Origin of the sequence: Pseudomonas sp. AL 58 (assembly GCF_036348395.1) — a bacterium.
Taxonomy (GTDB): Bacteria; Pseudomonadota; Gammaproteobacteria; order Pseudomonadales; family Pseudomonadaceae; genus Aquipseudomonas; species Aquipseudomonas defluvii.
Window position 1 is genome coordinate 1 of sequence record NZ_JAZBQR010000016.1, and the last position, 55929, is coordinate 55929.

The 55929-nt window shown below is 60.8% G+C and carries 55 protein-coding genes (1 of these 55 only partly in view); 28 read left to right on the forward strand and 27 right to left on the reverse strand.

The genetic code is table 11. The annotated features are described in order from the left end of the window. Positions 1-506: 506 nt before the first annotated feature. The 9 genes from UIA24_RS17080 to UIA24_RS17120 all read right to left on the reverse strand — a co-directional run bounded on the left by UIA24_RS17080 (position 507) and on the right by UIA24_RS17120 (position 8357). Positions 507-2561 (reverse strand): TonB-dependent siderophore receptor, encoded by a 2055-nt coding sequence (locus UIA24_RS17080; protein ID WP_330523448.1) that lies wholly within the window; start codon positions 2559-2561, stop codon positions 507-509. Positions 2562-2778: 217 nt separating this feature from the next. Then, on the reverse strand, positions 2779-3405 hold the full coding sequence (gene ureG, locus UIA24_RS17085) for an urease accessory protein UreG (protein WP_065761775.1): 627 nt from the start codon (positions 3403-3405) through the stop codon (positions 2779-2781). A 10-nt stretch (positions 3406-3415) separates the two neighbouring features. Beyond that, positions 3416-4090 carry an urease accessory protein UreF gene (locus tag UIA24_RS17090; RefSeq protein ID WP_330523414.1) on the reverse strand — a complete coding sequence of 225 codons (675 nt, stop codon included), beginning with the start codon at positions 4088-4090 and terminating at the stop codon, positions 3416-3418. Next, positions 4090-4635 carry a HupE/UreJ family protein gene (locus tag UIA24_RS17095; protein ID WP_330523415.1) on the reverse strand — a complete coding sequence of 182 codons (546 nt, stop codon included), beginning with the start codon at positions 4633-4635 and terminating at the stop codon, positions 4090-4092. Before UIA24_RS17095 ends, UIA24_RS17090 begins: the two co-directional genes overlap by 1 nt. Before the next feature lie 21 nt (positions 4636-4656). Further along, positions 4657-5160, reverse strand: a complete 504-nt coding sequence (ureE, locus tag UIA24_RS17100; RefSeq protein WP_330523416.1) for an urease accessory protein UreE — start codon at positions 5158-5160, stop codon at positions 4657-4659. A 10-nt stretch (positions 5161-5170) separates the two neighbouring features. Beyond that, the gene (gene ureC / locus UIA24_RS17105; protein WP_330523417.1) at positions 5171-6874 is read right to left on the reverse strand and encodes an urease subunit alpha; all 1704 of its coding nucleotides are present in this window, start codon (positions 6872-6874) and stop codon (positions 5171-5173) included. Further along, a complete protein-coding gene (locus tag UIA24_RS17110; protein ID WP_065761780.1) occupies positions 6871-7188 on the reverse strand; it encodes an urease subunit beta in 318 nt (105 codons plus the stop codon). The genes ureC and UIA24_RS17110 overlap by 4 nt, the downstream gene beginning before the upstream one ends. A 21-nt stretch (positions 7189-7209) precedes the next feature. After that, entirely contained in the window at positions 7210-7512 is a 303-nt protein-coding gene (locus UIA24_RS17115; RefSeq protein ID WP_102052562.1) for an urease subunit gamma, read from the reverse strand. A gap of 11 nt (positions 7513-7523) precedes the next feature. Then, a complete protein-coding gene (locus tag UIA24_RS17120; RefSeq protein ID WP_330523418.1) occupies positions 7524-8357 on the reverse strand; it encodes an urease accessory protein UreD in 834 nt (277 codons plus the stop codon). 257 nt (positions 8358-8614) lie between these two features. Here UIA24_RS17120 and UIA24_RS17125 point away from each other — a divergent pair, with 257 nt between their 5' ends. Continuing rightward, on the forward strand, positions 8615-9253 hold the full coding sequence (locus tag UIA24_RS17125; protein ID WP_330523419.1) for a hypothetical protein: 639 nt from the start codon (positions 8615-8617) through the stop codon (positions 9251-9253). 88 nt (positions 9254-9341) lie between these two features. Then, positions 9342-9914 (forward strand): GNAT family N-acetyltransferase, encoded by a 573-nt coding sequence (locus UIA24_RS17130; RefSeq protein WP_102052565.1) that lies wholly within the window; start codon positions 9342-9344, stop codon positions 9912-9914. 50 nt (positions 9915-9964) lie between these two features. On the opposite strand, the gene UIA24_RS17135 is transcribed toward UIA24_RS17130, so the two are convergent. Beyond that, positions 9965-10891, reverse strand: coding sequence for a universal stress protein (locus UIA24_RS17135; protein ID WP_065759460.1), 927 nt, complete (start codon positions 10889-10891; stop codon positions 9965-9967). A gap of 275 nt (positions 10892-11166) precedes the next feature. On the opposite strand from UIA24_RS17135, the gene UIA24_RS17140 reads away from it, so the two are divergent. From UIA24_RS17140 to UIA24_RS17195, 12 genes are all read left to right on the forward strand, one after another. Then, the gene (locus tag UIA24_RS17140) at positions 11167-12240 is read left to right on the forward strand and encodes an NAD(P)-dependent alcohol dehydrogenase (protein WP_330523420.1); all 1074 of its coding nucleotides are present in this window, start codon (positions 11167-11169) and stop codon (positions 12238-12240) included. 132 nt (positions 12241-12372) lie between these two features. Then, complete coding sequence (locus UIA24_RS17145; RefSeq protein ID WP_330523421.1) at positions 12373-12687, forward strand: Hsp20/alpha crystallin family protein; 315 nt, start codon at positions 12373-12375, stop codon at positions 12685-12687. Positions 12688-12717: 30 nt separating this feature from the next. Then, the gene (locus UIA24_RS17150; RefSeq protein WP_102052569.1) at positions 12718-12960 is read left to right on the forward strand and encodes a hypothetical protein; all 243 of its coding nucleotides are present in this window, start codon (positions 12718-12720) and stop codon (positions 12958-12960) included. 73 nt (positions 12961-13033) lie between these two features. Continuing rightward, positions 13034-13819 carry a helix-turn-helix domain-containing protein gene (locus tag UIA24_RS17155; RefSeq protein ID WP_102052570.1) on the forward strand — a complete coding sequence of 262 codons (786 nt, stop codon included), beginning with the start codon at positions 13034-13036 and terminating at the stop codon, positions 13817-13819. A gap of 114 nt (positions 13820-13933) precedes the next feature. Continuing rightward, positions 13934-15331, forward strand: coding sequence for an MBL fold metallo-hydrolase RNA specificity domain-containing protein (locus tag UIA24_RS17160; RefSeq protein WP_178081707.1), 1398 nt, complete (start codon positions 13934-13936; stop codon positions 15329-15331). A gap of 94 nt (positions 15332-15425) precedes the next feature. Then, a complete protein-coding gene (locus tag UIA24_RS17165; RefSeq protein ID WP_065759465.1) occupies positions 15426-15641 on the forward strand; it encodes a TIGR02450 family Trp-rich protein in 216 nt (71 codons plus the stop codon). Positions 15642-15750: 109 nt separating this feature from the next. Continuing rightward, entirely contained in the window at positions 15751-16173 is a 423-nt protein-coding gene (locus tag UIA24_RS17170; RefSeq protein WP_102052571.1) for a nuclear transport factor 2 family protein, read from the forward strand. Continuing rightward, positions 16170-16925, forward strand: coding sequence for an SDR family NAD(P)-dependent oxidoreductase (locus UIA24_RS17175; protein WP_102052572.1), 756 nt, complete (start codon positions 16170-16172; stop codon positions 16923-16925). Before UIA24_RS17170 ends, UIA24_RS17175 begins: the two co-directional genes overlap by 4 nt. Positions 16926-16929: 4 nt before the next feature. Beyond that, positions 16930-18177 carry an NAD(P)/FAD-dependent oxidoreductase gene (locus UIA24_RS17180; RefSeq protein WP_330523422.1) on the forward strand — a complete coding sequence of 416 codons (1248 nt, stop codon included), beginning with the start codon at positions 16930-16932 and terminating at the stop codon, positions 18175-18177. Next, on the forward strand, positions 18174-18974 hold the full coding sequence (locus tag UIA24_RS17185) for a DUF1365 domain-containing protein (protein WP_330523423.1): 801 nt from the start codon (positions 18174-18176) through the stop codon (positions 18972-18974). The genes UIA24_RS17180 and UIA24_RS17185 overlap by 4 nt, the downstream gene beginning before the upstream one ends. Then, the gene (locus tag UIA24_RS17190; RefSeq protein WP_102052575.1) at positions 18961-20229 is read left to right on the forward strand and encodes an SAM-dependent methyltransferase; all 1269 of its coding nucleotides are present in this window, start codon (positions 18961-18963) and stop codon (positions 20227-20229) included. The genes UIA24_RS17185 and UIA24_RS17190 overlap by 14 nt, the downstream gene beginning before the upstream one ends. 2 nt (positions 20230-20231) lie before the next feature. Continuing rightward, positions 20232-20726, forward strand: coding sequence for a DUF2878 domain-containing protein (locus tag UIA24_RS17195; protein WP_330523424.1), 495 nt, complete (start codon positions 20232-20234; stop codon positions 20724-20726). Positions 20727-20772: 46 nt separating this feature from the next. Here the strand turns inward: UIA24_RS17195 and UIA24_RS17200 are convergent, their stop codons facing one another. Genes UIA24_RS17200 through UIA24_RS17215 form a run of 4 tightly spaced genes read right to left on the reverse strand, consistent with a single transcriptional unit; the run spans position 20773 to position 22931 of the window. Then, entirely contained in the window at positions 20773-21078 is a 306-nt protein-coding gene (locus tag UIA24_RS17200) for a DUF6482 family protein (protein ID WP_065759472.1), read from the reverse strand. A gap of 49 nt (positions 21079-21127) precedes the next feature. Beyond that, positions 21128-21814: an SDR family NAD(P)-dependent oxidoreductase gene (locus UIA24_RS17205; RefSeq protein ID WP_065759473.1), complete on the reverse strand. Its 687-nt coding sequence runs from the start codon at positions 21812-21814 to the stop codon at positions 21128-21130. Next, positions 21811-22344: a DUF3833 domain-containing protein gene (locus tag UIA24_RS17210; RefSeq protein WP_330523450.1), complete on the reverse strand. Its 534-nt coding sequence runs from the start codon at positions 22342-22344 to the stop codon at positions 21811-21813. The genes UIA24_RS17205 and UIA24_RS17210 overlap by 4 nt, the downstream gene beginning before the upstream one ends. Before the next feature lie 17 nt (positions 22345-22361). After that, entirely contained in the window at positions 22362-22931 is a 570-nt protein-coding gene (locus UIA24_RS17215) for a chalcone isomerase family protein (protein ID WP_102052577.1), read from the reverse strand. 307 nt (positions 22932-23238) lie between these two features. On the opposite strand from UIA24_RS17215, the gene arsA reads away from it, so the two are divergent. The 4 genes from arsA (at position 23239) to UIA24_RS17235 (ending at position 28436) form a co-directional block, all read left to right on the forward strand. Continuing rightward, complete coding sequence (gene arsA / locus UIA24_RS17220; protein WP_330523426.1) at positions 23239-25014, forward strand: arsenical pump-driving ATPase; 1776 nt, start codon at positions 23239-23241, stop codon at positions 25012-25014. Positions 25015-25234: 220 nt separating this feature from the next. After that, the gene (locus UIA24_RS17225; protein WP_065759475.1) at positions 25235-26254 is read left to right on the forward strand and encodes a branched-chain amino acid aminotransferase; all 1020 of its coding nucleotides are present in this window, start codon (positions 25235-25237) and stop codon (positions 26252-26254) included. 147 nt (positions 26255-26401) lie between these two features. Further along, positions 26402-27082, forward strand: coding sequence for a response regulator transcription factor (locus UIA24_RS17230; RefSeq protein ID WP_065759476.1), 681 nt, complete (start codon positions 26402-26404; stop codon positions 27080-27082). Next, positions 27060-28436, forward strand: coding sequence for a sensor histidine kinase (locus UIA24_RS17235; protein ID WP_330523427.1), 1377 nt, complete (start codon positions 27060-27062; stop codon positions 28434-28436). Before UIA24_RS17230 ends, UIA24_RS17235 begins: the two co-directional genes overlap by 23 nt. 206 nt (positions 28437-28642) lie before the next feature. Here UIA24_RS17235 and cysS read toward each other — a convergent pair whose 3' ends face one another. After that, the gene (cysS, locus tag UIA24_RS17240; RefSeq protein ID WP_065759478.1) at positions 28643-30025 is read right to left on the reverse strand and encodes a cysteine--tRNA ligase; all 1383 of its coding nucleotides are present in this window, start codon (positions 30023-30025) and stop codon (positions 28643-28645) included. Positions 30026-30034: 9 nt separating this feature from the next. Next, positions 30035-31738 (reverse strand): glutamine--tRNA ligase/YqeY domain fusion protein, encoded by a 1704-nt coding sequence (locus UIA24_RS17245; protein ID WP_065759479.1) that lies wholly within the window; start codon positions 31736-31738, stop codon positions 30035-30037. 235 nt (positions 31739-31973) lie between these two features. On the opposite strand from UIA24_RS17245, the gene UIA24_RS17250 reads away from it, so the two are divergent. Together UIA24_RS17250 and UIA24_RS17255 are read left to right on the forward strand one after the other, a co-directional pair. Further along, positions 31974-32477, forward strand: a complete 504-nt coding sequence (locus tag UIA24_RS17250) for a peptidylprolyl isomerase (protein ID WP_065759480.1) — start codon at positions 31974-31976, stop codon at positions 32475-32477. Next, positions 32474-33196: a UDP-2,3-diacylglucosamine diphosphatase gene (locus UIA24_RS17255; protein ID WP_330523428.1), complete on the forward strand. Its 723-nt coding sequence runs from the start codon at positions 32474-32476 to the stop codon at positions 33194-33196. Before UIA24_RS17250 ends, UIA24_RS17255 begins: the two co-directional genes overlap by 4 nt. 163 nt (positions 33197-33359) lie before the next feature. Here the strand turns inward: UIA24_RS17255 and UIA24_RS17260 are convergent, their stop codons facing one another. Further along, complete coding sequence (locus UIA24_RS17260) at positions 33360-33971, reverse strand: tRNA-(ms[2]io[6]A)-hydroxylase (RefSeq protein ID WP_065759504.1); 612 nt, start codon at positions 33969-33971, stop codon at positions 33360-33362. Positions 33972-34124: 153 nt separating this feature from the next. Here UIA24_RS17260 and UIA24_RS17265 point away from each other — a divergent pair, with 153 nt between their 5' ends. Then, positions 34125-34988 (forward strand): universal stress protein, encoded by an 864-nt coding sequence (locus tag UIA24_RS17265; protein ID WP_065759482.1) that lies wholly within the window; start codon positions 34125-34127, stop codon positions 34986-34988. Positions 34989-35028: 40 nt separating this feature from the next. Here UIA24_RS17265 and UIA24_RS17270 read toward each other — a convergent pair whose 3' ends face one another. After that, a complete protein-coding gene (locus tag UIA24_RS17270) occupies positions 35029-35496 on the reverse strand; it encodes a DUF1289 domain-containing protein (RefSeq protein ID WP_065759483.1) in 468 nt (155 codons plus the stop codon). A gap of 404 nt (positions 35497-35900) precedes the next feature. On the opposite strand from UIA24_RS17270, the gene acnB reads away from it, so the two are divergent. Beyond that, positions 35901-38501 carry a bifunctional aconitate hydratase 2/2-methylisocitrate dehydratase gene (gene acnB / locus UIA24_RS17275; protein WP_065759484.1) on the forward strand — a complete coding sequence of 867 codons (2601 nt, stop codon included), beginning with the start codon at positions 35901-35903 and terminating at the stop codon, positions 38499-38501. Positions 38502-38791: 290 nt separating this feature from the next. Next, the gene (locus UIA24_RS17280) at positions 38792-39301 is read left to right on the forward strand and encodes a hypothetical protein (RefSeq protein WP_099774049.1); all 510 of its coding nucleotides are present in this window, start codon (positions 38792-38794) and stop codon (positions 39299-39301) included. A gap of 122 nt (positions 39302-39423) precedes the next feature. Here UIA24_RS17280 and prpF read toward each other — a convergent pair whose 3' ends face one another. The 5 genes from prpF to UIA24_RS17305 all read right to left on the reverse strand — a co-directional run bounded on the left by prpF (position 39424) and on the right by UIA24_RS17305 (position 46222). Beyond that, on the reverse strand, positions 39424-40614 hold the full coding sequence (prpF, locus tag UIA24_RS17285; RefSeq protein ID WP_102052580.1) for a 2-methylaconitate cis-trans isomerase PrpF: 1191 nt from the start codon (positions 40612-40614) through the stop codon (positions 39424-39426). Between the two features lie 117 nt (positions 40615-40731). Then, positions 40732-43323 carry a Fe/S-dependent 2-methylisocitrate dehydratase AcnD gene (gene acnD, locus UIA24_RS17290; protein WP_065759487.1) on the reverse strand — a complete coding sequence of 864 codons (2592 nt, stop codon included), beginning with the start codon at positions 43321-43323 and terminating at the stop codon, positions 40732-40734. A 109-nt stretch (positions 43324-43432) separates the two neighbouring features. After that, complete coding sequence (prpC, locus tag UIA24_RS17295) at positions 43433-44560, reverse strand: bifunctional 2-methylcitrate synthase/citrate synthase (protein ID WP_065759488.1); 1128 nt, start codon at positions 44558-44560, stop codon at positions 43433-43435. Between the two features lie 64 nt (positions 44561-44624). Next, complete coding sequence (prpB, locus tag UIA24_RS17300) at positions 44625-45515, reverse strand: methylisocitrate lyase (protein ID WP_065759489.1); 891 nt, start codon at positions 45513-45515, stop codon at positions 44625-44627. After that, a complete protein-coding gene (locus UIA24_RS17305; protein WP_065759490.1) occupies positions 45512-46222 on the reverse strand; it encodes a GntR family transcriptional regulator in 711 nt (236 codons plus the stop codon). Before UIA24_RS17305 ends, prpB begins: the two co-directional genes overlap by 4 nt. 287 nt (positions 46223-46509) lie before the next feature. Between UIA24_RS17305 and rloA the strand changes: the two genes are divergently transcribed. The 5 genes from rloA (at position 46510) to UIA24_RS17330 (ending at position 51899) form a co-directional block, all read left to right on the forward strand. Further along, positions 46510-47046 (forward strand): retropepsin-like aspartic peptidase RloA, encoded by a 537-nt coding sequence (rloA, locus tag UIA24_RS17310; protein WP_099776593.1) that lies wholly within the window; start codon positions 46510-46512, stop codon positions 47044-47046. 5 nt (positions 47047-47051) lie between these two features. Further along, on the forward strand, positions 47052-48581 hold the full coding sequence (gene rloB / locus UIA24_RS17315; protein ID WP_099774047.1) for an osmotic stress tolerance membrane protein RloB: 1530 nt from the start codon (positions 47052-47054) through the stop codon (positions 48579-48581). Further along, positions 48581-49561 carry an alpha-L-glutamate ligase-like protein gene (locus UIA24_RS17320; protein ID WP_065759493.1) on the forward strand — a complete coding sequence of 327 codons (981 nt, stop codon included), beginning with the start codon at positions 48581-48583 and terminating at the stop codon, positions 49559-49561. Before rloB ends, UIA24_RS17320 begins: the two co-directional genes overlap by 1 nt. A gap of 130 nt (positions 49562-49691) precedes the next feature. Next, positions 49692-51038 carry an aminodeoxychorismate synthase component I gene (gene pabB, locus UIA24_RS17325; RefSeq protein ID WP_330523429.1) on the forward strand — a complete coding sequence of 449 codons (1347 nt, stop codon included), beginning with the start codon at positions 49692-49694 and terminating at the stop codon, positions 51036-51038. A 126-nt stretch (positions 51039-51164) separates the two neighbouring features. Next, positions 51165-51899 carry a phosphoadenylyl-sulfate reductase gene (locus UIA24_RS17330; protein WP_330523430.1) on the forward strand — a complete coding sequence of 245 codons (735 nt, stop codon included), beginning with the start codon at positions 51165-51167 and terminating at the stop codon, positions 51897-51899. Positions 51900-52447: 548 nt separating this feature from the next. Here the strand turns inward: UIA24_RS17330 and cysB are convergent. The 4 genes from cysB to UIA24_RS17350 all read right to left on the reverse strand — a co-directional run. Next, the gene (cysB, locus tag UIA24_RS17335; RefSeq protein WP_065759496.1) at positions 52448-53422 is read right to left on the reverse strand and encodes an HTH-type transcriptional regulator CysB; all 975 of its coding nucleotides are present in this window, start codon (positions 53420-53422) and stop codon (positions 52448-52450) included. A 123-nt stretch (positions 53423-53545) separates the two neighbouring features. Further along, a complete protein-coding gene (locus UIA24_RS17340) occupies positions 53546-54043 on the reverse strand; it encodes a universal stress protein (protein WP_065759497.1) in 498 nt (165 codons plus the stop codon). Between the two features lie 92 nt (positions 54044-54135). Next, positions 54136-55044 carry a 5'-nucleotidase gene (locus tag UIA24_RS17345; RefSeq protein WP_065759498.1) on the reverse strand — a complete coding sequence of 303 codons (909 nt, stop codon included), beginning with the start codon at positions 55042-55044 and terminating at the stop codon, positions 54136-54138. Between the two features lie 18 nt (positions 55045-55062). Then, on the reverse strand, positions 55063-55929 hold the 3' portion of the coding sequence (locus UIA24_RS17350) for a putative 2-dehydropantoate 2-reductase (RefSeq protein WP_330523431.1). 84 nt of this gene lie beyond the right edge of the window; the window shows 867 of its 951 coding nt (coding positions 85-951); its start codon lies beyond the right edge, outside the window; its stop codon occupies positions 55063-55065.

Below are 55929 nucleotides of genomic sequence, written 5' to 3' on the forward strand. Positions count from 1 at the left end.
ATCGCGGGCAAGCCCGGCTCCTACAGGTTACGCGGGCTCTGTTGGAGCTGGCTTGCCTGCGATGGCGTCGGTGGGGTATCCGTGAGTTCGCGGTGGCTGCATCGCGGGCAAGCCCGGTTCCTACAGGCTGGCGTGGGCTCTGTTGGAGCTGGCTTGCCTGCGATGGCGTCGGTGGGGTATCCGCGAGTTAGCGGCGTTTGTATCGCGGGCAAGCCCGGCTCCTACAGGCTGCGCGGGCTCTGTTGGAGCTGGCTTGCCTGCGATGGCGTCGGTGGCGTATCCGCGAGTTAGCGGCGTTTGTATCGCGGGCAAGCCCGGCTCCTACAGGTTACGCGGGCGCTGTTGAAGCAGGCTTGCCTGCGATGGCGTCGGTGGCGTATCCGCGAGTTCGCGGCGTCTGTATCGCGGTCAAGCCCGGCTCCTACAGCTGGCGCGGGCTCTGTTGGAGCAGGCTTGCCTGCGATGGCGTCTGCATCGTTGGCAAGCCAACTCACACAGCGATTGCGCTAGAAGGTGACGCTGGCACTGAGCCTGGCCGTACGGGGTTCGCCCACATTGACCTGCAACGCACTGCCGGTGCTCGATGGGTAGTAGTGTTTGTCAAAGAGGTTGTCGACGTTCAGTTGCAGACGCGTCTTGTACCCCGCCATCGGTACGTCCCAGCGCAAGAACGCATCCGCCACGGTGTAGCTGCTCATGTAGAACGTGTTTTCGTTGTTTCCGGCGCGGTCACCGACATAGCGAGCACCGCCGCCCGCATGCCAGTCACCCAGCCCCGCAGGCACCTGCAAGTGGTGGCTCAGGTAGAGGCTGGCGACGTGTTCAGGCGCCTGACCCAGGCGATTGCCTTCATTCTTCGGGTCGTCAAGAATCTCGGTTCGGGTGTAGGCATAGGTGCCGATCATGTCCCAGCGCTCGGCAATACGCCCGGTCACATCCAGCTCCAGACCACGGGAACCCACCTTGCCCGCCGCCTCGTTGATACCGGTTACTGCTGTAGGGGTCACAACGTTTTTCTTCTCGATGTCGAACAGCGCCAGGTTCAGGTTGAGGCCAGGCGCGAGGTCATACTTGGCACCGACTTCGTAACTACGCCCCTCTTCAGGATCAAAGGTATTGCCCTTGTCGTCCACATCGTCATTGGGCACGAATGAACGGCTGTAGTTACCGTAAAGCGACAGGTCATCGTTCACCTTGAAAACCACCCCCAGCATCGGCAGGAAGGTTTCGCCATTGCTGTCACGGTTCAACTTCCGCTTACTGCCCAGCCCCTGTTCGCTGAACTGGTCGTAATGCTGATAACGGCCACCAAAGACCAGAATCCACTGATCGTTCAGGTGCCAATTGTCTTTCAGGTAGAGCGACGTGGAGGTCAGCTGATTGCTCAGGTTGCTGTCGGCCTGGCTGATGAGGCTTGGCTTATCCATACCACCGTAAACCGGCAAATAGATATTGAAGTCTTTGTCCACGGCATTACGGTAGGTCTTGCCGCGGAACTTGTCGGCGTCTTCCTGCTCGGCACCGATCAGCAGGTCGTGCTGTTGCCCCAGAAATACCTGCTGGCCAATGAAGTCCAGGCTGGCATAGCGGGTTTCGTAATCGTAGAGCCCACCATTGGCCCGGCGCTGCAGTACACCGCTGGCAGACAGTGCCGAGGGTTGGGCAATCGCCAGGCTGTAGCGGTCGTTATTCCAGCCGTAGGTCAGGCGGGTCTTCCAGGCATCGCTCAGTTGGTACTCAAACCGCGCCGTGGCAGTTTCGCTGATCCCCTCGGTTTTTGCCCAACGCTCATCCAGCCGCTTGTCATAGTCGACGCTGGCGGGATGCCCATCGACAAACACGGTGCCACGGTCAAACGGGCTCGTGTAATCGTTGTATTCGTAGGCCAGCGTGAGGCTGGCGCGCTCACCGGTCCAACTGAGCGATGGCGCGATGAGGGTATGCTGGTCGACCCCGTAGTTACGCCAGTAGTCCTCGCTCTGCCGCTCGGCTACCAGGCGATAGGCCAGGCCGGTATCACCCAGCGGGCCAGTGGTGTCCACCCCAAAGCTGCCACCACCTTCACTGAAGGCTGAGCCACTGAGGGTGGTGCTGCGCACGTATTGGGGTTGTTTGCTGATCACATTGATCACACCGCCAGGCTCCATGGCGCCATACAGCAGCGAGGCCGGCCCCTTGAGGACTTCGACGCGTTCGGTGGTGGCACTGAAGTTGTGCGAGACCACCGAGCGTACCCCGTCACGCAGGATGGAGCCGTCGTCGTTGGTGCCAAACCCACGCTTGACCAGCGAGTCCTTGGTGTTGCCCAGGGTATTGCTCTGGCTGACACCACTGACGAACTTCATGGCATCGTCCAGCGAGCGAACGTTGTAGTCGGCAATGGTCTGCGGTGTCACCACGTTGACCGACTGTGCCTCGTCCTTGAGTGGAACGTCACTTTTGCTCGCCGTACTGGCACTGCTGGCACGGTAACCTTCTGCCGTGTCGGAAGCCTCGGCGGCGATCTGCGTCGCAGGCAGTGTGGTCTGTGCAGGTTCGGCAGCAGCCGGAACAGACAGCATGGCGCTGGTCAGCGCACAGAGCAGGAAGGGAGCGGAAGGTGAACGAGAAAACAGGTTGGATACGGCGTTCAAAGGCGATGCTCAAAGGGGTGTGAATGGCATCGATTTTAATTTGGTAATGATTCTCATGTAAATATTGCAAATGATTCAATGTGTTCATCGACAGCAAACCCGGCCCCTACAACAGGGTAGAAACCAGGCTCGGCAGTACGTGCCCTCAGGCGCGAGCGGCATCCAGCATGCCTTTCTCGACGATGAAGTCGATCACGGTATGCAGCCCATGCCCGGTCTTGAGGTTAGTGAACGCCCAGGGTCGCGCAGGGCGCATGCGCTGGGTATCACGCTCCATCACTTCCAGTGAAGCCCCCACGTAGGGCGCCAGGTCGATCTTGTTGATCACCAGAAAGTCCGATTTGGTGATACCCGGGCCACCCTTGCGCGGGATTTTTTCGCCCTCGGCCACGTCGATCACGTACACCGTAAGGTCGGCCAGTTCCGGGCTGAAAGTGGCACTGAGGTTATCGCCACCACTCTCGACGAAGATCACTTCCAGGTTGCCAAACTTACGCGCCAGCTCTTCCACTGCGGCAAGGTTCATCGAAGCATCTTCGCGGATGGCGGTATGCGGACAGCCACCGGTTTCCACACCAACAATACGTTCGGGGGCCAGGGCGCCCGCTTCGGTAAGGATGCGCTGGTCTTCCTTGGTGTAGATGTCGTTGGTGACCACGGCAATCTCGTAATGGTCGCGCATCGCTTTGCACAGGGCTTCGAGCAATGCGGTCTTGCCGGAGCCGACCGGACCGCCGACACCAACGCGCAGGGGTTGCTTGTAGCTTTGCATGGCAGTTTCCTCAGGAGCGGAATAATCGGGTGTATTGGGTTTCGTGACGAGCCGAGGCGATGGCCAGCAACGGCAGGCCACCCCCGAGTTGCGCGTCAGGGAGTGTCAGGGCCGTGTCCAGCACGCCAGGCAGCTCGCCGCACAGGTCGCGTAGCAGGCTCTGGGCAGCCTGTTGACCGAAGGGCACCAGCTTGACCCCCGCCATCACCGCGCCTTCCAGCCAGGCGAAGCCGTGGCCGAGGGCAAGGTCACGTAACGGGATGCCCCAGTGCGCGGCCAGCCAGGCCATGCCGCCCAGTTGGGTCAGTTCCAGGCTCGGGCGCCATGCCGGCGCCTGACACAGTTGCCAGCCATCCAGCAACCGGGCCAGAGCCATGCCACGCTGGCGCTCTTCCAGCCGCAGCTCGGCGGTTTCGCGGTTGGCCAGCAGGAACTGGCTCCAGCGGGCGAACGCCGAGGCGTCGTCGTCACAGCAGGCCTGATACAGGCGCGCCAGCAGTGGCCAGTCGAGGTGGCCGAGGGTGTCTTCGAGCTGCTCACGCTGCCAGGCGCGAAAGCCTTCGGCACCGCGTACCCAGCCCGCCTCCACCGCCCACTCCAGGCCTTGCGAGTAGGTGAAGCCACCCACCGGCAGGTTGGGGCTGGCCAACTGCAGCAGGCGCAGCAGCTTGAGATCGGTACTCATCAGCCGGCCAGCACCAATGCTGCACCCGCCAGCAAGCCTCCACCGAAGAGGTGTTGCAGGCGGCGATGGCGACGCAGCAGGCAACCGCCGACGAAGCCCACCCACAACAGCATGGCGCTGACGGCCACGAAACCGGCACTGAATACCCAGAAGGCACCAGGGCTGGCCTCGACCCCGTGGGCCCAGCCGTGGAACAGGGCAAACAGTGGCATGGCCAGGGCCAGCAAGCGCTGACGGCCCGGCAACAGCAGTGCACCAGCCGCAACCAGCAACGAGCCAATGATCATGCTTTCCATACCCGGCACACCACCCAGCAGATGGCCCAGTACGGCGCCACCCAACATGGCGCTCAGGGTCAGCAACGGCAGTGCCAGGGTGCGGCCGGTCAATGCGGCCAATACACCGGTACCCAGCAGCATCAGCAAGTGGTCAAGGCCGGTCAGCGGGTGCAGCAGGCCGTCCTGCAGCGGGTAGGTGTCATGCCCCGGATGGGCGAAGGCCGGTAGCGCAGTCAGCAACAGTACAAGGGCCAGGGTCTTTTTCATGGGGGTGCCTCCAGGTCGAGTTCAGGGGTGGGCGTGGCCGGGCACACGCACGAAGGGGTGGTCGTGGGCATGACTATGGTCATGGCTATGGCTATGCGGTGCGCTCTGGTAAGCGCCCGCCTCTGGCTCGAACGGCGCCGGCTCCTGGGCAACCTGCAAGCCCAGACCTCGCACCATGTCGTCCAGCACATGGTCGTGCTGGTAGCGCAGCAGACCGGCTTCGATCTGCAATGGCACATGGCGGTTGCCCAGGTGATAGGCCGCACGCGCCAACAGCAACGGGTCGTCGCTACGCACCGTTGACACCTGCTCGGCAGCCGCCTGTACCCGAATCACTTCTGTGCCCTGCTCATTTGCCAGCAGCTCGCCACCACGAATCAGTTGGCCACGTTCCAGCATCAGGCCAGCCTCTCGGCCATCGTCCAGGGTGATGCGCACGCGGCTCTTGATGCGGGTGTCGAGAGCGAGGGTGACGGTGCCGCTGACTCGCGGCGCATCCGCTACCCGGTGGGTTAAGACAATCATGCTTGCTCCTTCAAAACAGGAAGTAACGCTGCGCCATGGGCAACACACTGGCCGGTTCACACACCAGCAATTCGCCGTCGGCGCGTACTTCGTAGGTCTGTGAATCCACCTCGATCGTTGGCTGCAGGCCGTTGTGCACCATGTCGCCCTTGCGCACACGACGACAGCCGCTCACCACGCCAATCAGGCTGCGCAGGCCCAACGCCTGATGCACGCCTCGGCTTACCGCCGCCTGGGACAAAAAGGTCATGCGCGTGGCATGTCGGGCAGCCCCCAGGGCGCCAAACATCGGCCGGTAGTGAACCGGTTGCGGGGTCGGGATCGAACCGTTGATGTCGCCCATCGGCGCCATGGCAATCATCCCGCCCTTGATTACCAGCGACGGCTTGACGCCAAAGAACGCCGGCGACCAGAGCACCAGGTCGGCAAGCTTGCCAGCCTCGACCGAGCCCACCTCATGGGCGATGCCATGGGTGAGTGCCGGGTTGATGGTGTACTTGGCGATGTAGCGCTTGACCCGGAAGTTGTCGTTGCGGGCGGTGTCCGGTGCCAGTGGGCCGCGCCGCCGTTTCATCTGGTGGGCGACCTGCCAGGTACGCAACACCACTTCACCGACGCGACCCATGGCCTGGGAGTCGGACGACGTCATGGAGAAGGCCCCCATGTCGTGCAGGATGTCTTCGGCAGCGATGGTCTCGCGGCGAATCCGCGATTCGGCGAAGGCCACATCCTCGGGAATGCTCGGGTCAAGGTGGTGGCAGACCATCAGCATGTCGAGGTGCTCATCCACCGTGTTGACGGTGTACGGCAAAGTCGGGTTGGTCGAGGATGGCAGCACGTTGCCGAAGGCAGCGGCACGGATGATGTCCGGTGCATGTCCACCGCCCGCCCCTTCGGTATGAAAGGTATGGATGGTGCGATCACCGATGGCCGCCAGGGTGTCCTCGACGCAACCGGATTCGTTGAGGGTGTCACTGTGGATCGCCACCTGCACGTCGGTTTCTTCCGCCACGTTCAGGCAGCAATCGATGGCTGCAGGCGTCGAGCCCCAGTCTTCGTGCAGCTTGAGGCCCACAGCACCGGCCTCGATCTGCTCGCGCAGGGCTTCGGGCCGCGAGGCGTTGCCCTTGCCCAGCAGGCCGATATTGATTGGCAACGCATCAGCGGCCTGCAACATGCGCGACAGGTACCAAGGGCCTGGCGTGCAGGTGGTGGCATTAGTGCCCGTGGCCGGCCCCGTGCCGCCACCAATGAAGGTGGTGACGCCAGAGGTCAGCGCCTCCTCGACCTGCTGCGGGCAGATAAAGTGAATGTGCGAATCGATGCCACCGGCCGTGACAATCTTGCCCTCGGCCGCGATGACTTCGGTGCCAGGCCCTACCGGCACGGTTACCCCCGGCTGCACGTCGGGGTTGCCCGCCTTGCCGATGCGCGCGATGCGACCGTGCTTGACGCCGATGTCGGCCTTGACGATGCCCCAGTGGTCGATGATCAGCGCATTGGTCAACACCAGGTCCATTGCGTCTGCTGCGAGCATCTGGCCCTGGCCCATGCCGTCGCGGATCACCTTGCCACCGCCAAACTTCACCTCTTCACCGTAGATTGTGAAGTCCTTCTCGACTTCCACCCACAGGTCGGTGTCGGCCAGACGCACACGGTCGCCGACGGTGGGGCCAAACATGTCGGCGTAGGCCTGACGAGAAATTCGGCTCATGCGCCTGTCTCCAGCTTGCCCATCACCCGCCCCTGAAAACCGTAGACCTCCCGTTTGCCGGCATATGCCACCAGGTTGACGGTACGCGACTGGCCGGGCTCAAAGCGCACGGCTGTACCGGCGGCGATGTCCAGGCGGAAACCGCGGGTGGCTTCACGGTCGAATACCAAGGCGTTGTTGACCTCATAAAAGTGGTAGTGCGACCCGACCTGAATCGGCCGGTCGCCGTGGTTTGCGACGCTGACACGCAGCGCTTCGCGGCCTGTATTGAGTTCAAGGTCGCCGTCGGCGACCAGTACTTCTCCGGGGATCATGGCGTTCTCCAGCAGCGACAGTCAGACGATCGGGTCATGGACGGTGACCAGCTTGGTCCCATCGGGGAAGGTCGCTTCCACCTGCACGTCGTGGATCATTTCTGCGACCCCTTCCATCACCTGCTCACGACCCACGACTTCACGGCCCATGCTCATCAGCTCAGCGACCGTACGGCCATCCCGTGCCCCCTCCATTACGGCGGCACTGATCAGCGCTACGGCCTCGGGGTAGTTGAGTTTCAGCCCTCGGTCGCGGCGCCGCTCGGCGAGCAACGCCGCGGTGAACAGCAGCAACTTGTCTTTTTCTCTTGGCGTCAGTTCCATGGTGTGTTTTCTCAGGTAGCCCAGATGCGTGGCGGGCACGGCGGCAGGCCGACAACAGCCGGTCGCAAGGTGTGCCACAGCCGTTGCAGAGTGGATTGCAGGCGTTGGTTGTCGTGGTCCAGCAGACGGACCACCAGCAGTTGCCCCAGCAGGGTTGCCCCGGCGGGAGCGGCAAGGTCGTCGATCAGGGCGCGAACCTGTTCCAGCAGCTGCGGGTTAGCCGGAGCGGCGCAGAACGTCGCCAGCAGCGGGTAGCCGCCGAGTTTGCCCAGGCGCCCGCCCTCGAGGCGCAAGCGTTCATGCAGGCCAGGGTCATCAGGCATGTCGATGTGCAAGCAGCTGTCCAGCGCACCATGGCTAAAGGTCTCGCCCATCACCGGACGCCCAAGGCACAGGGTTTCCCACGCCAGCAGACGGGCACCGGGGGCCAGGCTAAAGCGAGTCTGCAACGACACACGGGCGCCGGGAAAGCAGATGCTGTCCTGAGGTAGCCACTCCAGGATGCTGTCTTCTGCCAGGTGAAAATGCTGTTTGAGGATCGAAGTCGGGCCGGCACTGCGGTAGAACTTGGTGGCGCCGGGCATGGTCATCAGCGCGTGGCTGCCTGGCTCCAGATGGATATCCAGCGCCAGGCGGTCTCCCCCCACCACGCCGCCCGGCGGGTGCAGCACATACACGTGGCACGGCGCGCCCTCCGGGTAGAACGGACGTTGCACCAAAAGAGGTCCGAAGTGACGCCGCGCACCAATACAGGTCTTCGTGTCACAACGAACAAAACGCAGCATGAGCTCGGCGCTCCAGCCTGCAGGCATGCAAGCGGCGTCGAGTGGTTCAGCAACAGACATGCATCCCGCCCCGGTGAACACTGGGCACTGCGTGCCCAAAGGGCGAGCAGGCCACAGGTACAGTTAAACAACCCTCACCTCATGCACGACAACAGCGCACAACGTGTTTGACCAATCGATCAGCTATCGATGCAGGGGCCAATGCAGGTTGTGGGCCAATTCCCGACGTGCGTGGTTGTGGCGCAGCAGGTCATGCACCAAACACAGGCTGCACGGCGAACTACCCTTGAGGTGGGTAGGCGCATGAGGGCGATGCCATGAAGGTCGACAAACGACAAGCCCGATTGATCGACGCATTGGCACGGCTCGGCTTTGTCATCGGTGGTCTGGGTTTCGTCAGCGTGCTGGCAATCATCACCGGGTTCGACGTGTTCAACAGGCTGTGGCTGGCGCTGCTGGTAGTGATTCTGATCTTTACCACGGGCTGCTGGCTGGTCGGCCTGGCTTGCGCGCGAGCGTCCAGTACACCAGCCGATACATCACCCAAAGCGCCGGAGAGAGCCGTCCCTGTGCGCCGTCGACGACCTCACGAGCTGATCCTGCTCACGCTTATCATGCTGCTTTTCGTCGGCGGTTACACCGCAACGGCCTATCTGGCAGCGCGTGCTGGCGCAGCAATTGTCGCCACCTGCGTTACCCAATTAACCAGCACCTTGGTCGCCAACGAGCAGGAACAGGCACTGGCCTACCTGGTGGGCCCGGTATGCCAGTGCATCTCCCAACGCTTTATGGAGAAAAACGGGGTTGTCCGCCTCGCCCTGCTACACAGCCAGTGGTTCAACATTGCCACCTATTCAGCAGTGACCGACGCTGAGCAAATGGCCTGCATGGAACGATTTCTGAACCGCGCCCCGCCACCCACTCACAGCCTGCCGCCCAACCGCACGAAGGACTGAAGACTTGATGTAAATCAGACGCAACGCGGCTGATCGTCGTACACCTTCCAACAGGCCTCCACCCTCCTTGCCATCTGGGAGCATCACTATGTCGACTGATCCAAGCCAGCACAAAGCCCTGTCCGCGCTATGCCAGGGTGAAACCGAAGAGCATTGGATAGAAGCCTTGAATGACGGCACCCATGTGCTGATTCGTTCGTTACAGGAGCGTGATCGCCTGCGCGAATTCCAGTTTGTCAGGCACTTGTCGGCCGAAGCCCGGCGCGCTCGCTTCATGGGCGGATTCAACCGAGAAGACCTCACTCTGCTGGACCAGTTGATGGACCTGGATGGCCACGACCGTGTCGCCTACGTCGCGCTGGCGCATGTCGACGGCGAGTTGCACGAAGTCGGTGTGAGCCGCTATGCGGCGATACCAGGGGGGAAACACTGCGAATGCGCCGTAGCGGTTGCCGATGACTGGCAACGCCGGGGTTTGGGCACGCTATTGATGGGGCACCTGATCGAGGCTGCCCGCCGCAACGGGTTCAAGCAGATGATCTCACTGGATCTGGCCAGTAACTACGGCATGCATCGGCTGGCGAAAAAGCTGGGGTTTACCAGTCGCTATGACAACGGCCAGTTCAGCGAACTGACCCATGAACTCGACCTGAGCCGCTAACCGTCCCGCACACGCCCCGGCTCACCGGGGCGCGCCAAACCGGGTGACCCTTAACCATCGAAGTCCTCAGGGGTGACCACCAGCACACTGCTGGGCATCCGGTACAAGACATCTTCCACCGTACTGCCGAAGCCTTTGCTCACCCCTCGCCGATGCACACGCCCCATGACAATGACATCGATATCGCGGGTTTCGGAAAAGCTGGACAAGACCTTTGCCGGGTTACCGACAATCATGTGCCGATTTTCAGGGGGGATACCATTGCGTTCGGCCAGCTCATTGAAGCTTTCCCCCTGAATATCGTAAACCTTCTGCGCCAGGCTTGAGGAAAACAGCATCGAACCAGTGGAAAAACCGTATTCTCCCGTTCCCATCGACGAAAGGTCATGGGCATACACCAGATGCACTTCAGCCTTGCACTGCATCGCCAGTTTCAGCGCTTCATAGATGATCCGGTCATTGAAGCCCTTGTACTGGTCGTCTGGGTGGAAGGGATCAACAGCAGCCACAATCCTGCGCGGCAACGCATTGCGGGTTTTGCACACGAAGTGCAATGGCGCCTTGCACTCGCGTAGCAAATGAACATCCAGGGTAGTGAACATCGCGCGCATGAGGCGTGACTCGTGCTCGACCTCCTTGATCACCAAGTCAATCGGCTCCTCACGCAGGTGCGCCAGAATTTCTGGCAACACCTGCTCGGCCCACACCACTTCGGTCGTGACCTCGATACCCAACTTGCGCATTGGCCGGGCCTGGTCCTCAAGCCAGGCATGGTGTCGCTCCACATAACCCTCGCGCATCTGCTGCAGTGCCTCAGCATTGACCAGTCCCGCTGTTGCGAGCCCCTCCACATAGTCGAAGGCGACAATGTGCAGCGGCTCATCCCGTGCCTTTGCCAAGGCAGAGGCTCTGTCAAAGGCCGGGCCGGCTTTCATCAACGGCGAGGACACCAACATAAGATGTTTTTGCATGGTCATGACGCACCTCTCATCAGACGGAAGTTGGCCTGCAGCCCTTCAAGCAGGAAGCGTGCTGCCCAAAGGCAATTCAAGCCCTATCCTGCGACCACCTGCCCCCTGCGGCTTGATGTGGGTCAGAGTCCGCATTTCTTTTACCGGCAAAACGACACACGGTCGCGGATCCACGATTTCAGGGCCATACTCATTGATCCAGATCAACCTTTCAGCCCCTCGCCAGGAGCAGCCTGTTGAGAGTGATCAGAACCGATGCGCTGCGCTCAGGAGACACAGCCATGGCGAAAATGAAAGCGGCAATCTTCGTTGAAAAAGGCCGTATTGTTCTGGATGAAAAGCCAATTCCAGAGATTGGACCGCTGGATACACTGCTGCGCATTACCACCACCACGATCTGCGGCACCGATGTCCACATCCTGCGCGGTGAATACCCGGTCGCCAAAGGGCTGACCATTGGTCACGAACCCGTCGGGATCATCGAGAAACTCGGCTCACAAGTTCTGGGATTCAGCGAAGGACAGCGGGTGATCGCTGGCGCAATCACGCCCAGTGGCCATAGCTACGCCTGCCTGTGCGGCTGCGCATCCCAGGATGGCCCCGGCACACGGCATGGCTTCCGTGCTACGGGAGGCTGGAAGTTCGGCAACATCATCGATGGTTGCCAGGCCGAGTATGTGCGGGTACCGGACGCCATGGTCAACCTCTCCCCGATACCCGATACCCTCACCGATGAGCAGGTGCTGATGTGCCCCGACATCATGTCCACCGGCTTTTCCGGTGCGGAGCGTGGCGGCGTGCAAATCGGTGATACCGTTGCGGTGTTCGCCCTGGGCCCGATTGGATTATGCGCGGCTGCCGGCGCCCGGCTGATGGGAGCCACCACCGTCATCGGCGTTGACACCGTTGCTGCACGGCTGCAGGTCGCTAAACAGCTGGGCGTTACCCACACCGTCGACTTCAAGGCCGGCAATGTAGTGGATCAGATCATGGCGCTCACCGATGGACGCGGTGTCGATGTCGCCATCGAGGCACTGGGTACGCAGGCCACCTTTGAGTCGGCACTGCGGGTTCTGCGCCCCGGTGGCGTGCTTTCAAGCCTGGGCGTGTACTCGAGCGACTTGCGCATACCGGTCGATGCATTCGCTGCCGGCCTTGGCGACTACCGTATCGTTACCACCCTGTGCCCTGGCGGCAAGGAACGGATGCGCCGCCTGATGAACGTTGTCGCCAGTGGTCGCGTCGACCTCAAGCCGCTGGTCACCCATCATTTCAAACTTGACGATATCGAAGCCGCTTATGACCTGTTCGCCCACCAACGTGACGGGGTCATGAAAGTCGCCATTACGCCTTGAGCAGTAGCTAAACGCATAGAGCACCAAACCGTATAGTTTCAGGCATGGAGGCTGTTCCCCCTACAGTGACCGGGAGCATGCGAAATGTTTTCAACCCTGATGAGCAAGCCACGATTACCGGACATGGCGGCCTTGCGACGCCGCGAAGTGGAGCTGCCCTGCAACCCGGAATTGGCGGCCGCCAACAGCAGGACGAACTTTACGATTTACGCCCACCTGCAGGGTTTAAGTATTGAAAACCTGCACCTGGACCTGAGCCCCAAACACCTGGTGCTCAGTGGCTGGGCCGTTCAGCGGCGTGCCGACGCATCACTGTGCGCCGGGCCGTTTCGCTCCTCACACCGCCTTCCTGCCTCGGTATCGCTGAACAACTTCAGCCTCACCTTCAACGAAGGCCTTTTTACACTCAGGCTCTTGAAAAAAGGACATTTGAAACACGCCTTGTAACCGTCGACATCCGTCGACAGGAGAGTCGTCATGCTGATCGAACTCGAAAAGGACGCACCAACCAGCCGCTGGCTGGTTCATCTGGACACATGGGTCGTGGCCTTTCGGACCGAAGCAGAAGCCACCTGTTTCGTGCAGCGCCTGGAAGACCGAATCAAAGCACCACACGTACTGCCACCTTGCGCGCCGCCCACCCGCTGGCACGGCACATCCTCCAGCCCTGCTCCCAGGCAGCGCATCACTCACCCACTGCACGTCGACTTCCAGCGATGACTCCACTGCAAGGCCTTAGTGCCCAGTGGCCTCTGCTTCAGAAGTTCACCGCTTCCCCATGGAGCAAGACGCTATGCAACCTAACAATAACGCAGTCGCTCTAGAACACGCCGAACTGCAAACCACGCCCACCGTTTCACGCACCAGGCTGTTCTCTCTAGGCGCTTCCTGTGCTCAATGCGCAGTACGCGCCTTTTGTTTGCCGGGCGGCTGTTCACATGCCGAGCGCGACACCTTCAATTCATTGATCTCACAGCGCATGCGCATCAAGAAAGGCGCTGCCCTTTACCATTCCAATGATCCGCTAACCTACCTCTACGCCGTCCGCATGGGCTGTTTCAAGATTTCCTTGATCGACGCCCACGGCCGCGGCATGGTCGCCGACTTCATGATGGCCGGTGAAGTGATGGGGCTTGATGCCATCAGTACCTCGCGTTATGCCTGCAGCGCATTGGCACTGGAAGACAGCGAAGTGTGCCCGATCCCCTATCACCAGATCGAGCAACTGGCCCGCAACTGCCCCGCTCTGCAACAAACCCTGAACCGCCTGATGAGCCGGCAGATCGTCCGGGACAATGAGCGGCTACTGATGATGTGCAACATGAACGCCGATGAGCGCTTCGCCGCTTTTCTTCTACAGTTATCCCAACGCTATGCCATGCGTGGCTATTCGGCACTGGGTTTTGTTTTGCGTATGACCCGCGAAGACATTGCCTCATACCTAGGGTTAAGGCTCGAAACCATCTGCCGGTGCATGGCACGCCTGCGCGATTTGCAGATCGTTCGCTTTGCCGGTCGCGAGGTGGAAATTCTGGACATGCCCGCTCTCATGGCGATGGAGCATCACTGGAGTACGTGACGCGCGCCCATGCCAAGGCCCGACAACGCACTGCCGGGCGGGCACACAGGAACAACCAGCCTGGCCACGGCGCGTGGTATCAGCCTGTTGGCAGGGTTGTTGAGGAGACACGCCATGCACGTCACGTTTCTCGGCGCCGCCGGTACGGTTACCGGCAGCAAGTACCTACTGGAACATAACGGTCAGCGCGTACTGGTCGACTGCGGGCTGTTTCAGGGCTACAAACATTTGCGCGTACGCAACTGGGCCCCGTTCCCCATACCACCGCGCAGCCTGGACGCCATCGTCCTGACCCATGCTCACCTGGACCACAGCGGTTACATCCCGGCACTGGTGAGGGACGGTTACCGCGGGCCCATCTACGCCACAGAGGCCACCTGCGAACTGGCCAGTATCCTGTTGCTCGACAGCGGTCGCCTGCAAGAAGAACAGGCCGAATACGCCAATCGACGGGGCTTCTCCAAACACCATCCGGCGCTACCACTGTACACAGAGGACGACGCCAAGCGCGCCCTCAAGCACTTTCGCCCGATTGCCCTGCACCATCCGCAAGACATCCTCGCCGACGTTCGGATACACCTGAGGTCTGCCGGTCACATCCTTGGGGCGGCAACCGTGGAGATCATCGCCGACGGATCCACCTGGGTATTTTCCGGTGATCTGGGCCGTTTCAACGACCCGATCATGCTCGCCCCGGAGCTCATCGAAGAAGCCGACTACCTGTTCGTTGAATCCACCTACGGTGATCGCCTGCACCCACCCGAAGACACCGAAAAGCAACTGGCTGACGTCATCACCCGCACAGCCCTGCGCCATGGCATTACTCTGGTTCCGTCCTTTGCCGTGGGCCGTGCCCAGTTGCTGATGTATCACCTCTCGCGCCTTAAACAGAGCGGCGCGATTCCTGACCTGCCGATCTATTTGAACAGCCCCATGGCGACAGATGCGACGGTGCTGTATCAGCGATTTTGCAGTGAACACCGGCTGTCCCCACGCGAATGCGAGTCGATGTTTCGCGCCACCCACATCGTGCGCACCGTTGAAGAATCCAAACGCCTGGACCAACAGCGTGGCCCGGCCGTGATTATCGCCGCCAGCGGAATGGCCACCGGTGGACGGGTGCTGTTCCACCTCAAGACCCTGGCGCCCAACCCGCATAACACCCTGTTGTTTTCCGGCTATCAGGCAGGCGGCACCCGGGGTGCACAGATCATCGCCGGTGCGCCCTCCATTCGACTGCACGGCGAGGATGTTCCGGTGCGAGCCGAAGTGGTGTCCCTGGAGAGCCTGTCGGCACATGCCGACGCCGATGAAATCATGCAATGGCTGCGTGGCTTCAAGCGCCCACCCAAACACACCTATGTGGTGCATGGTGAACCGGAGGCAGCCGATACCCTGCGTCGCCGCATCAGCCTTGAGCTCGGCTGGTCCGTCTCGGTACCGGAACACCTGGAACAAGCAGAGATAGCAGCTGCGAGCCCCAACACCGCCACAGCACCCAACGCAAAATAGGCTTGTACATGAAAATATATTTGTACAATATAACTCGACAGCAATTGCGCCGACGCCCTCCCTGAACAGCACCGCGTTACCGGCAGGAGCTCCCATGAACCGCTTCAATCCACGAAAGCTGGCCTTGTCCAAATGGACAGCCTGCACACCACTCAATCGAGAGAAACACTTTCTGGTAACCGATCTGCTGCATGACGAACAAGGCACATTGCTGAAGATCGAGTTGCAAGCCATCTACAGCGGTCGTAGCGAATGGCTGGACTGGCGCGAGCTTCGCGACAGCGAGCGCTGGAGGACAGGCTGGCAATGACCCAAAATTGATACAAAAAATATCTATACAAAAAAATTGACTTGTACAGATATTGCCTTAGCCTTAACTTGTACAAATTCCTACAAATGTACAAGTTAGAGGCCTATGGATGTCGACCTTCCTGCAGCAGTTCGCCGAGCGATTCGCCGCCCTGGATCGCGACCACCTGGAGCACCTTTCAAGCCTCTACAGCACTGACGTGTGCTTTATCGACCCGCTGCATCAGATCAATGGGCTGAACGCCCTGCAGCGTTACTTTTCCGAGCTGTATGCCAATGTCGAGGACTTGAGCTTCCAGTTCCACGGCCATGACGCAGTCGCCGAAGGTTCGGGCTACCTGCGCTGGACCATGACCTACCGTCACCCCCGCCTGCGTGGTGGAGCGCCTGTCAGCGTTACCGGATGCTCCCATCTGCGCTGGGCAGACAAGGTCTACTATCACCGCGACTACTTCGATGCCGGCGCACTGCTCTACGAACACCTGCCGTTGCTGGGTAGCGTGATCCGCGGGCTCAAGCGGAGGCTGGCATGAAGCGGATCTGGCTTACCGGCGCCAGCAGCGGGATTGGCGCAGCCTTGGCCGAAGTGCTGCTTGAGCAAGGCCATCAGCTCGCACTGACCGCACGCAGCACAGCCCCACTGCAACAACTCGCGACACGCTTCCCCGGGCAGGTACTGCTCGTGCCAGGCGACCTGCTCGACAGCAATCAGGTCAGGCAAATTGGCGAGCGCATCACTCAACACTGGGGCGCGCTGGATCAAGTCATCGCCAATGCCGGCACCTGCGAATACCTCACGCCCGAGCACTTCGAGGCCGCGCTGGTGATGCGCGTGGTCCAAGCCAACCTGTTTACCGCCAGCCTGACCATCGAGACCGCGCTGCCCCTGCTGCAACGCGGCCATGAGCCGCACCTGGTGGCCATAGGCAGTTCAGTGACCTTTCTGCCCCTCCCGCGAGCAGGTGCCTACGGTGCCTCCAAAGCGGCCCTGCGCTACCTGATCGACTCACTGCGGATCGACCTGGATGCCCAAGGCATAGCGGTCACGTTGGTCAGCCCGGGTTTTGTCGACACGCCACTGACACGACGCAACGACTTCCCCATGCCGTTGCGCTGGTCGGCGGAAAAAGCCGCCCGCCACATCGCCCGAAAACTGGAGCGCCGTCCTTATGAAGTGGCGTTTCCAGCACTGTTTATCGCCTGCCTGAAGCTGCTCGGCCACCTGCCAAAACACTGGCAACTGGCACTGGGCAAGCGGCTTGCACGGCCTGGCCAGGAGTCCTGACCCCATGCGTATTGCAATCGTCGGCAGCGGAATTGCCGGCCTGACGGCAGCCTACCTGCTGCAGCGTAACCACGACATCACCGTGTTCGAGGCCGAAGAGCGGGTAGGCGGCCATACCCATACTGTGAACGTTCAATTGAACGAGCAGAACTATGCGGTCGACACCGGCTTCATCGTCTTCAACAACTGGACCTACCCGAATTTCATTGCCCTGATGGACCATCTGGGCGTGACCTCACGCCCCACCGAGATGAGCTTTTCGGTACATGAGCCAAAGACCGGCCTAGAGTACAACGGCAATAACCTCAACAGCCTCTTCGCTCAACGCAGCAACCTGATTTCACCGGCGTTCTGGGGAATGCTGCGGGACATTCTGCGCTTCAATCGCGAAGCACCACTGGACCTCGACCGCCAGCACATCGACGCCAGCACGACCCTCGGCAGCTACCTGCAACAGCGTGGCTACGGCAATCGCTTCATCGAACACTACATCGTGCCTATGGGGGCGGCGATCTGGTCGATGTCACTGGCCGACATGCTCGGCTTTCCCTTGGCGTTCTTCGTACGTTTTTTTCGCAACCATGGCCTGCTCTCAGTCACCAACCGCCCGCAATGGCGGGTTATCCAGGGCGGCTCCAGTGCCTACATCAAGCCGCTGACAGCCAGCTACGCCAAGCACATCCGCCTGAACTGCCCGGTGCAACGTGTACGCCGTGACACCGAGGGCGTCAGCATAACAAGCGCTGTCGGCACCGAGCGTTTCGACAAGGTGGTGTTTGCCTGTCACAGCGACCAGGCACTGGCGTTGCTGGAAACGCCTACCGAACAGGAACAACAGATACTCGGCGCCATCCGTTATGCGCAGAACGATGTCGTGCTGCATACCGACACCCGCCTGCTCCCCGACCGTCGCCTGGCCTGGGCGAGCTGGAACTACCGCCTGGGTGGCCCCGAGCACAGCCCAGCGGCCGTGACCTACAACATGAACATCCTGCAAGGCCTGGACGCACCACGCACCCTCTGCGTAAGCCTCAACCAGAGTGACGCCATTGACCCGGCACAGGTGCTCGGTCGCTTTCGCTACGCGCACCCCCAGTACAGCCTCGAAGCCCTTGCGGCCCAGGCACGTCACGCTGAACTGATGGGCCCGCAGCACAGCTACTACTGCGGCGCCTACTGGGCCAACGGCTTCCATGAGGATGGCGTGGTCAGTGCACTGAAGGTGGCTCAGCACTTCGGTGAACGATTATGAACAGCGCCTTGTATGAAGGCTGGGTCAGCCACCGACGCCTGTCCCCGCGCGCGCATGCCTTTCGCTACCGCATGAGCATGTTGTACCTGGACCTGGCCGAGCAGGATGCGTTGTTTGCATTAAGCCCGTTTGCCGGGCGCGAGCGGTTTTCAGCGTTCAGCTTCCGCGAACAGGATTACTTGCCACGCTATACACGCAACGGCATGGCGCTTGCCGATGCGGTCAATCTGCTGCTCGTGGAGGCCCTGGGTTACGCCCCGGGTGGCGCCATACGCCTGTTGACCCAGGCGCGGAACTGGGGATTGGCCTTCAACCCGGTGAGTTTCTTCTTCTGTTTCGACGAGCATGACGCGCTCGCGGCGATTCTGTGCGAAGTCACCAATACGCCCTGGCGCGAGCGCTTCCACTATGTGCTGCCGTGCAATGAACACGGCGTGCAGCAGTTCAGCGTCGCCAAAGCCTTTCACGTCTCGCCATTTTTGCCACCCGACCTGGAGTACCGCATGCGCTTCACCGCGCCAGGGCAACACCTGAACATCACCATGCAGGACTGGCATGGGCCGCAGAAGGTGTTTGAAGCCGGTCTTGGTCTGAACCGCATAGCCCTGACCCGCAGCACCTTGCACCGCCAATTGATCGCCTTCCCCTGGATGTCGGCGAAAACCGTTACTGCCATCTATTGGCAAGCCCTGCGCCTGCTGCTCAAGCGCACGCCGATCTTTTCCCATTACAACACCCAGCGGCATTTACGTGTCGCCCGTAACCGTAGCGAGGACGTTGACCATGAAGAGCCCTAACCTGGCCGTAGCCAAAAGCGGAGCCCTCGCCGCCGGTAGTACAGGCCTGCTCAAGCGCCTGGTGCTGCGCCAACTGGCGCGGCTGCGCAAAGGCCAACTGACCGTCGTGGTAGACGGCCAGCGCCTGATGTTCGGCGAACCCCATGCCAGCCTGATGGCCGAGCTTCAGGTGCTGGATGATGCACTGTGGGGGCTGATCGCCACCAACGGTTCGATCGGCGCCGGGGAAGCTTACGTACACGGTCACTGGACCAGCCCTGACCTGACCGCCGTGGTTCGCCTGTTCGTCGCCAACCTTGACGTACTCGACGCCATGGAAGGCGGCCTGGCGCGCCTCGGGCGTCCTCTGGTTCAAGGCCTGCACTGGCTCAACCGCAACACCCGAAGGGGCTCCAAGCGCAACATTGCCGCACACTACGACCTGGGCAATGAACTGTTCGAGCACCTGCTGGACCCGACCATGATGTACTCGGCGGCAATGTTCCGCAGCTCAGAAGACAGCCTCGAACAGGCACAGTTGAACAAACTGGAGCGCATCTGTCGCAAGCTTGACCTGCAAGCCAGCGATCATTTGCTGGAAATCGGCACCGGCTGGGGCAGCATGGCGCTCTACGCCGCCATTCATTACGGCTGCCGCGTGACCACCACGACATTGTCCGAAGAGCAGTACGCCTACACCTGCAAGCGTGTTGCCGAGCAAGGCCTGCAAGCGCGCATTACTGTCCTGCGCAAGGACTACCGTGACCTTGAGGGACGCTATGACAAGCTGGTTTCGATCGAAATGATCGAAGCGGTGGGCCACCGTTTCCTGCCCAACTACTTCCAACAGTGCGCACGCCTGCTCAAGGACGATGGCCTGATGCTGTTGCAAGCCATTACCATCCGTGACCAGCGCTATGAACAGGCAAGACGCTCGGTGGACTTCATCCAGCGCTACATTTTCCCCGGTGGTGCCCTACCTTCGCTGAGCCGCATGCTGGACGTTGCCAGCCGTAACACGGACCTGAACGTCCATCATCTGGAAGACTTCGGCCTGCATTACGCGCGCACCCTGCGCCATTGGCACGAGAACCTCTGCCGTGGGCGCCATGCATTGCAGCTGTTGGGCTACGACGAAACCTTTCAACGTATGTGGGAGTTCTACTTCTGCTACTGCGAGGGCGGCTTCCTGGAACGCGGTATCGGCGTGGCCCAATTGGTCCTGGCCAAACCTGATGCCCGTCCCGCGCCGCTGCTAGAGGCACTGGAAGCCTGAGGATGAACCGACGCCTGATTGGCAATGCAGTGCTGTTCCAGATCGGCTGGGCAGCCTGCATATTTGGCGCACGGCACCCGGCCTGGCTATTGCTGGCACTGGGATGCCTGGCCTTGCACGTGGCGTTGGCTCCGGTACGGGTACGCGAATGTCGCCAGCTGTTGAAAATCGCTGCCTGTGGCTGGGCACTGGACAGCCTGTTACTGAACCTGGGCGTGTTCGATTTCGGTGAGCCGCGCTGGGTACTGCCGGGCTGGCTGGCAATGCTCTGGCTGCTGTTCGCCAGCACCTTGCGCCAGAGCCTGGCCTGGACGGCATCCCGCCTCTGGCTGGCGGCACTTGTCGGCGCCTTGGGCGGGCCGTTGTCTTACTATGCCGGTGCACGCCTGGCAGACGTCGGCCTACCCTATGGGCTTTGGCCATCCTTGGCCCTGCTGGCCATACTCTGGGCGCTGTTGTTGCCCGCCTTGCACCGCGTGGCTAGAAGCCCGAAATGAGCGGTGCCAAGGGCACCGATTCGGGCCACGCGCCGTTTCCTTGCAACTACCAGGTAGAGCGTATGGAGAACGGCAGTTTCAGCGGCGCATCAGCACTGTTACCCAGCCCGCACATTTCGTCATGCACCACCTTCTGCACCAGCAGGCAGGGGATTTCAGGTAAATGCTGCAACACCTCTCGGGCGTGCGTCGTCGAGCGCAGGCAGAGGTTGTGTCCCTGCTCGTCAAGCAACGGGTGCAGCTTTCCCTCCATCAGTGCCTGCAAGACATAGATACCGCCTTCAAGAGAAACCAGATTGAGCTCGTCAATGCGCCCGGCATCGGCAAAGCCTGACAGTTGCTGAAGGTTCATACTTGACGCTCCCAGGGGCATAGCCCCGTCTAGAGGTGCCACAGTGGAACTACCAGGGCAAACGTTCGCCCTGGTAGCTGAAAAAGCTGCCGCTGTCGGCGGCGGTGACTCCGTCAAGCACGGCCAGCATGTCCGCCACGGCGTCACGCGGAGCCCGCGCTTCCGGACGAAAAGGTCGCGACAAGGCTGAAGCAACAGTGCCAGGATGCAGCGCAACCAGGCGCTTGCCGGGCCAACGCCGCGCAGCTTCGATCGCTGCCGTTTTAAGGAGCATGTTCAACGCCGCCTTCGAGGCCCGGTAGCTGTACCAGCCACCCAGGTGATTGTCCGCGATGCTACCGACCTTGGCCGACAGTACCGCCAGCAGACCGTTGCTCCCGAGCAGGGGCAAAAAGTGCCGCAACACCAGTGCAGGGCCAATGGCATTGATCTGAAACGTTGCCAACAGTTGCGCCTGGTTCAGTGACTCCAGCGCCTTCTCCGGCATGAAGCCCTCACCGTACAGAACACCGGCAGCCAAGACGATCAGATCAAACGGTGGCTGGCCTTCATAAAACTGTGCGGCCATGGCGATGCTCTGAGGGTCGGTCAAATCCAGTACCGGGTGTGTGCCACGCCCCAGGCCATGCACGGCGGCACACCGGGGATCCTCACGCAGCGTATCAACGAAAGCACCACCGATCGCCCCACTCGCACCGATCACCAATGCCCGATAGCCCTCCGGCAGGCTGTTCATGGTTCACCCCCGCCGCGCCGGAAGAACAGGGTCACCTGCCCCAACTCCAGGCCAAACTTGGACATGAACGAGCGATTGATCAGTGTGTTGTCATCCATCAGGTACATCCAGTCATCGAACTGCACCGGATAAAACGCGCCGTCCACCTCCAGGTTGAGGGTGTAACGCCAACGCAGTGCATTACCGGCCACCTGACCTTCGGCTTCGCCGATCACGTCACCCGCCGTACCGCTCCAGCGCCCCGGCCCCTTCGGTGTCAGGCGCCAAACGCGTTGCTGACGTTTGCCATCGCTGTAAACGAAGCGCTCATCGAGGATCAGCACGCGCCCTTCCATCCGCCCCTCAATGGTCACGTGGAAACGCTTGACCACCTCACCCGAACGCTTCTGGAACATGCCCCAGGCCTGGACGGGCACCGAGAAGAACCGCGGCAAGTCCAATGCTGGCGCCTCGTTGCGGTAATGATCGACTTCGACGTTGCCGCAACTGCTCAACAGCAAGCAGCACGCCAGCAGACAGGACTTCCACATCATGCTTACCCTCATCGTCATTGCCCGCCCAGCAAGCGCTGGCGTAACTCAGGGTTACGTGTACGCGGGTCAAACCAGATATCAAAGAACGCCCGCGAAAACGCAGGGTCTGCGACCTCGTAATGCAAACGATCATCCACGTAGAACCGCGCACCGGCACCGGGCAAGAACACCCCGATGATCCGCTGCCCCGGTTCGACATCGACAAAGGCCCGCGCCATCTGTGCCTGCCACAGCTTGAGTTGCGCTTCATCGACCGACCCGCCCCGTAGTCGACGTATTTCATCAACGCTGACGTCTACCAATTGGGCACGGGTAATCGACCGGTGATAGGTCAGCTCAAGCGCAAAGGGTTGCTGATAGTCCACCTGGGCCGAAGCGCCCCACAGGCTCGCGTTGTACACACGAAAACCATAGAGCCGAAACTCGGCGCTACCGATCAGACGACCACCGGGCAGCAGCGCCTGCCAACTGGCGAAAGCACCGGGGCTGCACAACAACAGGGCGCTGAACAACAAGCCCAAGGTCCTGCGGTCGACCACGCGCGTCAGACACTGACGCAGCAGGGGAAATAGCGATCTGTCCATGGCATGGCTCTACCTTTTCTGACAACGCCGAAATGTTGGTTTCTCTGGCATTCGGTACTGCATGCACAGCGGCACTTCAAAATAGTTGTACATAAAATTTGTTTTGTACAGCTTAATGCGACGCTTCGCCGTTTTTTGTACAACTTATTGTCAAGAGGTCATGCCGATTCAAGCCCGGAGCAGGTTCCGCAGCAAGAAACCTGGGCACCCTGTGATTGCCTTGCCCTGACAGGCACTAGACTGATGCGCACGTTTATTTCCAAACACAGGTTTTGGCGATTGCCGAACCGTCGACAGGGAACACCTCATGCAGTTTCTTGAAAATGCCCCGCGCTTTCTGTTTTTCACTGGCAAAGGCGGTGTGGGCAAAACCTCGATTGCCTGCGCCACGGCATTGCAGCTCACCGCACAAGGTCAGCGCGTACTGCTAGTGAGTACCGACCCGGCGTCTAACGTTGGACAAGTGTTTGGCATCAGCATTGGCAACCACATCACCCCGGTGCCCTCAGTGGCCAATTTGTCAGCGCTCGAAATTGACCCACAGGCTGCAGCGCAGGCCTATCGAGACCGCATTGTCGGCCCTGCCCGGGGCGTGCTTGAGGCCAGTGTCGTGAAGAACATGGAAGAGCAATTGTCTGGCGCCTGCACCACGGAAATTGCGGCCTTCGACGAGTTCACAGCACTACTGGTCGGCTCCCGACAAACCGACACCTATGAACACATCATCTTTGACACCGCGCCCACCGGGCATACCATTCGCCTGCTGCAGCTCCCTGGTGCCTGGAGTGGCTTTCTTGATGCTGGCAAGGGCGACGCCTCCTGCCTTGGACCGCTGGCGGGCCTCGACAAACAGCATGACCAGTACCGCAAGGCGGTTGAGGCGCTCTGCGACCCGGCACGCACGCGGCTGGTACTGGTCGCTCGAGCACAAAATGCCGCGCTACGCGAGGCCGCCCACACCCATGAAGAACTCGCCGCCCTCGGCCTTCGCGAGCAGTACCTGGTGGTCAACGGCGTGCTGCCCGGCAGTGAAGCAGAAAAAGACCCACTGGCTGCAGCGGTGTATGCGCGGGAGCAGTTGGCGCTTGCCCAAATGCCTGACGTACTCAAGCCACTTCCGCTGGATCAACTGCCGCTGAAAGCCTTCGACCTGGTCGGCATTGAAGCCCTGAAACAGTTGTTGCGTGATAAGGGTGACGCTGAAGGCCTTCAGCCCCCCACCGTTCGCATTGATGCGCCAAGCCTGAGCGACCTCGTCGATGACATCGCCCTGGATGGCCACGGGCTGGTCATGATCATGGGCAAAGGTGGCGTAGGTAAAACCACCCTGGCAGCGGCGGTGGCCGTCGAACTGGCCCACCGGGGCTTGCCGGTTCACCTCACCACCTCGGACCCGGCAGCGCATCTGGCCGACACCCTGAGCGGCTCAATGAGCAACCTGACCCTCAGCCGCATTGATCCGAAGGTTGAAACCCAGCGGTATCGCGATCACGTGATGGCCACCAAAGGCGCAGCCCTGGATGACCAGGGAAAAGCCCTTTTGGCCGAAGACCTGCGCTCGCCCTGCACTGAAGAGATCGCCGTCTTCCAGGCGTTTTCCAGAGTCATTCGGGAGGCCGGCAGGCGGTTTGTGGTCATGGACACAGCCCCCACCGGGCACACCCTGTTGTTGCTGGATGCCACGGGCGCCTACCACCGCGACATCGCCCGACAAATGGAAGGCAGCAACATGCACTTCAGTACCCCGATGATGCAGTTGCAAGACCCGAAGAAAACCAAGGTATTGCTGGTAACACTGGCCGAAACGACACCGGTACTTGAAGCGGCCAACCTGCAAGCCGACCTGCGGCGTGCTGGCATTGAGCCTTGGGCATGGGTGATCAACAACAGCATCGCGGCCACCACAACCCAATCGCCCCTGCTTCGTAGACGGGCAAAGAATGAGCTCAGGGAAATCGAGCACGTGGCCAGTGAGCACGCCAGACGCTATGCCGTGATCCCCTTGATGGCCGAGGAGCCCATCGGGGTAGAACGCCTGCTCAAGCTGAGCAAGGAACAGCCCCGAGACAGGTCAGAGCAATAGGTGCATGGCTGACGAGCCTGGGACATGATCGGCGCGTCAGCCCCACGACATTAGTCGAACACCGGGCGCGGATTGCCAAGACCGTGCAGCAAGAGGCACCTACGCACGTCCAATATGCACGTCTAGGCGTTTCCGATCTGCACGGGATGTATTATCGTGGCTGCCTGCGCAAGATGCGTCGCCTGACCAACCAGGCATTTGCCAACCGATCGAGGGTGCCATGAGTAACGAAAGCATTAACTGGGACAAGCTGGGCTTCGACTACATCAAGACCGACAAGCGCTACCTGTCGCACTGGCGCAACGGTGAGTGGGACCAGGGCACCCTGACCGAAGACAACACCCTGCACATCAGCGAAGGCTCCACCGCGCTGCATTACGGCCAGCAGTGTTTCGAAGGCCTGAAGGCCTACCGCTGCAAGGACGGCTCGATCAACCTGTTCCGCCCTGACCAGAACGCCCAGCGCATGCAGCGCAGCTGCGCGCGCCTGCTGATGCCGCAGGTACCGACCGAAGCCTTCATCGAAGCCTGCAAGCAAGTGGTCAAGGCCAACGAGCGCTTCATTCCGCCCTACGGTAAGGGTGCGCTGTACCTGCGCCCGTTCGTCATTGGTGTAGGCGACAACATCGGCGTGCGTACCGCGCCCGAGTTCATCTTCTCGATCTTCGCGATCCCGGTTGGCTCGTACTTCAAGGGCGGCATGAAGCCGCACAACTTCCTGATCTCCAGCTATGACCGCGCCGCGCCACAAGGCACCGGTGCCGCCAAGGTCGGTGGTAACTACGCCGCCAGCCTGATGCCAGGTGCCGAGGCCAAGAAAGCCCACTTCGCCGACTGCATCTACCTTGACCCACTGACCCACAAGAAAATCGAGGAAGTCGGCTCGGCCAACTTCTTTGGTATTACCAAGAACAACGAATTCGTCACGCCGAAGTCCGCCTCGGTGCTGCCTGGCATCACCCGCCTGTCGCTGATCGAACTGGCGAAATCGCGCCTGGGCCTGAACGTGATCGAAGGCGACGTACTGATCGACGAGCTCGACCGCTTTACCGAAGCAGGCGCCTGCGGCACCGCTGCGGTGATCACCCCGATTGGTGGCATCGAGTACAACGGCAAGCTGCACGTGTTCTACAGCGAGACCGATGTCGGCCCGGTAACCCAGAAGCTCTACAACGAGCTGACCGGCATCCAGAGTGGCGATGTCGAAGCGCCGGAAGGCTGGATCGTCAAGGTCGCCTGATTCCGAACCCCGCCTCCCGGCGGGGTTTCTTTTTCTGGCCTGAAGCGCTCGGCCGTACCGGCGATCGGCTAGATGAATTTTTCTTTAACCCGAGCACCGCCTATTCTTTGGCACAATCGAGCTTCCACTCGCCGCCCAGGTAAAAGCATGCCTCGCGTACTGACTATCGAAGACGACGCTGTCACCGCCCAGGAGATCGTCGCCGAACTTTCCAGCCATGGCCTAGAGGTTGACTGGGCCAACAACGGCCGTGAAGGCCTGGCCAAGGCCATCGCCGGCAGCTATGACCTCATCACGCTGGACCGCATGCTGCCTGAGCTCGACGGCCTGACGATCGTCACCACGCTGCGCAACCTGAAGATCACCACGCCGATCCTGATGATCAGCGCCCTCTCCGATGTCGATGAGCGGGTACGTGGCCTGCGCGCCGGCGGCGACGACTACCTGACCAAACCATTTGCGTCCGATGAGATGGCCGCCAGGGTCGAAGTGCTGCTGCGCCGAAACAACACCGGCATCACACAGACTCGCCTGCAGGTCGCCGACCTCGAACTGGACCTGATCAGCCACGAAGCCCGACGCGGCGAGCTGGCACTCAACCTGTTACCGACCGAGTACAAGCTGCTGGAGTTCCTCATGCGCCATGCCGGCCAGGTCATCACCCGCATGATGATTTTCGAGGAAGTCTGGGGCTACCACTTTGATCCCGGCACCAACCTGATCGACGTGCATATCGGTCGCCTGCGCAAGAAAATCGACGCCCCGGGCCAAGTGCCGCTGATTCGCACTGTGCGGGGCTCCGGCTATGCCATTGCCGAACCCGTCTAAGGGCTGGAGCTCATCCACAAGTCGCCTGCTGGCGCTGTACAGCTTCCTTTTCGTGGCCTGGAGCAGCATCCTCATGGGGGTGTTGTACTTTGAGGTGTCCGGCTACCTGAACAAACTCACGCGGCACTCGCTGCAACAACGCCAGCACCTGTTTGCACACATGAGCGGCAAACAACTGGATGATGCGCTGATTGCCAGCCAGGCCTTCGAGGAGCGCAGCTTCGATGCCTACGGCCTGTTCGATGCAGCCTTCAATCCACTCAGTGGCGAGATTCGCAAGATTCCCCCGGAGCTGGGCCTGGATGGCAGAATCCATGAGCTTGGCCGCTGCCTGGATGAAGATGCCCCCCACTTGCCCAAGGACAGTTGCGATGCAGTAGCCTTGAAGGTCCCTGACGGCCGCTGGCTGGTTCTGGTACGTGACAATGGCTCGCTGTTCGTGGTTACCCGGATCATCCTGCATGCCCTGCTCTGGGGGCTTTCACTGACGATTATTCCAGGCATCGCCGGCTGGTACCTGCTGCGCCGTCGCCCGCTCAAACGCATCCGGGCGATCCAGGCCAGCGCCGAACAGATCGTCGCCGGCGACCTGACCCACCGCCTGCCCCTGTCCGCGCGGCGTGACGAGCTGGACATGCTGGCGGCCATCGTCAACGCCATGCTCGACCGTATCGAACGGTTGATGCACGAGGTCAAGGGTGTCTGCGACAACATTGCCCACGACCTGCGTACCCCCCTCACCCGCCTGCGCGCCCAGCTTTACCGCATTCGCCAACAAGCGGGCGACGACTCCGCACAAACCCAGCAACTGGACCACGCTATCGCGGAAACCGACACGCTGATGGCGCGCTTTCGCGGCCTGCTGCGCATCAGCGAACTGGAAGACCGTCAACGCCGTGCCGGGTTCGTCGAACTGGACCCGCATGCACTGCTGCTGGAGCTGTACGACTTCTACCTTCCATTGGCTGAAGACGGCGACATCAACCTGAGCCTGCAGATACCCAACCAACTGCCCAGCCTGCACGGCGACCGCGAATTGCTGTTCGAGGCACTGGCCAACCTGCTGAGCAATGCGATCAAGTTCACCCCGGCCCACGGCCAGGTGGCACTGAGCGCCCACAGCGATGCACAGGGCGTGCATATCGAGGTACAGGACAGCGGCCCCGGCATTCCGGAAGACGAGCGCCAGGCGGTGTTAAAACGGTTTTATCGCAGCGAGGAAGGTCATCGGCACCCAGGGTTTGGCCTGGGCCTGTCGATCGTTGCAGCGATCGTCGACCTGCATGGGTTCGATCTGGAGATAGGAGAAAGCGCGCTGGGTGGCGCCAAGCTCGTGCTGCATTGTCGCCGGTAGCACTGGCGAGGGCATCGGTGGGGTACCCATGAGTTTGCGGCGCCTGCATCGCGGGCAAGACCCGCTCCTACAGCTAGCGCGGGCTCTGTTGGAGCTGGCTTGCCTGCGATGGCGTCGGAGCGGTGTCCGTGAGTGCGCGGCGTTCGCATCGCGGGCAAGACCCGCTCCCACAGTGGGAGCAGGCTTGCCTGCGAGGGCGCAGCCGGTCAGTCAGCCAGGCGCCAGGTAGTGCCGCCCTTGCTGTCTTCAAGCACCACGCCCATGGCGGTCAGCTGATCACGGATACGGTCGGACTCGGCCCAATCCTTGTTGGTCCGCGCCTGCAGACGCGCCTGGATCAGTGCTTCAACCTCGGCGGCATCGACACGACCCTCGGCGCCCGCACGCAGGAAGTCATCGGCATCCAGCTGCAACACACCCAGCAGCCCCGCCAGCTCGCGCAGGCGAGCAGCAAGACCGGCAGCGATCTGCGGCTCAGCTTCACGCACACGGTTGATCTCGCGTACCAGGTCGAACAGCACCGCACAGGCTTCAGGCGTGCCAAAGTCGTCGTTCATCGCGACCTTGAAGCGCTCGACATACTCTTCGCCACCTTGCGCCGGAACCAGCGGCAGGCCACGCAGTGCATGATAGAAGCGCTCCAGCGCACCCTTGGACTCACGCAGGCTGTCTTCGGAGTAGTTGATCGAGCTGCGGTAGTGGCTCGATACCAGCAGGTAACGGACCACTTCCGGGTGATACTTCTCAAGCACATCGCGAATGGTGAAGAAGTTGTTCAAGGACTTGGACATCTTCTCGCCATTGATGCGAATCATCCCGCAGTGCATCCAGGCCTTGGCGTATGGCTTGCCGGTTGCCGCTTCGCTCTGGGCGATTTCGTTCTCGTGGTGCGGGAACTCCAGGTCGTTGCCGCCACCATGAATGTCGAAGCTCTCGCCCAGGCAGCAGGTGGACATCACCGAGCACTCGATATGCCAGCCTGGACGCCCTGGGCCCCATGGCGACGGCCAGCTCGGCTCACCCGGCTTGACGCCTTTCCAGAGGACGAAGTCCAGCGGGTCCTGCTTGGCTTCGTCAACCTCGATCCGTGCGCCGATACGCAGGTCTTCGATCTTCTTGCGCGACAGCTTGCCGTAGCCGACAAACTTGCCGACCCGGTAGTACACGTCACCATTACCCGGCGCGTAGGCATAGCCCTTGTCGATCAGGGTCTGGATCATCGCGTGCATGCCGGCGATATGATCGGTGGCACGCGGCTCCTGATCTGGAGGCAGGATGTTCAGCCGGCGCTCGTCTTCATGCATCGCGTCGATCATGCGTGCGGTCAAGGCGTCGAACGACTCGCCGTTCTCGTTGGCACGGTTGATGATCTTGTCGTCGATGTCGGTGATGTTGCGCACGTAGGTCAGGTCGTAGCCGCTATAACGCAGCCAGCGGGTGACCAGATCGAACGCGACCATGCTGCGACCATGGCCCAGGTGGCAGAAGTCGTACACGGTCATGCCGCAGACGTACATCCGTACCTTGTTGCCTTCCAGCGGGGTGAAGACTTCCTTGCTCTTGGTCAGGGTGTTGTAGATGGTAAGCACGAGGATTCCTTAGCTGCCCCACGAATCGCGCAGGGTCACGGTGCGGTTGAACACCGGGCGGCCCGGTTGGGAGTCTTTCATGTCGACGCAGAAGTAACCTTCGCGCTCGAACTGGAAGCGGTCTTCAGCCTGGGCCTTGCCCAGAGAAGGTTCCGCCCGACAACCACTCAGCACCTGCAGCGAATCGGGATTGATGTTGTCCAGGAAGCTGCCGCCCTCCTCGGTTTTCTCCGGGTTGGCGGAGCGGAACAGACGATCATAAAGGCGTACTTCACACTCGACGCTCTCAGCCGCCGGCACCCAGTGGATGACGCCTTTGACCTTGCGGCCTTCCGGGTTCTTGCCGAGGGTGTCCGGGTCGTACGAGCAACGCAGCTCGACGATGTTGCCGTCGGCGTCCTTGATGGCCTCGTCGGCACGAATCACGTAGCTGCCACGCAGGCGCACTTCACCGGCAGGCTCCAGGCGCTTGTAACCTTTTGGCGGCTCTTCCATGAAATCGTCGCGGTCGATGTAGAGCTCGCGAGCGAAGGGCAGGACACGAACGCCCATGTCTTCCTTCGGATGGCATGGCAGTTCGAGCTGCTCGACCTGGCCTTCCGGGTAGTTGGTAATGACCACTTTCAACGGGCGCAGCACGCACATCGCACGTGGTGCGGTACGATCGAGGTCATCACGGATGCTGAATTCGAGCATGGCCATGTCGACGACACCGTCGGAACGGTTGGTACCGATCATGTCGCAGAAGTTGCGGATCGAAGCCGGGGTGTAGCCACGACGACGGAAACCGGACAGCGTCGACATGCGCGGGTCATCCCAGCCGTTGACGTGCTGCTCGTCGACCAACTGCTTGAGCTTGCGCTTGCTGGTAATGGTGTAGTTCAGGTTCAGGCGGCTGAACTCGTACTGGCGCGGCTTGGCCGGCACCGGCAGGTTGTCCAGGAACCACTCGTACAACGGGCGGTGGCCTTCGAATTCGAGGGTGCAGATCGAATGGGTAATGCCTTCGATGGCGTCGGATTGGCCATGGGTGAAGTCATAGTTCGGGTAGATGCACCACGTGTCACCGGTCTGGTGGTGATGGGCGTGACGAATACGATAGAGGATCGGGTCGCGCATGTTCATGTTCGGCGAAGCCATGTCGATCTTGGCCCGCAGCACACGCTCGCCGTCCTTGAACTCGCCAGCCTTCATGCGGGCGAACAGGTCCAGGTTTTCCTCGACCGAACGCTCACGGAACGGGCTGTTCTTGCCTGGCTCGGTCAGGTTGCCACGGTACTCGCGGGCCTGCTCCGGGGTCAGGTCGCAGACATAGGCCTTGCCGGCCTTGATCAGCTCGACGGCCCACGCATGGAGCTGGCCGAAGTAGTCGGAGGCATAACGCACCGGACCGGTCCACTGAAAGCCCAGCCACTTGACGTCGCTCTGGATCGCATCGATGTACTCCTGGTCCTCTTTGGCCGGGTTGGTGTCATCGAAACGCAGGTGACAGGCACCACCGAACTCCTCGGCCAGGCCAAAGTTCACACAGATCGACTTGGCGTGGCCGATGTGCAGGTAACCATTGGGCTCTGGCGGGAAACGGGTGACGATGCTGCTGTGCTTGCCCGAGTCCAGGTCAGCCTGCACGATCGGTCGCAAGAAGTTCGCAGGGACAGCGGGAGCGCCTTTGGCAGCGGCGTTGGGAGCGGTGTCAGCAGTGGGCTTGCTCATAGGATCCTTGAATACGGGTACACGACCAGGGTAGGCCGACTAAATCAAAGCGCTTATCATAGCCGAAGCAGTCAAGCTGCCGACAGGTCAGCACCGACAAACAGGCGCGAATATTGACCGCCATTGCAAAAAAACAGCCGCGAACCGCGTATCGCCGCCTGTAGACTGAGCGTCAGGGTTATTACGCGATCCTGCGCAACCTATTTCAATTGCCTTGAAAAGAGCGAATTTCAGCATGTCCAAAGTCAAACTGAGCACCAACCACGGCGACATCGTCCTGCAACTGAACGCCGAAAAGGCCCCGATTACCGTGGCCAACTTCATCGAGTACGTCAACGCCGGCCACTACTCGAACACCATTTTCCACCGCGTCATCGGCAACTTCATGATCCAGGGCGGCGGTTTCGAGCCTGGCATGAAAGAAAAGAAAGACAAGCGTCCAAGCATCCAGAACGAAGCGGACAACGGCCTGAGCAACGCCAAGTACACCATCGCCATGGCCCGTACCATGGAGCCGCATTCGGCCTCGGCGCAGTTCTTCATCAACGTTGCCAACAACGATTTCCTCAACCACAGCGGCAAGAACGTGCAAGGCTGGGGCTATGCCGTATTCGGTGAAGTGATCGAAGGCCAGGACGTCGTCGACAAGATCAAGGCGGTCCCTACCGGCTCCAAGGCCGGCCACCAGGACGTACCGAAAGACGACGTGATCATCGAGAAAGCCGAGATCATTGAGTGATACTGCTGATCTCCGATCTGCACCTGCAAGAAGAACGCCCGGACATTACCCGGGCGTTTCTTGATCTGCTTGAGGGCCGCGCCCGACAGGCCCAGGCGCTGTACATTCTTGGCGATTTTTTCGAAGCCTGGATCGGCGACGACGCCATGACGCCTTACCAGGCATCCATCTGTCAGGCCCTGCGCGCCTTGAGCGACAGTGGCACGCAGATTTTCCTGATGCATGGCAACCGCGACTTCCTGATCGGCCAGGCGTTCTGCAAGGCGGCGGACTGCACCTTGCTGAACGATCCCTGCGTGGTCGAAATGGGTGGTGAACCGGTGTTACTGATGCACGGCGACAGCCTGTGTACCCGTGACCTGGCCTACATGAAGCTGCGCCGCTACCTGCGCAACCCGCTCAGCCTGTGGGTTCTGCGGCATTTGCCGCTGAGTACACGCCAGAAACTGGCGGGCAAGCTGCGCAGCGAAAGCCGTACGCAAACCCGCATGAAGGCCAACGACATTGTCGATGTGACGCCCGAGGAAGTGCCACGGGTCATGCAGCAGCATGGCGTGCGCACCCTGGTGCACGGGCACACCCATCGCCCGGCGATTCACAAACTGGCGCTGGGCAATACGCCAGCACGGCGTATCGTACTGGGGGACTGGGACCGTCAGGGCTGGGCCTTGCAGGTGGATGAGCAAGGCTTTCAACTGGCACCGTTCGCTTTCCGCTGAACACCTGTCGTCGGCACGCCCTGCCCGGGCAGAGGCATGCCGGTGACACCATCACCAACAAGGCCGGGGCCATACCCCTTTTCGCGGGCGGGCAAAGCGCAATCAGCAGGGTCTGGACGTGGGGTACAGCGGCCCCCGCAGGCACCGCATGGCGTGCGGGCCGTTACTGCCAGCTGGGAACGCCGCTATGGAAGCGGAACTCGTTGTCCGGCGCGGTGATCAGCTCCGCTTCGGCCGCCCGGACCTTCTCTACCGCCCGGTCGACATCAGCTTCTTCACCGTACTGATATGCCAGTTTCAGGTAGCCCTGAAAATGCCGAGCCTCACTCTTGAGCAAGCCGTGATAAAACTTGCCCAGTTCCTCGTCCAAGTGCGGCACTACGGCAGCGAAACGCTCACAACTGCGCGCCTCGATAAAGGCACCGACCACCAGGGTGTCGACCAGCTTTACCGGTTCATGGTTACGCACCACCGCCCGCAAGCCCGACGCATAGCGACCTGCCGAGACCGGCCGCAAGGCGATTTTGCGCCGCTTCATCAGGCGTAACACCTGCTCATGGTGGACCAATTCTTCGCGGGCCAGGCGCGACATCATGTTGATCAGGTCAATGTGCGTATTGTATTTGGCCATCAGGCTCATGGCGGTACTGGCAGCCTTGAACTCACAATTCTTGTGGTCGATCAGCATCGTCTCCTGATCGGCCAACGCAGCCTCCACCCAGGCATCAGGGGTACGGCAGGCCAGGAACGCATCGATTTCGGGAATAAGGTGCATGGTGCTCACGGACAGGACGACGACAAAGCCGGCAATTATACGCACGCAGGCGACGATCACCACCGGCTATGCTTGATGTGTATCAACACCCGATCCATCGAGCGCCGACTATAGTCAGTCATTGGTCGCTATTGAAGAAGGGAGTTCATGCTCATGCAAGCCGTCCGCAGCATCCTGGTGGTACTTGACCCGACGCACGCCCACAGCCGGGCTCTGACCCGGGCAAAACTCATCGCCGGCGCCACAGGTGCCCGCTTGCACCTGTTGATGTGCGACAAGAAACAAGACCACAGCGCCCTGCTCAGCCTGCTGTGCAGCCAGCTTCACGACGATGGCTACAACAACGTCACCTACGAGCAGACCTGGCACGACACCCTGCACGAGTCGATCATCGACGTGCAGCAGGCCGAGGGCTGCGAACTGGTGATCAAGGAGCATCGCCCGGACAACCCGCTGAAAAAAGCCCTGCTCACGCCATCGGACTGGAAGCTTTTGCGTCTATGCCCGTGCGCCGTCCTGATGGTCAAGCACGAAAGGCCCTGGACCAACGGCGTCATTCTGGCCGCCGTGGATGTCGGCAACCATGATGAACACCATCGCCGCTTGCACAAGCGCATCGTCGACCACAGCTATGAGATCGCCACCCTGGCCAAAGGCCAACTGCATGTCGTCAGCGCCCACCCCTCGCCCATGCTCTCGGCAGCCGACCCGATCTATCAGCTCAAGGAAACCATCGAGGCCCGCTACCGCGAAGAGTGCAAGGCGTTCCAGGCGGAGTTTGATATCAGCGACGAACGCCTGCATGTCGCCGAAGGCCCGGCCGATGTACTGATTCCTCACTACGTGAAAGAACTGGACGCCGTGCTCACCGTGATCGGCACGGTGGCCCGCACAGGCATCACCGGCGCCCTGATCGGCAATACCGCCGAGGTGGTACTCGACGCACTGGAAAGCGATGTACTGGTGCTCAAGAGCGAAGAAGCTGCCGACCACCTGGCAGAACTGGCCAAAGGCTAGCCACCGTCGGGGCCGGCATCGCCGGCTCCGACCCGCTGTATCAGCCCAGCCCGTTCTTCAAAAAGCCCGGCGCGATATAGCGCTGGTAGTGAGCCTCGGACAGCAGGAAGAATTCGCGATCAATCGCATCGCGCAACTGCGGCAACTCCCACTCACGAAACTCCGGCAGCAGAACCATGCCGTAGGCTTCCACATCGCGGATCACCCGCGCTCCTCGGGCAATCAGTTGATACGCCCAGCAATACTCCGACTGCTGCGGCACGAAGCGAATCTGTCGCTGCTCCAGTTGCTGGCGCAGGCGCGCACTATCGAAGACTTCCAGCTTGGCCGTCATCACCTGGACCAACAGTTGCTCCAGGCGCATCCAGACCGCGCGTTTTTCCTCTTCGCTGTAACCGTTCCACTGGATCACTTCATGATGAAAGCGCTTGCAGCCGCGGCACACCAGGTCGCCGTAGACAGTGGAGCAAAGGCCGACGCAAGGCGTCTTGATGGAATGATTGGGCATGGGGGATCAACAGCAAGGCGACAGGACAGGCCGCCATGTTAGCCCTTTGTCTAACGGTGGTCACCCCGCAAAGTCATTGCACTCGCCTTACCTTTGTCGACTTTTTACCGTAGAATCATCCGGCCTTTTAAAGGCGCCAATGTCCGTTAGAAGCTGTTTTCAAAGCGTCACGAGCACAGTTCATCCGGTAGAACGGCGTTGGTGCGGGAGATTCGACAGTCGAATGCCCGCGCCAGCCCTCATCAGCCTCCGTTCTACAGGCGTAAAACTTTGAAAGCAGCTTCTGTAAGGATTTCCTGTAACCCTGGCTACGCGGCCCAAAAAGCCGTATTGCGCATGGGTACCGGAATTTCTGGATGAGCGTCCCGGACACCCATTTGGGACCACTGATGAGGGTAATAACTGTGCTTGAAGCCTACCGCAAACACATCGAAGAGCGTGCCGCCCAGGGTATCGTGCCCCAGCCGCTTAACGCCGAACAAACCGCAGGCCTGGTCGAGCTGCTGAAGAATCCCCCTGCTGGCGAAGAAGCCGTCCTCGTCGACCTGATCACCAACCGCGTTCCACCAGGAGTGGACGAAGCCGCCTACGTCAAGGCCGGCTTCCTGTCTGCCGTCGCCAAGGGCGAAGCCAAGTCCCCACTGATCGACAAGAAACGCGCCGTCGAACTGCTGGGCACCATGCAAGGTGGCTACAACATCGCCACGCTGGTTGAACTGCTGGACAACGCCGAACTGGCGGCTGTTGCTGCCGAACAGCTCAAGCACACCCTGCTGATGTTCGATGCCTTCCACGACGTGGCTGAAAAAGCCAAGGCCGGCAATGTTCACGCCAAGGCCGTTCTGGAATCCTGGGCCGCCGGTGAGTGGTTCACCAGCAAGCCTGCCATCGCCGAGAAGTACAGCCTGACTGTCTTCAAGGTACCTGGCGAAACCAACACCGACGACCTGTCCCCTGCCCCGGACGCCTGGTCGCGCCCTGACATCCCGCTGCACGCCCTGGCCATGCTGAAAATGGCGCGTGACGGCATCGTGCCTGAGCAACAAGGCGCAATCGGCCCGCTCAAGCAAATCGAAGAAGTCAAAGCCAAGGGCTTCCCGGTTGCCTACGTCGGCGACGTGGTTGGCACCGGCTCGTCCCGCAAGTCCGCAACCAACTCGGTTCTGTGGTTCTTCGGCGACGACATTCCGTACGTTCCGAACAAGCGCGCTGGCGGTTTCTGCTTCGGCTCGAAAATCGCTCCGATCTTCTACAACACCATGGAAGATGCTGGCGCACTGCCAATCGAGTTCGACGTATCGAACCTGAACATGGGCGACGTGATCGACGTGTACCCACACGCCGGTAAAGTCTGCAAGCACGGCACCGACGAAGTCATCACCACCTTCGAACTGAAGACCCCGGTGCTGCTCGACGAAGTCCGCGCTGGCGGCCGTATCCCTCTGATCGTAGGCCGTGGCCTGACTGACAAGGCTCGTACCGAGCTGGGTCTGCCGGTTTCCGACCTGTTCCAGAAACCAGAGCAGCCTGTCGACACCGGCAAAGGCTACACCCTGGCACAGAAAATGGTCGGCAAGGCCTGCGGCGTGACTGGCGTTCGTCCAGGCACCTACTGCGAGCCCAAGATGACCACCGTGGGCTCCCAGGACACCACTGGCCCAATGACCCGTGACGAGCTGAAAGACCTGGCGTGCCTGGGCTTCTCCGCTGACCTGGTCATGCAGTCGTTCTGCCACACCGCGGCCTATCCGAAGCCAATCGACGTCACCACCCACCACACCCTGCCGGATTTCATCCGCACCCGTGGCGGCGTGTCCCTGCGTCCAGGCGACGGCATCATCCACAGCTGGCTGAACCGCATGCTGCTGCCTGACACCGTCGGCACCGGCGGCGACTCGCACACCCGCTTCCCGATCGGCATCTCCTTCCCGGCCGGTTCCGGCCTGGTCGCCTTCGCTGCTGCCACCGGCGTCATGCCGCTGGACATGCCAGAGTCGATCCTGGTGCGCTTCAAGGGCAAACTGCAACCTGGCATCACCCTGCGTGACCTGGTTCATGCCATCCCTTACTACGCCATCCAGAAAGGCCTGCTGACCGTCGAGAAGAAAGGCAAGATCAACGCCTTCTCCGGCCGCATCCTGGAAATCGAAGGCCTGGACGAACTGACTGTCGAGCAAGCGTTCGAACTGTCTGACGCCTCGGCTGAGCGTTCCGCTGCAGGTTGCACCATCAAGCTGCCAGAAAAAGCGATCGCCGAGTACCTGAAGTCGAACATCACCCTGCTGCGCTGGATGATCAGCGAAGGCTACGGCGATGCACGCACCATGGAACGTCGCGCCCAAGCGATGGAAGCCTGGCTGGCCAACCCAGTTCTGCTGGAAGCCGACAAGGACGCCGAATACGCCGAGATCATCGAAATCGATCTGGCCGACGTCAAAGAGCCTGTGCTCTGCGCCCCGAACGACCCGGACGACGCCCGTCTGCTCTCGACCGTACAGGGCGAGAAAATCGACGAAGTGTTCATCGGTTCGTGCATGACCAACATCGGTCACTTCCGCGCTGCCGGCAAGCTGCTGGAGAAGGTCAAAGGCTCGATCCCAACTCGCCTGTGGCTGTCGCCGCCAACCAAGATGGACGCTCACCAGCTGACCGAAGAAGGCTACTACGGCATCTACGGCAAGGCTGGCGCGCGCATGGAAATGCCGGGCTGCTCGCTGTGCATGGGTAACCAGGCTCGCGTTGCTGCGAACTCGACCGTTGTGTCGACTTCGACCCGTAACTTCCCGAACCGTCTGGGTGATGGTGCCAACGTATACCTGGCCTCCGCCGAACTGGCTGCAGTCGCGTCCATCCTGGGCAAACTGCCGACCGTCGAGGAGTACATGGCGTACGCGAAGAACATCGACAGCATGGCTGCCGACGTTTACCGCTACCTGAGCTTCGACCAGATCGCTGAGTTCCGTGAAGCCGCTGCGAACGCCAACATCCCGGTCGTTCAAGCCTAAGCTGACTTAGCCATTGCAGGCTGCGTGAAAACGCAGCTTGCAGCAGCTACAAAACAAATGCCCCGACCTGTCGGGGCATTTTTTTTCTGAGCCCCACAGGGCTGGCAAGCCTGCCACACAACCCTGTAGGAGCCGGGCTTGCCCGCGATGCAAGCGCCGCGTACTCACTGACACCCCGCGCATAAAAGCGCTGAGGGTGTGTTTCCGACTGAATACGGCTCTTCCGCTGGCTTATGTTGGCACAGCGCCAAGGACGCGCTTAACACCACAACCAGCACAGGAAGCCTGACATGGCCGACATCAGCGGAAAATCATTTATTGCCACACTGGTGAGCACAACAGGAGAGTACCTCTACCCGGTTGGGTACCTGAAGGATAACTCTGTTGCGGGGGATGGCTGGCTTATACAGAGTGAGCAGGACGAACCCAATGTGGCCTTTCGTTTCGATTTCATCGAACACATTGAAGATCGCATCCATTACAACATCAGCGCAGCACCCGACGGCGCCTACAGTGGCGCAAAGGTCGGCGTGAGCCGCAATGGCTATCTGGGGTTCTATCAAGTGGCCGAGGTTTGCGACTTCTGGAAAGTCGAGCTTGAGGGCGACAACGACAACCCCGCAACGTTCGAGTTCGTGCTGCGCGATCAGCGCGGTTACCGCGTCTCAGCAGTGAGTGAACCAAGAGGCGGCTTCTGGAGCTCGTTTACCCCAGCAGCCCGATCTGCACAAACGCTCTTCCTGAACACGGAAACAGGGGACACTGTGCATTTTCAAGGGCGCATTCTCAAATACCTGTAACCCCATTTGAGGTTATGCCGGGCGCCGCAGTTACGCTCGCACTGAAAACAGCATCGCCGACAAGCCTTGCTCCCGCTGGGAAGCACGCCTTGTCGGCGACAGTAAAAGCACGCTAGACGCTTTTAGAAGGCGTCGCCGGGCACACGCACCCAACCTTCCATCAATACACGCGCACTGCGACTCATGATGGCCTTGGTCACTGTCCACTCGCCGTTTTCCTGAACAGCTTCAGCGCCTACCCGCAAGGTACCCGAAGGGTGACCGAAACGCACAGCGCTGCGCGCACCACCACCAGCTGCCAGGTTCACCAGCGTACCCGGAATGGCTGCAGCGGTACCGATGGCAACCGCCGCTGTGCCCATCATGGCGTGGTGCAGCTTACCCATGGACAGCGCACGAACCAGCAGGTCGACGTCTTTCGCCGCGACCGGTTTGCCACTGGAAGCGATGTAGTCAGCAGGCGCCGCAACAAACGCAACCTTCGGCGTGTGCTGACGCTTGGCAGCTTCGTCCAGGTGCTTGATGAGCCCCATACGCAGCGCACCGTAAGCACGAATGGTCTCGAACTTGGCCAATGCTGCTGGGTCGCCGTTGATTGCGTCCTGAAGCTCGGTGCCCGTGCAGCCTACGGCTTCGGCCTGAACGAAAATGGTCGGGATACCGGCGTTGATCAGGGTCGCCTTGAGCACGCCGACACCCGGCACCTCGAGGTCGTCAACCAGATTGCCGGTTGGGAACATCGAACCACCAGCGCCCTCTTCCTCGGCGGCCGGGTCGAGGAACTCAAGCTGTACTTCGGCAGCCGGGAAGGTCACACCGTCGAGCTCAAAGTCACCGGTCTCCTGAACCTCACCCTCGGTGATCGGTACATGGGCGATGATGGTCTTGCCGATATTGACCTGCCAGATGCGCACGGTCGCGATGCCGTTCTGCGGCACGCGGCTGGCATCGACCAGACCACTGCTGATGGCAAAGGAGCCGACCGCTGCCGACAGGTTGCCACAGTTGCCGCTCCAGTCGACAAATGGCTTGTCGATGGAGACCTGACCGAACAGGTAATCGACATCATGGTCCGGCTTGATACTGCGCGAAAGGATGACCGTCTTGCTGGTGCTGGAGGTTGCTCCACCCATGCCATCGATCTGCTTGCCATACGGGTCCGGGCTGCCAATCACGCGAAGCAACAGCGCGTCACGCTCTGCGCCCGGGATCTGGGCGCTCTCGGGTAAATCCTGAAGGCGGAAGAACACGCCTTTGCTGGTGCCGCCACGGATGTAGGTAGCGGGAATCTTGATCTGCGGTACGTGAGCCATGGGAATCTTGTCCTGTTGGATACTGCTCGCCCGTCGCAGGGGACGGCATGGCCGCCCCCCACATAATCAGCGGTGTGCCTGAAGGGGCAAACACTGCCGCCCCTGCAGGCGCCTACATCACTTGGCGCCAGCCGACTCGAGGAAGTCCTGGGCAAAGCGCTGCAATACACCGCCCGCTTCGTAGATCGACACTTCTTCGCCGGTATCGAGACGGCAAGTGACCGGCACTTCGACCCGCTCGCCGTTCTTGCGGTTGATCACCAGCGTCAGCGTGGCACGCGGGGTACGCGAACCCACCACATCAAAGGTCTCAGTGCCGTCGATACCCAGGGTCTTGCGGTTGACGCCCGGCTTGAACTCCAGCGGCAAGACACCCATGCCCACCAGGTTGGTACGGTGAATACGCTCGAAACCTTCGGCAACGATGGCTTCGACACCGGCCAGGCGTACGCCCTTGGCCGCCCAGTCACGGGACGAACCCTGACCGTAGTCGGCACCGGCGACGATGATCAGCGGCTGCTTGCGCTCCATGTAGGTCTCGATGGCTTCCCACATGCGAGTGACCTTGCCTTCCGGCTCGATCCGCGCCAGCGAACCTTGCTTGACCTTGCCGTTTTCCTGAACCATTTCGTTGAACAGTTTCGGGTTGGCGAAGGTCGCACGCTGGGCGGTCAGGTGGTCGCCACGGTGGGTCGCATAAGAGTTGAAGTCCTCTTCAGGCAAGCCCATCTTGGCCAGGTATTCGCCCGCAGCGCTGTCCAGCATGATGGCGTTGGATGGCGACAGGTGATCCGTGGTGATGTTGTCCGGCAGCACCGCCAGCGGGCGCATACCCTTGAGGGTGCGCTCGCCCGCCAACGCGCCTTCCCAGTATGGCGGACGACGAATGTAGGTGCTCATTGGGCGCCAGTCATACAGTGGCTCGACTTTCGGGCCAGTGTCTTCGTGGATGGCGAACATCGGAATGTAGACCTTGCGGAACTGCTCTGGCTTCACCGATGCCTTGACCACGGCATCGATTTCTTCGTCAGTCGGCCAGATGTCTTTCAGGCGGATTTCCTTGCCATCGACCACGCCCAGCACATCTTTTTCGATATCGAAACGGATGGTACCGGCAATGGCGTAAGCAACCACCAGCGGCGGCGATGCCAGGAAGGCCTGCTTGGCATACGGGTGAATACGACCATCGAAGTTGCGGTTACCCGAAAGCACTGCCGTGGCGTACAGGTCGCGGTCAATGATTTCCTGCTGGATTTTAGGGTCCAGCGCACCGGACATGCCGTTGCAGGTGGTGCAGGCGAACGCCACGATGCCGAAGCCCATCTGTTCCAGCTCGGACGTCAGGCCGGCTTCATCCAGGTACAGGGCTACCGCTTTGGAGCCTGGCGCCAGCGAGGACTTCACCCACGGCTTACGGGTCAGGCCCAGCTTGTTCGCGTTACGCGCCAGCAGGCCGGCAGCAATAACGTTGCGCGGGTTGCTGGTGTTGGTGCAGCTGGTGATGGCAGCGATAATCACAGCGCCATCGGGCATCTGGCCAGGGACTTCTTCCCACTGACCGGCAATGCCTTTGGCGGCCAGGTCGCTGGTTGCCACGCGAGCGTGCGGGTTGGACGGGCCAGCCATGTTGCGCACGACGCTGGACAGGTCAAAACGCAGCACACGCTCGTACTCGGCATGCGCCAGGCTGTCGGACCACAAGCCCGCGACCTTCGCATAGGTCTCGACCAGCTTCACTTGTTCGTCTTCACGACCGGTGAGTTTCAGGTAGTCGATGGTTTGCTGGTCAATGGAGAACATCGCCGCCGTGGCGCCATACTCCGGGGCCATGTTGGAAATGGTTGCACGGTCACCCAGGGTCAGTGCACGCGCGCCCTCGCCATAGAACTCAAGGTAGGCACCCACGACCTTTTCCTTACGCAGGAATTCGGTCAGCGCCAGCACCACGTCGGTGGCGGTAATGCCTGGCTGTGGCTTGCCCGACAGCTCGACGCCGATGATATCCGGCAGGCGCATCCAGGACGCACGACCCAGCATCACGTTCTCGGCCTCAAGGCCGCCAACACCAATGGCGATTACGCCCAGTGCGTCGACATGCGGGGTGTGGCTGTCAGTACCGACCAGCGTATCCGGGAAGGCCACACCGTCTGTGCTGTGGATCACCGGCGACATCCGCTCCAGGTTGATCTGGTGCATGATGCCATTGCCTGGCGGGATCACATCGACGTTCTTAAACGCCTGCTTGGTCCAGTTGATGAAGTGAAAACGGTCTTCGTTGCGGCGGTCTTCGATGGCGCGGTTCTTGGCGAAGGCATCCGGATCGAAACCACCACACTCCACGGCCAACGAGTGGTCGACGATCAGTTGTACCGGTACTACCGGGTTGACCTTGGCCGGGTCACCGCCCATATCGGCGATGGCGTCACGCAGACCCGCCAAGTCGACCAGCGCGGTTTGGCCGAGAATGTCATGGCACACCACCCGCGCCGGGAACCAGGGGAAGTCGAGGTCGCGCTTGCGCTCGATCAACTGGCTCAACGAAGCGTTCAGGGTGGCCGGGTCGCAACGGCGAACCAGGTTTTCTGCCAGCACGCGGGAGGTGTAGGGCAGCTTGTCGTAGGCGCCGGGCTGAATTGCATCGACAGCCGCACGGGCGTCAAAGTAATCCAGGCGGGTGCCGGGCAGGTTCTTGCGAAATGCTGTGTTCATGGCGCGGGACTCAATCACGGAAAGGTCAGCGGTAGGTAACGCTGAACAGCGCCTGCAGGAGCCGGCCTTGCCGGGACCTGCAAGCACATCCTGTTCAGCTTCACCCTTCTCAGCGTTGCTCGATTGGCACGAACTTACGCTGTTCAACGCCGGTGTACTCGGCGCTTGGACGAATGATGCGGTTGTTGCCGCGCTGCTCGAAGACGTGAGCAGCCCAGCCGGTCAGGCGCGAACACACGAAGATCGGCGTGAACAGCTTGGTCGGAATACCCATGAAGTGGTAAGCCGAGGCATGGTAGAAGTCGGCGTTCGGGAACAGGCGCTTCTGCTCCCACATGGTCTTGTCGATGGCTTCGGATACCGGGTACAGCACGGTATCGCCCATTTCATCGGCCAATTGTTTTGCCCAGCCCTTGATCACTTCGTTACGCGGATCGGACTCTTTGTAGATCGCATGACCGAAGCCCATGATCTTGTCTTTGCGCTCCAGCATGGCCAAGGTGCCGCTGATGGCATCCTCAGGCGTAGAGAAGCGCTCGATCATTTCCATGGCTGCTTCGTTGGCACCACCATGCAGCGGGCCACGCAGCGAACCAATGGCTGCGGTGATGCAGGAATACAGGTCCGAAAGCGTCGAGGCACAAACACGGGCGGTGAACGTCGAGGCGTTGAACTCGTGCTCTGCATAAAGGATCAGCGAAACGTTCATCACCTTGACGTGCAGGTCGCTCGGCTTCTTGTCATGCAGCAGGTGCAGGAAGTGACCACCCAGGGTTTCTTCGTCACTGACGCAATTGATGCGCACGCCGTCGTGGGTGAAGCGGTACCAGTAGCACATGATGGCCGGGAACACCGCCAGCAGGCGATCGGTCTTTTCACGTTGCTGCTCGAACGTCAGCTCAGGCTCCAGGGTGCCCAGTACCGAGCAGCCGGTACGCATGACATCCATAGGGTGGGCGGCGGCAGGAATGCGCTCCAGCACTTCCTTCAACGCCTGCGGCAGGTCACGCAGGGTCTTAAGCTTGCTCTGATAGGCAGCCAGTTGCGCCTTGGTCGGCAGCTCTCCGTAGAGCAGCAGGTAGGCAACTTCTTCGAACAAAGCGTGCTCGGCAAGCTCGCGCACATCATAGCCGCGGTAGGTCAGGCCGGCACCGGCCTGGCCTACGGTAGACAGTGCGGTTTGCCCGGCAACTTGACCGCGCAGGCCGGCACCGCTGAGTACTTTTGCTTCGGCCATTGCTTTTCTCCAATCTTGAATTTGTTATGGGAAACGTAAGCTGATTACGGGTTCAAGCCTTCATTCAGCTCTTTTTCTGAGCGAACAGGGCATCGAGCTTCTGCTCGAACACGTGGTAATCAATGGCGTCGTACAGCTCCATGCGGGTTTGCATGGTGTCGACAACATTCTTCTGGGTGCCGTCGCGACGCAGTGCGTTGTAGACGTTTTCAGCGGCCTTGTTCATGGCACGGAACGCCGACAGCGGGTACAGCGCCAGCGAAACATCGGCAGAGGCCAACTCTTCGGTGGTGTACAGCGGGGTCGCGCCGAACTCGGTGATGTTGGCCAGAATCGGCGCTTTCACCCGGGCAGCGAAAGTACGGTACATCTCAAGCTCAGTGATCGCCTCTGGGAAGATCATGTCAGCACCCGCTTCGATGCAGGCCGCTGCGCGGTCCAGGGCAGACTCCAGGCCTTCTACGGCCAGCGCGTCGGTACGCGCCATGATCACGAAGCTGTCATCAGTACGGGCGTCAACAGCGGCCTTGATGCGGTCAACCATCTCCTGCTGAGAGACGATCTCCTTGTTAGGGCGGTGACCACAGCGCTTGGCACCCACCTGGTCCTCGATGTGAATCGCGGCCGCGCCGAACTTGATCATCGACTTGACGGTACGCGCCACGTTGAACGCCGAAGAGCCAAAACCGGTGTCGACATCCACCAACAGCGGCAGGTCGCACACATCGGTAATACGGCGTACGTCGGTCAGCACGTCGTCCAGGCCGGTAATACCCAGGTCAGGCAGGCCGAGGGAGCCGGCCGCAACACCGCCACCGGACAGGTAGATCGCCTTGAAACCGGCACGCTTGGCCAAGAGAGCATGGTTGGCGTTGATCGCCCCTACCACTTGCAGAGGATGCTCGGTAGCGACCGCGTCGCGAAAGCGCTGGCCGGGACTGCTTTTCTGACTCATGACTCACCTCGTGGGCTGTTGGCGTCCAGGTAATGACGCTCGATATTGCGTTTGGAGGCGCCGATATGGCGGCGCATCAGGAGCTCGGCCAGTTCACCGTCACGGTCGGCGATGGCATCGAGAATACGGTGGTGCTCGGCGAACGCCTGGCGTGGCCGATTGGGCGTTGCGGAGAACTGGATGCGGTACATGCGCACCAGTTGATACAGCTCGCCACAGAGCATCTGCACCAGGGTGCGGTTGCCACTGCCCTGGATGATTCGGTAATGGAAGTCGAAATCGCCTTCTTGCTGGTAGTAACCCAGCCCGGCCTGGAAGGTAGCGTCGCGCTCATGGGTATCAAGCACCCGGCGCAGTTCGTCGATATCGGCTACGCTCATTCGCTCGGCAGCCAGGCGACAGGCCATGCCTTCCAGGGATTCGCGAATTTCGTACAGCTCGATCAACTCGGCATGGCTGAGCGAAACCACCCGTGCGCCGACATGGGGAACTCGCACCAGCAGGCGCTGGCCCTCCAGGCGGTGAATCGCCTCACGCAATGGCCCACGGCTGATACCGTAGGTGCGCGCCAGCTCAGGCTCGGAAATTTTACTGCCCGGGGCGATCTCGCCCTTGACGATGGCCGCCTGAATGCGCCGGAAAACGTTTTCGGAAAGGGTTTCCGAGTCATCCTGCGTAACGCCGGGTGCTTGGCTTGCGTCCAGCATATTGTCGACACCTTCAAAATCAATAGGGCCAAAACTAGCCAAATAACGCTCGCCAGTCAAAGACAAAATAAACATTGTCGACAATCGTCTAATAACGAACATGGAGGTCTTCCATGTTGTCTTATGCCAGCCGCTGGCACATGCACACCAGCGTGATAGAATGCCGCCGCCTCCTTTGGGGCATGGATAGTGTGTCTGTCATCTTTTTATGGCAGATGAACGAGGAAGGTTGCGCAGTACTGCCAGTCGCCTTGACCCGAACATCGCACAGCACCGCGCCAGGATTTATGAGACTCACGCCCCTTCTACTGTTGCTCAGCCTTTCTTTATTGCCGGCGCTGAGCCAAGCCAATGACAAGACGGTCTACGGCCTTAACGAATACGCCCGCCTTGCCGACATCGACCTTGAGGTTGCCGCCAAGCTCGACACCGGCGCCAAGACCGCCTCGCTCAGCGCTCGCGACATCAAGCGCTTCAAGCGCAATGGCGAATCCTGGGTGCGCTTCTACCTGGCCATCGATGCGGCGCATTCGCATCCGATAGAACGCCCACTGGCCCGCGTCAGCAAAATCAAGCGACGGGCTGGCGACTACAACCCGGATGAAGGCAAGGCGTACACCGCTCGCCCTGTCATTGCCCTGAATATCTGCATGGGGAACGCCTTGCGCACCATTGAAGTGAACCTCACTGACCGCAGCGCGTTCCAATACCCGCTGCTGATCGGTTCCGAAGCCCTGAAACACTTCGATGCCCTGGTCGACCCAAGCCTTAAATACGCTGCCGGCAAACCCGCCTGCGCCACCGCCGCTCACACCGCAGAGTAAAACCGATGCGCTCTCTTACCCTCCACCTCAAAGTCCTGATCACCGTTCTGGTGTTGCTGGGCGTATTGGTCACGGCCTACCAGATCTTCTTCCTCGGCATTCCGGTCACCGAAGACGAGACGGACGACCTGTGGAACATCGACGCCAAGGTCGAGTTCGTCGCCAGCGCCAAAGACCCGGTCAAGGTCCAGATGTTCGTGCCACCGCTGAGCAGTGACTACGTCAGCCTCAACGAGAGCTTCATCTCCAACAACTACGGCGTCAGCGTCAACCGCGTCGATGGCAACCGCAAGGTGACCTGGTCGGCACGCCGCGCCAGCGGCAACCAGACCCTCTACTACCGCCTGGTACTGACAAAGCGCTACAGCGCCGAAAAACCCAAGGCCAAAGGTCCCACCTTCCGTGACAGCCTGCCCGTCGAAGGCCCGGAGAAGATCGCCGCCGAAGCGCTGATGGCTCCTATCCGCCAGCATTCGGCAGACGTCGAGACCTTTGTCAGCGAGACCATCAAGCGCGTCAACAACGTCAACGATGACAACGTCAAGCTGCTGCTGGCCGGCGATACCTCAAGCCTGCACAAGGCCAAGATCATCGACCTGCTGCTGTCGATTGCCCACGTACCGATTGAAAAAGTCCATACCATCCGCCTGCTGGCCGACCAACCACAAACCCCTGAACTGTGGCTGCGCAGCTTCAACGGCACCGACTGGCTGTACTTCAACCCGGACACCGGCGAACAGGGCCTGCCGAGCGACCGCCTGCTGTGGTGGACGGGCGATGACAACCTGATCACCGTCGATGGCGGCAAGAAAGCCAACGTCAGCTTCAGCCTGAACAACAGCGAGATGAACGCCATCCGCCTGGCCAAGCTGACCGACGAGAATACCGACGCCGACTTTCTGGAGTACTCACTGTACGGCCTGCCCCTGCAGACCCAGCAGACGTTCATGATCATGGTCATGATCCCGATTGGCGTACTGGTGATCCTGGTCCTGCGCAACCTGATCGGCCTGCAGACCCTCGGCACCTTTACCCCGGTACTGATCGCCCTGGCCTTCCGCGAAACCCAACTGGGCTTCGGCATCGTCCTGTTTACCATCATTACCGCGCTGGGCCTGTCGCTACGCTCCTACCTTGAGCACCTGAAGCTGCAGATGCTGCCACGCCTGTCGGTGGTGCTGACCTTCGTCGTGGTACTGATTGCCGCCATCAGCCTGTTCAGCCACAAGCTGGGCCTGGAGCGCGGCCTGTCGGTCGCACTGTTCCCGATGGTGATCCTGACCATGACCATCGAACGCCTGTCGATCACCTGGGAGGAGCGCGGCGGTGGCCATGCGATGAAAGTAGCCGTCGGCACCCTGTTCGCAGCCTCGCTAGCGCACCTGCTGATGAGCGTGCCGGAACTGGTGTACTTCGTCTTCACCTTCCCGGCGGTACTGCTGATTCTGGTGGGCTTCATGCTGGCAATGGGCCGTTATCGCGGCTATCGCCTGACGGAGCTGGTCCGTTTCAAAGCCTTTGTGAAGGACGCCTGATGTTCGGTCTCTGGAAAACCTGGAAAGCCCTGGAGGCCCGGGGCATCATGGGTATCAACCGGCGCAATGCGGACTATGTCCTCAAGTACAACAAGCGCCACCTGTACCCGATCGTCGATGACAAGATCATCACCAAGGAGCGTGCGATCAAGGCCGGCATTCATGTGCCGGAAATGTACGGGATCATCTCCACCGAGAAAGAGATCGAAAAGCTCGACGAGATCATCGGCGGGCGCAGTGATTTCGTGATCAAGCCGGCCCAAGGCGCTGGTGGCGACGGCATTCTGGTCATCGCCGACCGTTTCGAGAACCGCTACCGGACCGTCTCGGGCAAGATCATCAGCCACGAGGAAATCGAGCACCAGATCTCCAGCATCCTGACCGGCCTCTACTCCCTGGGCGGGCACCGCGACCGGGCACTGATCGAGTACCGGGTCACCCCCGACCAGATCTTCAAGAGCATCAGCTACGAAGGCGTACCGGACATCCGCATCATTGTCCTGATGGGCTACCCGGTCATGGCCATGCTGCGCTTGCCGACGCGCCAGTCTGGCGGCAAGGCCAACCTGCACCAGGGCGCCATCGGGGTCGGGGTCGACCTCGCCACCGGGCTCACCCTGCGCGGCACCTGGCTGAACAACATCATCAGCAAGCACCCGGACACCACCAACGCGGTAGACGGCGTGCAACTGCCAAACTGGGACGGCTTCATGAAGCTGGCCGCCGGTTGTTATGAGCTGTGCGGCCTGGGTTACATCGGTGTCGACATGGTGCTGGACCAGGACAAGGGCCCGCTGATCCTTGAGCTCAACGCCCGCCCCGGCCTGAACATCCAGATCGCCAACGATTGCGGCCTGACGCAGCGCACCCACGCCATCGAGGCCCACCTGGAAGCCCTGGCGAAGAACGGCGTGAAGGAAACCGTGGAAGAGCGGGTTCGCTTCACCCAGGAGCTGTTTGGCCACGTGCCGAACAACTGATGCAACGCCCTGAGGGGATACAAACCTACCCTCAGGGCGACATCGGGTGCCTCAATTGCGCGCACACCTCTAGGAGCAACGCCTGCGGAGGACTACAATCCGTTCCCCGCCCTGACAGCTCTTGATGCGAATGCCCACCTGCACCGTTCATCCCCTGCCCTACCAGGCCGACCCTGCCGACTACTTTGCCCGTGTCCGCCAGACACCTGGCGCCATCCTGCTCGACAGCGCGCGCCCGAACGCCAGCCGAGGGCGTTATGACCTGCTGAGCGCCTGGCCAGTAGAGCAGTTGTCACCCCATGATGGCGAAACCGGCATTGACTATCTCCAGCGCCTGCGCGACAGCCTGAAGCGCCTCGGTACTGCAGACCTGCCCGATGATCTGCAACTGCCCTTCGCAGGGGGCCTTATAGGCTACCTCAGCTATGACTTCGGGCGACGCCTTGAAACACTGCCAGCGCTGGCAGTGGATGACCTGGACCTGCCGGATGCCGGCCTGGGGCTGTATGCCTGGGCACTGATCAGCGACCATCAGCGCAGCACCACCCAGTTGGTGTTTCACCCAAGCCTGGCACCTGACGAAGCACAGCGCCTGCTGCGCTTGTTCCACGCACCAGCTGTCACCGACGACAAGGCCGATTTCACGCTGAAGGCGCCAATGCGCGGCGATCTTTCCCCCGAGCAGTACCGCCAAGCGTTCGAGCGCGTGCAGCACTACATCCATGCGGGCGACTGCTACCAGATCAACCTCACCCAGCGCTTCAGAGCACCGTGCCAGGGCGATCCCTGGCACGCCTATCGCGCCCTGCGCAGCGCCTGCCCTACGCCGTTCTCCGGGTTCCAGGCACTGGCAGACGGCAGCGCCCTGCTGAGCTTCTCGCCCGAGCGGTTCATCCAGGTACACGCCGGCCAGGTAGAAACACGCCCGATCAAGGGCACCCGACCGCGCAGCCAGGACACTGTCGAAGACGCCGAGAATGCCGCCCAATTGCTGGCCAGCAGCAAAGACCGTGCAGAAAACCTGATGATCGTCGACCTGCTGCGCAACGACCTGGGCCGCAGCTGTGAAATCGGTACGGTTAAAGTCCCGGAACTGTTCAGCCTGGAAAGCTATCCCAACGTCCACCACATGGTCAGCGTCGTCACCGGGCAACTCGCAGCCGACAAGGACGCGCTGGACCTGATCGCCGGCAGCTTCCCCGGCGGCTCGATCACCGGCGCGCCGAAAATCCGCGCCATGCAGATCATCGACGAACTGGAACCCAGCCGACGAGCACTGTACTGCGGCTCATTGATTTACATCGACGTGCGCGGCGAAATGGACAGTTCCATTGCGATCCGCAGCCTGCTGATCAAGGACGGCCAGGCCTGCTGCTGGGGCGGCGGCGCAGTGGTCGCCGATTCGGATTGGCAAGCCGAGTACCAAGAGTCGATCACCAAGGTAAAGGTACTGCTCGATACCTTGGGGCAACTCTGAAGCACATCTGCCTTCTTCTGACGACAGCCCGGCCAGTCATTCAATGCAAACCGTCTAGCCAGACATTTTTTGTTAAGATCAGCCTAAACGAGCGCAAAGCGCCATTCACAGACCGGAAGCCGCCTGATGAGCCAACCCTTCGACGTCGCCGCCCTGGCCGCGACCTACGCCAGCAAGTCACCGCAAGACATCCTCAAACTTGCCTTCGAGCACTTCGGTGACGACCTGTGGATCTCCTTCAGCGGCGCCGAAGACGTGGTGCTGGTGGACATGGCCTGGAAACTGAACAAGCAGGTCAAGGTATTCAGCCTCGACACCGGTCGCCTGCACCCGGAAACCTACCGTTTCATTGATCAGGTCCGCGAGCACTACTCGCTGCCGATCGAAATCCTCTCTCCCGACCACAGCAAGCTCGAGCCCTTCGTCAAGGAAAAGGGCCTGTTCAGCTTCTACAAAGACGGTCACGGCGAATGCTGCGGTATCCGCAAGATCGAACCACTGCGCCGCAAACTGGCCACGGTAAGCGCCTGGGCCACCGGCCAGCGTCGCGATCAAAGCCCGGGCACCCGCAGCCAGGTAGCCGCGCTGGAAATCGACGGTGCCTTCTCCACAGCAGAGCACACGCTGTACAAGTTCAACCCACTGGCGCAGATGACCAGCGAAGAAGTCTGGGGCTATATCCGCATGCTCGAGCTGCCCTACAACAGCCTGCATGAACGCGGTTTTATCAGCATCGGCTGCGAGCCCTGCACCCGCCCGGTGCTGCCGAACCAGCATGAGCGCGAAGGCCGCTGGTGGTGGGAAGAGTCAACCCAGAAAGAATGCGGCCTGCATGCAGGCAACCTGATCAGCAAGAGCTGATCTGAAGGGTACCCCTTGTGGGCTTGCCTGCGATGCAGACGCCATCGCAGGCAAGCCAGCTCCAACAAAGACCGCGCAAGCTGTAGGAGCCGGGCTTGCCCGCGATGCAGGCACCGCGAACTCACGGACACCTCACCGACGCCATCGCAGCCAAGCCAGTTCCAACAGAGCCCCGCGCCAACTGTAGGAGCCGGGCTTGCCCGCGATGCAGACGCCGTGAACTCACGGGCACCGCACCGAGGCCATCGCAGGCAAGCCAGCTCCAACAAAGACCGCGCCAGCTGTAGGAGCCGGGCTTGCCCGCGATGCAGACGTCGCGCGCTTACGGACACCGCACCGAGGCCATCGCAGGCAAGCCAGTTCCAACAGAGCCCGCGCCCGCCGTAGGAGCCGGGCTTGCCCGCGATGCAGGCGCCGCGCGCTTACTGACACCCCGCCGATACCACCGCAGGCGAGCCTGACACAAAAATCACATGCTCTGCGCGGCTGGCTTTCTCAGCACTGAAACCGGCACCCATGGCCGGTTTTTTTGTGGCACCACGTTGTGGTCAGTGGACCGGCAGCTCAACACCTTCAAAGAGCTCTTCCAGTTCCTGCTTGTTGTGGCACTGAATGGCCTTGGCCATTACTTCACGCGTCAGGTGCGGGGCGAACTTCTCGATGAAGTCGCACATGAACCCACGCAGGAACGTGCCGCGGCGGAAACCGATCTTGGTCACACTGGACTCGAACAACTCGCTGGCATCGAGCACCACCAGATCGCTGTCGAGCTTGGGATCAACAGCCATCTTGGCGACAATACCAACACCCAGGCCAAGGCGAACATAGGTCTTGATCACGTCAGCATCGGCAGCGGTAAAGACCACTTTCGGGGTCAGGCCACGGTGACTGAACGCTTCGTCGAGCTTTGAGCGGCCGGTAAAGCCAAAGACGTAGGTCACGATCGGATATTCCGCCAGCACTTCCAGCGTCAGTTTGGGCAGCTTGGTCAACGGATGCCCCTGCGGCACGACCACACAACGGTTCCAGCGATAGCACGGCATCATCACCAGGTCGCCGAACAGCTCCAGGGCCTCGGTGGCAATGGCGAAATCGACGGTGCCATCAGCCGCCATCTCGGCAATCTGCATCGGCGAACCCTGGTGCATGTGCAGCGCTACTTCCGGGTATTGCTTGATGAAGTTACTGATCACCGGCGGCAACGCGTAACGCGCCTGGGTGTGCGTCGTTGCGATCGAAAGGGTGCCCTTTTTCTCATTGGAGAATTCCTGGGCGATTTGCTTGATGCTCTCGACCTTGCGCAGAATTTCCCCAGCCGTGGTAATAATCCGCTCACCCGCCGGCGTGACGCGCGTCAAGTGCTTGCCGCTACGAGCGAAAACCTCAACACCCAGCTCATCTTCCAACAGACGGATCTGCTTGCTGATCCCAGGCTGGGAGGTATACAGGCTCTGTGCTGTCGCGGAGACGTTGAGGTCGTGGTGCGCCACTTCCCAGATGTAGCGCAATTGTTGAAGCTTCATAGGTATCCCTCAAATCAGCTGGGCGTCACCGGCAGCAGCGACGGGTTATAACTATATTAGTGGTTTGAAGAATAAATCTAGAACTATTTCACCGGTTTTCCTACAGCCTCGCTCACTTACCGCTCACCCCTTGCGCCGGCCCAGATGCTGGGCCAAGGGGACCATGTAAACCGGCACTGGCGAAAGCTGCAACACACGCGCCGCGGTCCGACCCAGCGGAATCGACACACCTGCGCCACGGGAGTGGCTGCCAACAATCAGCAAATCGACACTCAGCCGCTGAGCCTGCTCCAGAATGACCTGAGCAGGATCCCCCTGTCGCACCCGCACGGCACGGATCAGGGCCAGGTCCTCATGCCCACCCAATTCATCACGAAACGTATCCAGCACCCGCTGTTCGATATTGGCCATCACCGTGTTCACACCCTGGCTATGCAGTTCGTCCAGGGTCTGTTCGTCCAGGTAGCTCTGCAGCAGTGATTCAGCGAACTGCCCCATCGGCTCAACCGCATGAATCACATACAGTTCGGCGTTGAAGGTTCGCGCCAACGCCAGCGCATGTTGCAAGACATAAGGCGCGTACACACCGAGGTCTGTGGCATACAGCATCGAATGGATCATTTGCCCTCCTCGACTGCCGAAACGGCAGCGCACGCTTCAGCTTAGCAGCGTCAAGGTGATGCGCAGCGCCCGTCCGGCGAGCACCGCCGGGCTCAACCGGGCGCGTGCTCGTTGCTGACACCATGAGGCACATGCCCCGTCGCGACCACACCTCGGGCGCGCTCGCAATGCCCGGCCTGATCATCGAAGAACACGTCGGCGGCGAACGCTTCAAGAAACGCCGACTTGTCCAGGCCGCCGAGAAACAGCGACTCATCCAGACGGATGTCCCAATCGCGCAAGGTACGGATCACCCGCTCATGGGCGGGTGCAGAACGCGCGGTAACCAGTGCCGTACGAATCGGGCAGGCGCCTTGCGGAAACTCTTTCTGCAGCACATGCAACGCGGCCAGGAACGGCTTGAACGGGCCGCCACCCAACGGCTGGCGAGCCGCCTGGCGTTCGTTGGCCTGGAAGGCTTCAAGCCCTCCTTGCTGGTAGACGCGCTCCGACTCATCGGAAAACAACACCGCGTCGCCATCAAACGCGATACGCAGTTCATCGCTGGCCGCTCGCCGGGCACCGCCAGACAGAATGGTCGCGGCGGCAAAACCGGCCTCCAGCGCACGGCGCACGTCCTCGGCATCAGTCGACAGGAACAGGTGACAACCAAATGCCGCCAGATACGGATAAGGGCTGCGCCCGCCGACAAAGGCGGCGCGTGAAATGCCCAGGCCGTGATGTTCGATGGCACTGAACACACGCAAGCCGGTGTCGGCACTGTTACGCGACACCAGCACCACCTCAACCCGCTGCTGGCCGAGACTGTCATTCAAACCCAGCAGTTTCTGCACCAGCGGGAACGCATCGCCCGGCTCCAGCAGCTCATCCTCATGGTCGATCTGGTACTGCCGGTAGGCTTCCACACCCTGCGCCAGAAACACCTGATGGCTCTCACTCAGGTCGAACAACGCCCGCGAGGAAATGGCCACCACCAGCTTGTCGACCAGACCTTTACTCATGCTGCACTCCTGGGGGTATCAATGGTTATGCCGATCAATAAATGCCAGCGCCTGATACAGCGCTTCGATTCGCGGCAGCTGGCAACCGGCCTGACGCGCCTGCGCCAGCGGTTCAGCATAGATGGCATCCAACTCCAGCGGCCGCCCCTGAGCGTAGTCGTGGTACATGCTCGGCCAGTAATCCGGCATGTTCTCAGTGATGGCAAACAGATCCTCAGCGTACCCCTCTGGCAGGACATGGCCACAGGCACGCGCCCCGTCCACCACCTCGCACATCAACGCCTGAATCAGTGCTCGGCTGGACGCATCCGCCATCAGCGCGCTGGTGCTGGCCTTGAGCAACACCGAAAGGCCGTTGTACGGCACGTTCCACACCAACTTCTGCCAACGCGCCTGAGCCAGGTTGAGCATGCCCCGGGACTCGATACCCGCCGCATGAAACAGCGCCACAGCTGACTCCACTCGTGCCTGACGTGCCAATACATCCTGCGCCGGGCCACTGTGATAGCCAAGGTTCACCGCACCCAACGCCTGATGCCGAACTACCCCCGGCGCCGTGCGATTGAGGCAGACAAAACACAAGCCTCCGAGCAGGTGCAGGTTAGCGGGCAACAGAGGCCGCAACGCCTCTTCGACACCCAACCCGTTCTGCAGCAGCACGACGCTGCCACCCACTTTGCACGCCCGAGTGATCAAGGGTGCCAGGGCCGGGTTGCTGGTGGTCTTGGCACCGACCAGCAGCCAGTCGCAGGGTGGCATTTCAGCAGCATCGCTGTAGGCCTGCACCGACGGCAGGCGTAACACCCCGTGAACATCACTGTCGATTTGCAGCCCCTGTTCACTGACCGCCGCAAACTCACTGCGCAACAGAAAATGCACGTCGAA

What these genes read in the sequence shown, in the direction of transcription:
- UIA24_RS17345 (WP_065759498.1), bottom strand. Translation starts at nt 55,044, where the DNA reads ATGAGTAAAGGTCTGGTCGACAAGCTGGTGGTGGCCATTTCCTCGCGG.
- prpF (WP_102052580.1), bottom strand. Translation starts at nt 40,614, where the DNA reads ATGGCTCACGTACCGCAGATCAAGATTCCCGCTACCTACATCCGTGGC.
- UIA24_RS17170 (WP_102052571.1), top strand. Translation starts at nt 15,751, where the DNA reads ATGTCGACCTTCCTGCAGCAGTTCGCCGAGCGATTCGCCGCCCTGGAT.
- UIA24_RS17270 (WP_065759483.1), bottom strand. Translation starts at nt 35,496, where the DNA reads ATGCCCAATCATTCCATCAAGACGCCTTGCGTCGGCCTTTGCTCCACT.
- UIA24_RS17155 (WP_102052570.1), top strand. Translation starts at nt 13,034, where the DNA reads ATGCAACCTAACAATAACGCAGTCGCTCTAGAACACGCCGAACTGCAA.
- UIA24_RS17185 (WP_330523423.1), top strand. Translation starts at nt 18,174, where the DNA reads ATGAACAGCGCCTTGTATGAAGGCTGGGTCAGCCACCGACGCCTGTCC.
- UIA24_RS17140 (WP_330523420.1), top strand. Translation starts at nt 11,167, where the DNA reads ATGGCGAAAATGAAAGCGGCAATCTTCGTTGAAAAAGGCCGTATTGTT.
- UIA24_RS17135 (WP_065759460.1), bottom strand. Translation starts at nt 10,891, where the DNA reads ATGACCATGCAAAAACATCTTATGTTGGTGTCCTCGCCGTTGATGAAA.
- pabB (WP_330523429.1), top strand. Translation starts at nt 49,692, where the DNA reads ATGCCCACCTGCACCGTTCATCCCCTGCCCTACCAGGCCGACCCTGCC.
- ureC (WP_330523417.1), bottom strand. Translation starts at nt 6,874, where the DNA reads ATGAGCCGAATTTCTCGTCAGGCCTACGCCGACATGTTTGGCCCCACC.
- UIA24_RS17245 (WP_065759479.1), bottom strand. Translation starts at nt 31,738, where the DNA reads ATGAGCAAGCCCACTGCTGACACCGCTCCCAACGCCGCTGCCAAAGGC.
- UIA24_RS17080 (WP_330523448.1), bottom strand. Translation starts at nt 2,561, where the DNA reads ATGCTGTCTGTTCCGGCTGCTGCCGAACCTGCACAGACCACACTGCCT.
- UIA24_RS17180 (WP_330523422.1), top strand. Translation starts at nt 16,930, where the DNA reads ATGCGTATTGCAATCGTCGGCAGCGGAATTGCCGGCCTGACGGCAGCC.
- UIA24_RS17160 (WP_178081707.1), top strand. Translation starts at nt 13,934, where the DNA reads ATGCACGTCACGTTTCTCGGCGCCGCCGGTACGGTTACCGGCAGCAAG.
- UIA24_RS17090 (WP_330523414.1), bottom strand. Translation starts at nt 4,090, where the DNA reads ATGAGTACCGATCTCAAGCTGCTGCGCCTGCTGCAGTTGGCCAGCCCC.
- cysB (WP_065759496.1), bottom strand. Translation starts at nt 53,422, where the DNA reads ATGAAGCTTCAACAATTGCGCTACATCTGGGAAGTGGCGCACCACGAC.
- UIA24_RS17340 (WP_065759497.1), bottom strand. Translation starts at nt 54,043, where the DNA reads ATGATCCATTCGATGCTGTATGCCACAGACCTCGGTGTGTACGCGCCT.
- UIA24_RS17265 (WP_065759482.1), top strand. Translation starts at nt 34,125, where the DNA reads ATGCAAGCCGTCCGCAGCATCCTGGTGGTACTTGACCCGACGCACGCC.
- acnD (WP_065759487.1), bottom strand. Translation starts at nt 43,323, where the DNA reads ATGAACACAGCATTTCGCAAGAACCTGCCCGGCACCCGCCTGGATTAC.
- arsA (WP_330523426.1), top strand. Translation starts at nt 23,239, where the DNA reads ATGCAGTTTCTTGAAAATGCCCCGCGCTTTCTGTTTTTCACTGGCAAA.
- UIA24_RS17095 (WP_330523415.1), bottom strand. Translation starts at nt 4,635, where the DNA reads ATGAAAAAGACCCTGGCCCTTGTACTGTTGCTGACTGCGCTACCGGCC.
- UIA24_RS17190 (WP_102052575.1), top strand. Translation starts at nt 18,961, where the DNA reads ATGAAGAGCCCTAACCTGGCCGTAGCCAAAAGCGGAGCCCTCGCCGCC.
- UIA24_RS17215 (WP_102052577.1), bottom strand. Translation starts at nt 22,931, where the DNA reads ATGGACAGATCGCTATTTCCCCTGCTGCGTCAGTGTCTGACGCGCGTG.
- UIA24_RS17330 (WP_330523430.1), top strand. Translation starts at nt 51,165, where the DNA reads ATGAGCCAACCCTTCGACGTCGCCGCCCTGGCCGCGACCTACGCCAGC.
- UIA24_RS17205 (WP_065759473.1), bottom strand. Translation starts at nt 21,814, where the DNA reads ATGAACAGCCTGCCGGAGGGCTATCGGGCATTGGTGATCGGTGCGAGT.
- UIA24_RS17280 (WP_099774049.1), top strand. Translation starts at nt 38,792, where the DNA reads ATGGCCGACATCAGCGGAAAATCATTTATTGCCACACTGGTGAGCACA.
- UIA24_RS17165 (WP_065759465.1), top strand. Translation starts at nt 15,426, where the DNA reads ATGAACCGCTTCAATCCACGAAAGCTGGCCTTGTCCAAATGGACAGCC.
- UIA24_RS17150 (WP_102052569.1), top strand. Translation starts at nt 12,718, where the DNA reads ATGCTGATCGAACTCGAAAAGGACGCACCAACCAGCCGCTGGCTGGTT.
- UIA24_RS17195 (WP_330523424.1), top strand. Translation starts at nt 20,232, where the DNA reads ATGAACCGACGCCTGATTGGCAATGCAGTGCTGTTCCAGATCGGCTGG.
- UIA24_RS17260 (WP_065759504.1), bottom strand. Translation starts at nt 33,971, where the DNA reads ATGCACCTTATTCCCGAAATCGATGCGTTCCTGGCCTGCCGTACCCCT.
- UIA24_RS17115 (WP_102052562.1), bottom strand. Translation starts at nt 7,512, where the DNA reads ATGGAACTGACGCCAAGAGAAAAAGACAAGTTGCTGCTGTTCACCGCG.
- UIA24_RS17235 (WP_330523427.1), top strand. Translation starts at nt 27,060, where the DNA reads ATGCCATTGCCGAACCCGTCTAAGGGCTGGAGCTCATCCACAAGTCGC.
- UIA24_RS17200 (WP_065759472.1), bottom strand. Translation starts at nt 21,078, where the DNA reads ATGAACCTTCAGCAACTGTCAGGCTTTGCCGATGCCGGGCGCATTGAC.
- UIA24_RS17225 (WP_065759475.1), top strand. Translation starts at nt 25,235, where the DNA reads ATGAGTAACGAAAGCATTAACTGGGACAAGCTGGGCTTCGACTACATC.
- UIA24_RS17320 (WP_065759493.1), top strand. Translation starts at nt 48,581, where the DNA reads ATGTTCGGTCTCTGGAAAACCTGGAAAGCCCTGGAGGCCCGGGGCATC.
- rloA (WP_099776593.1), top strand. Translation starts at nt 46,510, where the DNA reads ATGAGACTCACGCCCCTTCTACTGTTGCTCAGCCTTTCTTTATTGCCG.
- UIA24_RS17130 (WP_102052565.1), top strand. Translation starts at nt 9,342, where the DNA reads ATGTCGACTGATCCAAGCCAGCACAAAGCCCTGTCCGCGCTATGCCAG.
- UIA24_RS17125 (WP_330523419.1), top strand. Translation starts at nt 8,615, where the DNA reads ATGAAGGTCGACAAACGACAAGCCCGATTGATCGACGCATTGGCACGG.
- UIA24_RS17110 (WP_065761780.1), bottom strand. Translation starts at nt 7,188, where the DNA reads ATGATCCCCGGAGAAGTACTGGTCGCCGACGGCGACCTTGAACTCAAT.
- ureE (WP_330523416.1), bottom strand. Translation starts at nt 5,160, where the DNA reads ATGATTGTCTTAACCCACCGGGTAGCGGATGCGCCGCGAGTCAGCGGC.
- UIA24_RS17120 (WP_330523418.1), bottom strand. Translation starts at nt 8,357, where the DNA reads ATGTCTGTTGCTGAACCACTCGACGCCGCTTGCATGCCTGCAGGCTGG.
- ureG (WP_065761775.1), bottom strand. Translation starts at nt 3,405, where the DNA reads ATGCAAAGCTACAAGCAACCCCTGCGCGTTGGTGTCGGCGGTCCGGTC.
- UIA24_RS17230 (WP_065759476.1), top strand. Translation starts at nt 26,402, where the DNA reads ATGCCTCGCGTACTGACTATCGAAGACGACGCTGTCACCGCCCAGGAG.
- rloB (WP_099774047.1), top strand. Translation starts at nt 47,052, where the DNA reads ATGCGCTCTCTTACCCTCCACCTCAAAGTCCTGATCACCGTTCTGGTG.
- UIA24_RS17175 (WP_102052572.1), top strand. Translation starts at nt 16,170, where the DNA reads ATGAAGCGGATCTGGCTTACCGGCGCCAGCAGCGGGATTGGCGCAGCC.
- UIA24_RS17305 (WP_065759490.1), bottom strand. Translation starts at nt 46,222, where the DNA reads ATGCTGGACGCAAGCCAAGCACCCGGCGTTACGCAGGATGACTCGGAA.
- prpB (WP_065759489.1), bottom strand. Translation starts at nt 45,515, where the DNA reads ATGAGTCAGAAAAGCAGTCCCGGCCAGCGCTTTCGCGACGCGGTCGCT.
- prpC (WP_065759488.1), bottom strand. Translation starts at nt 44,560, where the DNA reads ATGGCCGAAGCAAAAGTACTCAGCGGTGCCGGCCTGCGCGGTCAAGTT.
- UIA24_RS17250 (WP_065759480.1), top strand. Translation starts at nt 31,974, where the DNA reads ATGTCCAAAGTCAAACTGAGCACCAACCACGGCGACATCGTCCTGCAA.
- UIA24_RS17210 (WP_330523450.1), bottom strand. Translation starts at nt 22,344, where the DNA reads ATGTGGAAGTCCTGTCTGCTGGCGTGCTGCTTGCTGTTGAGCAGTTGC.